Origin of the sequence: Pedobacter sp. PF22-3, assembly GCF_026239555.1 — a bacterium.
In the GTDB taxonomy this organism is placed as follows: domain Bacteria; phylum Bacteroidota; class Bacteroidia; order Sphingobacteriales; family Sphingobacteriaceae; genus Pedobacter.
On the sequence record NZ_JAPIVP010000005.1, the window covers coordinates 1 to 57,671 of the forward strand.

Consider the following 57,671-nt stretch of genomic DNA (forward strand, 5'->3'; position numbering starts at 1 on the left):
ATGACGACCGCACGATTGAAATGTGTCAATGGAAGCGCAGTTAAAGGATCTTTTAAGATGGAAATGAATCTAAGCAGTTTAACAAGCTCTGTGTTCTCCTTACGCTTTCTCCCTGATTCTCTGTGGTTAAAAAACGCTTGCCATCCTAAGCGTAACCCTTCCCGAATATTCGAGAGTTGAAAGATCTGTGATAAATAGGGTTTGTGTTTGGGTTAGTTAACCAATTTCAACAATTAACCAGTTACCCCCCTCGGCGCTACGGTTTCCCGTAAGAATAACATCTTCAGCTGCTTTACTTTTGATCAACAAACCAAAGCAAGCCTAAATGGACCTTAAACTTAAATTAGAACAACTCCACCAACGGGTGGTCGGATTAAAAGATCAGATCAATACAGAAGAAGCTACGAAAAATGCATTTGTAATGCCATTTATTCAAATCCTGGGTTACGATATTTTTAATCCTACCGAAGTTATTCCGGAGCATATTTGTGATATCGGCACTAAAAAAGGCGAAAAAGTAGATTACGTCATCCGAAAAAATAACGAACCTATCCTCATTTTCGAATGTAAACACTGGAAAGAAAATGCTGATGCACACAATTCTCAGCTGCACCGATACTACCATGTTTCTAAAGCCCGTTTTGGGGTATTAACCAACGGTACGATTTACAACTTTTACGCTGATTTGGAAAAACCGAATATTATGGATGAGAAGCCTTTCCTGACGATTGATATCGAAGACCTGAAAGATAACGCCATTAAAATCCTGGAAAGTTTTACCAAAAACGAATATAATCTAGAAACGATCCTCGATTCGGCCGAAGGCTTAAAATACATCAAAGCCATTAGAAAGGAATTCGAAAAAGAAATAGACGGTCCATCTGATGAAATGGTAAAACTATTAGTGAACCGGTTTTTCAACAAACCCTTAACCGCAAACCGGATGATTGCCTTTAAGGAATATACTAAAAAAGCCCTCGCCATTTCCATTAATGAATCCATCAGCGACCGCTTAAAATCGGCCTTGAACATTAATGAAAAAATAGAAAAAAAGGAAGAAGATAAATTAATTCCCGCTATTGAAGATGCTGATACTTCAAAAATTATAACCACGGAAGAAGAGTTGGAAGCTTTTCAGATCGTAAAGGCTATTTTACGCGAAAAAATTCCTTCAGCGCGCATTGCTGCTCGTGATACACAATCTTACTTTGGCGTATTGTTAGATGACAATAACCGAAAACCCATCTGCAGGTTTCATTTTAATACGGTTAACAAGTACATCGAAACTTTTGAGAAAGGGAAAGATGCCGGAGAGAAAAAACAATTGTTTAATCTTGATGAGCTTTATGATTACCGTTCTCAATTACATCAAACTTTAGAAAATTATTAATTAGCTACATCTCTCACAAAAATGTTGGGGTTGCTTCATGGCTTATCTTGGGAGGAGACAGGGCAATCTCTCATTTTTAAACGCATAAAATCCTGCTCTATTTGTCATTGAGCGGAGTCGTAGGATCTTTTATAACGATTACCAATCAGTATATTATTATTTTCAACCAGATCAGAAATATAAGATCATTTAAGCCTGCGGACCTCATGGTTTTTCGTCATTTCGAACGCAGTGGAAAAATTTGCTGAGAAAATATAGTTGTACTTCTTTTACTGTTCACTATGACTTAAGCTTTGTTTAACTATTTGATATTTAGCATTTTTTAATATCTGTCTAGATTGCAGGCATCATGAAAATAGTTTTTTGCGTTACGGGTTCCCGTAAGGAAAGCCTCTTTAAGCTACATAGTTTTGGGGGTATAAAATTAAAAAATCTGTTCATTTCTAAATAAAATCCCATGCTCACAGAAAATACCCAACTTGATCAGCAAGTGTTGCAAGACAACAAAGAGATTTTTGCCCGGATAGTTAAAGAGCTGGAGGGAGCCGATTTCGAAATTCTGATTGCCAGTGCATGGTTTACTGACGAGGAATTATTTGATATTGTTAAAAGTAAGGCCGCCCAAAATGTAAAGGTTGAGTTGATTATCGCTGATAATCAAGAGAATCTAAAGTTGGATTTTGATGAACTCATTTCATTGGGTGCTTCAGTAACTAAAATAAAAAATGTGGGTTATGGCATCATGAACCAAAAGTTCTGTGTAATTGATAAACGGATTGCACTGCATGGCTCTTATAATTGGTCGGTAAATGCCAGAAAAAATAATCATGAAAGCATTATCGCAACCAATCATGAAGCGACTGTAGCGCATTTAATCGCCAATTTTAACGATATTAATCATAAGGCAGCCCTGCAACGCGGCGAGACGGTTGATGTTCCCATAGTACCTTTAAAAGTTGAGGCAAAAATCGAAACCCACACAGCCAAAGAACATGCTATTTCCGAGTTTACCAAAGTGCTCGATTCAATGATTGCTGCTGAGATTGGAAATTTTGATCGATCCATATTAAGGGGGCAAGGCTATGAGCGTTCCAAATTTAATAACGGCGATCATCAGGTACTTACTAAATCATTAGATACAGTTTATTCTGTTTTTATAAATGACATAGATGTAGTTGAAGACAAAAAGAAACGTCTGAAAACAAAGATTGATGAGCAGGAAGTAAAGAGCCTTAACGCATTTGAAGAAAATCTTAATTTGCAATTGCAAACCGCTGAGGCAGAAGCGGAAAACGAAACGTTAAATGCCAGGAACCAGCTCATTAATCTCAAAGCAGAGACTGAAAAAAATAAACAGGAAATCCAAAGCCTTAAAGAAAATAAAATTGGCTTTCATGAAAAGATTATTACCGAGATAAAGAATAAGATACGTATTGCACAAACAGATTTTGTTAGTCCAAAATTTAAATGGTATGAGTTTATTCCAGTATTGTTCGCAAATATCTGCCTAATCACTTATCTTTTTATCTTCTACTCTTCAGCATGTTATATTTTATTGTTTGCTGTTGAAGATGCAAAGGCTGCCAAAGCCGCAGGGCTTGATGCTATTCCAATGGAAATATTTAATCCAAAAGCATTGTCCTTAACCTTATCAAAAGGCGGCGCAGGTATCATTTTTATTTTGCTCTTCGTAAGCATCCCACTTTTCTGTGCACTCATCAAACTTTTCACAAAGAGAACATGGATTATCGTATCCATGTTCCTCGTTGGAATTGTATTGGTTGATACAGCAATCGCCTACAAAGTTTCGGCAGCTATTTATCAAATGAAATATGAAATAGGTGATGTTACTGAAGCCTGGCTAATATCAATGGCCTTTAAAGATCCTAATTTCTATTTGGTGTTTTTATTAGGTGCCTTCGGTTTGCTTATGCTAAAGTTCGCTTTCGAAAAACTCATGTCAATTTTTGATGAAAGAAACCCTGACGTTGCCACATTAAAAAACAACCTGCTCATCAAACAAATGGACGAGGATTTAAAGTTAGAAGAAGAAAAAAGTCTATTGGTTAAAGGTGAAATCTACCTGATAGAAGGAAAGAACATCGGTTTAGAAGCACAATATAAAATCACCGAATCTAAGCTCTCATCTATTCCAAGTAAACTAAACCTATTGCGGGAAATTAAAAAAACAGACTTAATTACAGGAAAACAACATATTGTAGATATTGCTACGATATACAAAAGCCATGTTGAAAATGACAATCTTCCAATTTCAATTGATTCGTTAAATGATAGGATCAATATCTTTTTAGAAGGCTGGAACGATTACCTTCACGAAGAATACGCAATCATAAAAGCTACAGAAAAATCGCGCGAGGCATTTGATACTGCTGTAAACTGGCAAAATGAAAAGGTAAAAAGTTCACAAATAGACAAACGGGTGGTAATCTGATGAAAAAGTATTTTTTAATAAGCGTTTTGATATGCTCGGCCTGTACCTATGTGACGGCTCAAAAAAGAAAAGAGGCTACTGACTATAACATCGTCTTCGCACCCGATCTATCAAATCGGCTGAACCCTAAATTTTATCCGAAAGCGGTAAATGATGTAGATATTGTACAGGGGGTACTGAAGAAAGTCTGGCCAGACATATTGAAGTTCAAACGAACAGATGGCCAATTAGACCATTATAGCGTCGATTTTATCAATAAAGGACTAATAGGATTATATAAAATCAATACGAATTTATTAGCTATCGACCTCCAGCAATTTGATAAACAAGTTGATAGAATTAATTATATATTAGAGAGAAATAAAGTTATCTCTTCATTACCTAAGGACATCTATAACTTTACTACTGAATATAAGAAGTTTAATGATAAAGCCGCAATCTCTAATAATGGAGCAGATATTTGGACCTACTTTCAATCAGGTATTGATGATCGAATTATTTTGCCAGATCTCGCTGTCGGTAAAATAACGCACAAATTTCGCAATATCATGGTATTAATGACTGATGGATATATTGAGGCTGGCATTTATAATAAGGGCTACGATTTAAGTGCTAAAAAGATTGAAGATTTTCGAAATGCTTTTTTGAAATCGAAAGATGGAGATATGGCGTCATTCCTATCTAAAAACAGTAAGTATAAAATTAAACCTGCAAAAAATCCATATTTAAAGTCCCTTGAGGTAATCGTGATCGAAATGTATGACCGATCACTTTCTAAAACAGGTGCAGCCACAAAACATCCAACAGATATGGAAATCATGCGGTTAATCTGGACGGATTGGATGAAAAGCTCTGGTGTAAAAAGAGTTGAACTTAAGCCTGCAGCAAGCAATCAAGCTGAAGCTGTGAAATATATTCTAGATTTTATTAAAAAATAAATGTCCCACCATCATGAAAACACTCTCACTACTCATCTTCTTTTTTGCTAACATGATTACCTGCAAAGAAACTACAACCGTATATGTATGCAACAGTCCAGGTGCTAAAAAATACCACAACACCTCTAATTGTCGTGGTTTAAGTAATTGTTCTTACAATATTGTAAAAGTGGATATAGAAAAAGCCAAAAAAGACGGCAAAATATTATGCGGTTGGGAAAAGTAAGCCTGCTGCTGTTATTGCTCACACTTCAGTCCTGCTTCATCCAGCCGGCAGGAAATAAAGGCATCAACTATAGTCATCTGGTTTTTACCGCCAGGGTTATCCGGATTTTAGATGGCGATACTTTGGAGGTATTGTATCAGGATCATCCGGTTAAAATCCGTTTGGCGTATATCGATTGTCCCGAGAAACGTGGCCACCAGCCTTTTGGGACTAAAGCCAAACAAGCCTTGTCCGATTTATGTTTCGGGCAAATGGTAACCGTTCAGGGCCAAAAATACGACCGTTATAAAAGATTGATCGCCGTGGTTGTTAACGATAAAAAACAGGTGCTTAATCAGGAAATGCTTAAACTGGGTATGGCCTGGCATTTTAAAAAATACTCGCATGACCCGCTATATGCGCAGTTGGAAATCACCGCGAGGAAAAACAAGGTAGGTTTATGGCAGGAAGCAGACGCGGTAGCGCCATGGGAGTGGCGGGGAACGAAGCATCTTTCTGGGAAATAAATTCAACTGCACTACAAATGTTCCTTCTGTATTAGGTGGTAGCGCTGCGCAGGATAGTTTATTTTCACAATAAGCTTACGTTAACAATAGCTGTCAATGGTATTTATCACTTGCAGTATGACATGGCAAACACAAGAATCTCTGTGAGCATATTATCAGTCAGTCTGTATTTCTTTTTGAGTGCGCGATATGCCTGTTCACCTGCCTGGAAAGCCAGCGAAAAGGCCGTATTTAATTACCCCTTCTTTACCTGTTGTTTACCTTTTCTTGGTACCAAGCTTACCCCTGGGTTACCCCATGGTTACCTTTTCGTTACCCCCTGGTTACCTATTCGTTACCTAAAAGGTAAAGAATAGGTTTTTTTATGGTAAAAATTTACTGTGCTTTTGGTGATGTTGCCCTAAGGCATGCTGCCCGCTCATGCCTGCTGATTTGCCCGCGAAACTGGATTGTTGGATAGCTCATTTTAGCCATTATAATATGTAATTGGCTCATTTTGGCCCGATTGAGTCCAAAATGAGTTCCATTGCTTTAACGCGACTAGGTTTGATCATGGATTTGAACATACCGGTATAACAGAAATCCGATTGGCTAAACATTTTTCACTTAAAAAGCCAAAATATGGCAAAGTATTCAAAAGGCGCAAATGGCACATTCTCTGGCAAGGTGGGTAGTGTTATTGGCAGCAACTGGCGCAGCGTAGATTACCCAAGGTAACTACCTAAAAAAGCAGTAAGCCCGGTACTGACCTTAATTGGCACAGCGGAACAAGTTTGCCCTTGCGCCAGTACCTAAGCTGGTTAAGGATGTTTTATACTGGCTTTAAAAATAAACAGCTAAGCAAAATTACAGCCTACAATGCTGCAATAAGATCTTTTTAAACCAGGCAGTTGTTGGTAATTACCCTGATTTTATGATCGGTTTTTCGCAGAAACTTTACCATTCCACAGGCTTAGTAATTAAACCCTGTCTAACTGGCCAATTATAGCCGTTAGTGCAGGTTTTTTAAATTTTCGTTTTTTGAGCTACACTTTCCTCACTGCCGTTTTTAATACCGAGAGGAGAAATAGAATTAGAAATACGATAATCAAAGGCGCAAAAACTTCTAACCAGCCAATCCGCCCGAAAATTATTTTGATGATAAAGAGGATGCCGCTAAAAAGCACCCCCAATAGGACTAAGATTTCTTTAAAACCTCTTTGTTTTGTTTTTCTGGTTCTTCTTTTTGCCACAAGATTTTTTTAAATGGTTAACTAAACGTGAGTTTGGATCTTAATTTCGTCATTGCGAACTGAAGAAAGGGCTTTGCGTTGGAGTGAAGCAATCTTTTTTGAAAATAAATACATGATAGATTGCTTTGGTTCGCACATATTCAGGCTCACATCCGACAGCGATACGATAACTTATAGAAACGTAATTTCAACACGCCTGTTCTTTCTTCTTCCGCTGGCGGTTTTATTCGAGGCAACCGGATTTTCAATGCCTTTGCCTGTGGCGCTTATGCGGCTTGTTTCGATATTTAATGCACTTAAATACTTTTTAAAGGCATCGGCTCTTGCCTGCGATATCTGCTGATTTAAGGCTATCGGACCATCGCTGCTGGCATAACCATCAATATGGATGGATGCTGCAGGGTTTTTGATCAAATAAGCAACAATGTGTTTGATTAAAATATTGTTGGTACTTGCAAAAGATGATGAACCCTGAACAAAGGTTACCGGCACAGCATGGTTTAAAGCTTTGACCGCTTGTGTTGGTAATTTGGCATCGGCTGTATTCTGACGGGTTTTTCTGATCGAATCTTCTTTTATCGCGGGTGATTTTACCTCTGATACAGCAATGGTATCCATACCGCTATCTTTTTCTTTTGCTGGTGCAGCAGGTACAACAACTGAAGCCGGATCGGAAGAAATGTTTGGTACGGATGTTTTTGCTGCGGGATCTGTTTTGCCTGATGTATAATACCAGATGCCGCCACCCACAACCAGTATCCCGAATAAACCGATCAACCAGGCCCGCGATCGGCCTGCGGGTTTTTCGATCTCTCCTTTTGAAAGATCAAATTTAGATGGTGCTGTTTTAGCACCATCGTTTTTATTTAAATCGAATGCCATAATTTTATTTTCTAAGTGTACATATCAACGAAAGTTTGCAAACTGCCCGTATGTGCCCTGCCCATCGCTTCAAACTCCCAGCTTTCGCCAACACGGAACAAACGCCCAAATTCTACCGCATCTTCATTGGTATATTGGTCTTTCAGGTCGTAACGCAGTATTTCCGAACCACTGCTTTCATCCACAATCCTGATGTAGCAGTCATTCACTTTTCCAAAGTTCAGGTCTAATGTTCTCCTGTCTTTTTTATTGTCGTGAGGATATTTACAGATCGTACAGCATATAATAATCTGTTCGATTTTATCGCTAACTTTGGATAAATCGATAAACATATCTTCATCGTCGTCGCCATCACTTCTGCTCCCATCCGGATCATCAATGGCCCCGGTAATTGCACCGTCTTCTGTAAACGGTCTAAAGAGGCCTTTTTCTACTTTATCCTCAATTTTATTACCCATACGGATTTGCCCGTAAAAGGTAAAATATGAATCGGAAGGGATCTTGAAATCTCCGCCAATCGAAAAAGCAGAAACATCGAGATCAAACTCCGGACCGCCAGGTTCTTCGTTAGGATTCCAGCCCATTCCTATTTTTACAATGGTGAGTCCGGGTGCTGCCTTGGAAAGAGAGAACCTGTCTCCCTTATTTAAATTAAAACTGCTCATGATTGATATAATTCTATTAGTGTATTTAAACCGCCTGAAAAAGCCTGGCCAAGGGCCTCTATATTCCATGTTCCCCCGTTTCTGGAAATGGAAGCAATCATAATGGAATCCTCATTTGTAAATTCCTCTCTAAGCTGGTATTCGCACAAAACCGATTGATTAGCACGGTTCCTGATATTGATATAGGAGTTTTGAACATGGCCAAAATGGTGTCCTCTTTCTTCACTTTGATCAATGGTTACGGCAAAATAAAGGAACTCTACTTTCGGGTCTATTTTGGATAAATCGATATGGATTACTTCATCGTCTCCATCGCCTTCGCCGCCCCTGCTATCGCCAGGATAATGGGTGGAACCATCGGGACTGGTACTGTTATTATAAAAAACAAAGTATTCATCGGCAAGGAGTTTGCCGTTTGCGCCCAGCATAAATACGGAGAGGTCAAGATCTACCGTTTGCCCGTTTATAAGAGCGGTATCCCATCCCAGGCCTGCAATAATGTGATTTAAGCCTGGTTCTTCTCCGATCAGGGAAACGGGCTTTCTTTTTTCTATTTGTATAGCCATTTTGTTAAGTTTTAGATTTTATGCACCTTAATTTTTTTTCGGAGGTAAAGGCGGTGGTTTTACCGGATTGTTTTTCGTGTTAGGTGTTGCTTTTATTTCGGGCAACCTGGGGATGTTTATGGATTTTGGAACATCGCTTTGTTTTTTTGGTGGTAATGGTGGCGGCAATTTTGGCGTTGGGAGTGGGGGGCGCGCCGATACCAGCGGTGCGATTGGTGCTTTTACCTTTACACTGTAACCGGCACGGCCAATGGCCTGAAAAATAGCCAGCATGGTATCTCTAACGTCAACAGGCTGCAACGCCACCACATGATGATACTTTTTAAGCAGTTTATCGGAAAAATACGTAGTGCTAATTTCTTCTGATCCAAGCAGGATCATCACATGATCTGCCTGCAAATTATTTGCCCTCAGCAGATCGTCTATCGCGGCAAAAATCATCCCGTCATTGGCATAATATTGCAGCCTGTCGTTCAGATTTCTTTCCCTTACGTTAAACCAATACCGGTTTCCATCAGATAGTTCCGCTTCACCTTTAATAATCGGACTGATGTTTTGAAGTAAAGCTGCACAGAATGGAAGAAGGAATGCAATTTCAGTATCTTTATTAACCGACAGGTAAGAATGTTGCATGAGGATATATTCTACAATCATATCGGCCAGAATTTTTACCCTCGGGTCGGCACCCTGACCTACCAGTTTGGCCGATCCAAGCGCTTCAGCCGTACTATTTTTGTATAGGTTTAAATAAAGTACATCATCAATGCCATTCATGAATAAAATAGCCTTGTTGCTTGATAAAATCTGCTTTTGGGTAAGTATATTAAAAAGGGTATGATGATATCGAATGCGGTCTAAATTAAAATAGCCCGCCTCCTGAAATAGGTTTTCGATCAGCGATTTCTCATTGTCTTCAATATCATCATCAAATAAAAAGCGCAAAGGAAACTGCTGCCTGTACGATTCTATAGAATCGGATTTGTATAATACCGTGTTTAAAAAGTGCGATAAGTATTGTTCAACACCATAATAAAATAGCTGTTTAACAGGTTTTTTGTTACCATATATACTGAAATGTTTAGCCGGATCTTTTACAATTTCGAAATAATTACCATAAGCATAAGGATCGTTTTTGTAAAAGCGTTCCCTGGCGGCGGCACCAAAAATAAAATCGTTGCCATTTACATAAAAGTATAAGGGAACCTCGTTCGATTCCCTCATTTTTAATGGGGCATAAGGGTTACTGTCTGATTGATACCAGAAAGCAACCGTCCGCTTCGATATTTTTGCCAATACACAGAATCCCATCGTTACTATTGTTTTTGAATGCCTTTAAGCAGGTGTTTTTCGAAGAATTTCATCCCCTCAAGAATGATGATCGGCGCTACATAATCGAAATCTTTCTGATCATCGTGTTTCCGCTTTTGTGCTTTGATAAAATCTGGCTCGCCTTTGATGTAGTTTTCGATGTTCATATCCTGAAAACCCGCCATAAAATCGGTCGCGTTCATTTTTAAACCGAACATTCCGGATGATACCTTATAAAACAGATCTGCAAAATCCATAAACCTAGGGCAGTGCGGTTTGCCTTCCTGTGGCAAACAGATAAAATGATTGCCAATGTGTTCCAGCATTTCCGGCGTAATGGAATTGGTTGATTCCAGGTATTTAAATTCGCCATTTGGCGTAACCACACAGAAATTATCTTCGCCCAATATCTCAATGGCCTGTTTATTGGTCGGTACCAAAATGCTCGTGATATTGGTTGGGATGGCCAAACCTTTCGATACTTCGTATTTAACATCGGCATTATCCGTTCCGCGTTGCGAATTGATATCGATTATTTTTAAAGGGCTTGTGGTGATCGGGCTAATGGTTTGTTTGGCCACTGTTTCCCCGCCCATTCCCCTGATAAACATCTGTGTATAATAATCATCGGCTGCAGCCGGATTTACTGCCGTAAACCAGTCGAATATCCTGGCTCCTTTACCTGCAAATGCAATTTTTATTTTAGGCGGAATGGCTTTAACCTGGGGTGGTGCATCTTCCGATTTTAAAATCTCATTCCTTAACTTATAAGCCAACTGACCCGCATAAAACATGATCAAACCGGTAACGTAAAGGTTAATGCTCATCATTTCTTTACATTCGGCAGCGATTAAGAGGTAAAAAGTTTCAAAATCCGAAGCTTCTAAACGGTCAACAACCTGTTCGAAATAATAGGGGGCCGTATTTTCGTTAAATTTAGGTGTGCCGGAATTTAAACCCTGGATTGATATTTTTTTCTTTTCGCAGATCCTGAGTAGCACATTTTTAAAGTTGGGCGAAAATTTAGTTGCCTGTGCCACACGTTCGGCGGCGAAACGAATGGAGTTCTGTTTGATCATTGCCTTTCCACCTTCCATCTGGCATAATGCTGTAATATCCGTTGTACTGCCACCAATGTCGAAACAAAGCACCAGTTCTCCGGGATTAATGGAGTAACCCCCATTTGGGCGCACCAGGTAGTTGGCTACGGCGCAGGCTTCAGATAAAGATTCTTCGTTGCTCAACTTCTTAAAATCGAACCTTACCGGACCGGTTTCCGTTTTGATATCTACCGCTGTAAGTATTTTTTTAGCCTCATTTCCCCATCCTGTGGCAACAGCTTCCTGGGGTTGTTCGCCCCAGGCGCTATTGCCAGTGCCAGTTGAACCCCATTCGGGTGTTGTGGCAACAGGTGCTGAAGCCTGACTGCCCCAACCATCCGATTGAGCTGCCGGAGACCCCCAACTGCTGCTGCCCGATGTATCGCCGATATCAGAAAGATCGGAAGGAGGGAAGGTTTTTAATTTAATATGGCTTTCAATCGGTGATATTTCTTTAAGCGAATCCCAAATACCCCTGTATTCGCTTAATAATTCTTTACCCATTGAGGAGGGGTAAGACCATTTTAAGGTATGCGGCTCATGCCCTTCGATAAATAACTGTGCATATACATGAAGCAGTAAGGTACTTAAATAGGCGGTTTTGTAACTCTTGTCAATCTGCTGGGTAGACCATTTCATATTGTATACCAGCTCTGCCCTGCCAATGCGGTTATAACCTAAAATGTAGCGGTTGTTCTCTGCATTTTCGATAGGAAGATTTTTTTCAAAACAGGGGAAACCACCTTTTACCGCATGGGCCATTAAGGAGTTAACCTGGATGTTGCCATCGTTTACCACTCTTCTCGAATCGTGGATGGTTAATACAGATTTGATGGAATTGGTGAGGATTTCGTCGTTCTGAAAAAAGAAAATTTCATCTTCCACAGCAGGCCGCTCATCGTTGTTTTTGCTGTCGCTGGCCAGTAATGATACCCTTTTATTGGTGAGTTTCAGGTTTTCGCAAACCTCGTTCCGCTGATCGGAAAAGTAAGCAATAGAAGAATTGGTACTGCCAAAATCGACCCCTAAAAAGGCTGGCGACAATGTCCTTGGCGCGTTTAGCATGTTCACCGGTAAAGCCTGCGTATTGCCCGATCCATCGTAACGGATAATCCCAAAACCACAATCAACCCCTGCATGTGCAAATTTTACGCCTTTAAAAGGTTTATTGCTTTCGTATATCTCGTATTTGTATTTATTGTCGGCCACCGCATTATTGGATGCGATATGCAACTGTGCTTTAATATTGCCGTATTTTTCGGAAATTACCGCTGCTTTTCCATTAGTAGCCAGGTATAAAGGAATACCCTTTTCATCCAGTACAATCCTGAAAAAATCGTCATCCACATTTCCTATAAATGGGGTAGCCTGAAACTTGGCATCGTTATGCGGTATTTCCGAATACAGAAAATAGCGGTTCCATTGTTTGGAAATAAAATTAGGCCACATTAAAATGTCCTTACCGCTGATCGATTCGGAGGTTATCCTGTAAATGACCTCTTTAACAATCTCATTTCCGGTTTCGGTATATAGTTTTAACTGAACAATCAACCGTTCACCGTCTTTATCTGTTGGGTCGTAAATGGCGGTAATCCGCGATTTTACATTTGATGATTCTGAAATGCCCACGAATGCATCAAGTGTGGCACCAAAAACATTTAAGGCCAGCGGTGTTAATGGGAGGGTAAAATAGGCGTAACTGTTCAACTGTCCTTTGGTTTCGGCCGCCAGTAGCAATATGGGTTTCGTTTTCAGGAAATTCCGGGTCTCCATACCTTCCCTGCCAAAATCGATCTGGGCAATTTCGGTCGTGTCCGGAAGCAGTAAATCTTTCGGATCAAACAGGATACTTCCTTCTTTCGATTCATTATAGATAATTCCTTCGGAACCATATAATGCAGTGGAATAGTTAAAAAGCAGGCTAAAAGGATAATTGAATAACGAGCCCACTTCTGGTGGGGTAGATTTATCTAGTTTAGGATAGCCCTTAGCCTGCTGATAAATGACCATATCATTCATCCAGGCCTGGATACAGGTAGAGATATTGCCATACTCGGGCCTAATCAGTTCTTCTAAACCGGCATAATTTAACCTGAAACTTTCAATATTATCCAGAATGTGTTTAGCGTAACTATATAGGGTAAAAAGTTCCTGCGGATTAATCTCCGATTGTAAAGGATCGATGAATTTTCCGTTCTGTACGTTAATGAAGGGAAATCTCTCCCTGATCTGGTAGGATACCGAGGTAAAAACAAAACAGTCAGGAGAAGTTCCACCGATAACGTTACCTTTAAAGGAAATGACATCAATAAAGGGTATCCTATCGGCATTATTCGCCAATGATTGATCGCACCACAAGGGTTTACGTTCAAACAGCATATTGCCAAATGCACCGGTAGGTTCGTATAGGTTTGCTGTTGTACTTAAATGCCCGCCGTCTGAATAAGATAGATGAATTCTATTGGCTTCTATATCTTTATAGTTTAAGGCTATACAGCTGATCAATCCTTTCCATTCACTGATCAGCGACTTGTAGAACAACATTAAACCTGATGCTTCAGCATCTTTATCGCGGATATTATCTATGGCATTCTTGAATAAATTGGCCCGGGCAAATACAGAGGGTATGCCAGAAACAATAGTTCCGATATTAACAGCAGAATTACCATCCTGATCTACAGCGATCTCGGGGATCAGGATGTTTTTGGTAAATACTTCAAGCTGGGGGATTTTATCCCAGGCAAATTCGACGCCGTTCGGCTCTGTTTTGGGATGAACTTTTATCGCCAGTGCTTTGATTCTTTTATCAGACATGGTGCTTTAGTTTATATCGAAGTTTTGTGAAATGGTAAGTGCGTTAAAAATATGCGCAAGGAATTTCTCTTTTGTGGTATTTACCTTTTGCTCGTCTTTGTGATTGGTGTTGATCAGTTTTTCAACAAAAACGTCATAACGGTCTCTAAAAAGTCCGCCTTTACTCCAATGGTGTTTCTCATCCAGGAAAATGGTGCCGACATCCAGTTTTTTTAGTTCAGTAGGGTTATCCGGAAATGCCTTGCTATCAAAAAGGAACCTGCCCGGGGCAACGGAGTTTCTCACCTGATAAAGCCAGCCCGGTATAAATTTGGCATCTTTGAAAGTGTAGGCAAAGAGTTTAAAATATTCGTTGATGTCTTTACACTCCGCATCGGTAATGGTACTGTATTGGTTGAGTTTTTGGTTCTCGCATTGTTTAATGAAACCTTTTATGCCGGCATCATCAAAAGCACCACCGTTTTTGGTTAATGAAATATGTGCCAGGGAGAAAAAAGCACCCAGTTTATTTACAAATATTTCGCCTGATTTATTTTCATTTCCTATAAAGTCGTCAAACGAGAAATTGAACGAATTATCTTTAAATTCTACTGCTTTATAGAGGTAATCAGCCTTTGCGCTGTTAAACCCATCTTTCCGGGTAAAAAAATCATAAGCGGCACAGGCACACAACAATTCTGTAATGTGGCAGGGGTTTTTCTGTTCGCTTCCACCGGTGATGGTTTGATTGGAAATGTTGTTGCCGTCAATTTTTTTACTTTCTATCGGCCAGCCAATATGGTAAAGCAGTTTATAACATTTCTGAACGGTAGGGTCGCTTTGGTAAAACTGCAGCGCTGCCTGACTGTTTAGCGGAAAAAACGACGAATCGGCTATTATACTATTGGCTTTGCTTGCTTTCTGTTTATCATCTGGTTTATTAAAAGTGAAATACGCTGTTAATAAAGTAGAACCAAATTTGGCCCTGGCGAAATCGATACTGGCGTTGCCGTTTGAACGGATTTTTACAAAATCCTGTAGTGCTTTTGGAATTACCGGGATAGATGATGCACCTGTACCACCGAATATAGAACCAAAAATAAAAACCCTGGCATCTGCACCGGCACTTTCCAGTTTGCCCATAAAAGTGTCCAGTTCACGTTCCTGCGATTGTACGGCAGCACCTTTAATAATATTACGGGCGGCTTCTACTATGCCATGGTACATTAGCATAGAACCGAGGTGGGTTTGTGCCCTATAGCCATGATCTAAAGCAAATTCCTGTACCGAACTATTATCCAAAAACAGATCTGAGATTAATTTATTGGCTTTCTGCTGTTCGGGTGAACCCGTTGCAATTTTGCTGATGTTTTTATAGGTTTCCCTTCCCGGGCCGGCATAATTGGTAAAAAACCGGTGTAAATTCAGCTTTGCCGAGAAGAAAGTATTTGCATTTGGCGTTCCGCCCAGCCCGGTACCGGTTGTTTTAATCCGGTTGTAAAGCCCGATCAGTTCTTCAACCCGTCCTTTGTTCCCATTGTTCTGATCGGTATCAAGCGTAAGGATTTCGATTTCCTGATTGTCGAACATCCCGATTCCACACAGGTGCGTAAACGCTTCCAGGCAACGCATCCCTGTACCGCCTATGGCGATTACGAATAATTTATCCATTGCTATTTTGATTAAGGATTAAAACCAGTGCCCGATTTTTCCGGTGGCAAATATTTTGCTCATTACAAAACCGATGATGATGTAGAGTATAAAACCGATAGCTGTACCAATACTCAGGGCTGTTACATAGTTATTCAGTACCATAATGTTTGCATCTGGTTTAAATACATAATAACCCAGTAAAAAACAAACTGCCGGATTTAAGATGGCCAATACCCAAAACCAGGTTTTACGTGCCTGTGGATCTTTGGGATTACTCCCCCCTTCAAATTTAATGGCGTTTGCAATAATGGCCGATAACAGTAGAAAAATTAATGCGGTGATGACGGAGATAATGTAAGCTGAAGTTGATTCCATTTTAGAATTTATTTTAATGATTTTAGATTACTGTTTAGTTTTGATGTAGTACGAGTACACTACTTTGTCTACAGGTTTAAGTTCCTGTAAAGTGTTTTTTATAGATTCTGACAAAGCTGTATTAGCGGTATTTTTAGCATTTACCCACTCGAATTTGGCCATTTTGCCCCCCTGCAGATTTGGTGTGGCCGTGTTTGATAAAATATCTACCCTGATCAAACCTTCCGGATCATGGATATTGGCTACACTAAATTTAGGGTCGAAGGCAACACCAAATTCTACGTGTTTTGGGCTAGATGCCCTGGTATTGGTAAAAAGGGTTTGGTTAAGGGTAAAAACCTCATTGAGTGGGTTTGAGGCCTGTGCTTTATAAATCCATTGTTCTTTTAATTTCCCATTGGTATTGTAACAGGTCATTGCAATTGCATCCTTTTCCTGATCAGAAAACTTAGCCTCGCCATTATTGCCTTTACTTAATTTTGGCTGGTGTTTTTTAGCTTCATCTGCTTTTGCAAAGTTTTCAAAATCAGTAGTTACATCCGAAACTTTTACGCTGAAGTTTCCAAAAGTGTAACTATCTTCATTACTGAGGTCGATAAAAAGTTTCCTGAAAAAATCGTTAAACTGGTTTTGCCCAGCATAAGTACTGTGCAGTTGATCAATGCTTTTCCAATCTAATCCAAGTGGATAAAACTCGAAGTTAAACCCGTTTTTAAGTCCATTAATGTAACCGTCTTTTAAATCGAGTATATTTTTGGCTTTGTCTGATTTTGCGCCATCATCATAAAAAATACCACCTGATTTTTCTGAAGGATATCCGGTTGACAGTTGGTAAGCATTGTTCGATAAATCAAACCTGGTTGTTGATGGTGAAAGTTTCGATTCGAGTTTTGAAATCAAACTTCCTGCATCTGGATGACCACAACTGAATATGGTAAAATAGAGGTGTTTATTCACCTTGCCCTCTTTGTAATCAGCAATAAAAAAGTGAATGGAATTTCCTTTTTCAATCCAACTGGAGAATGGGATTTTTAAAAAGGCGGTATTGGTAACCTCCATGTTTTTCTGCCACTCCTCAAAATCGGTAATCAGAAGTGCATCGCCATTACCGGCCACAATTTTTTCTACCGATGATTGCAAGGGCGCCCAAATATCGGCGTATTGTTTTGGATCGCTCACCTGTTGACCCAGTTCGGTGGTATTAGCTACATTGAGCAATGAGATTTTATTGGAACCTAATTTGTAAACTTCAAATTGCTGGGCCAAAATGGTGTTAAAGCAGGCCGACATCATACTTTTAATCGTAGGATCACTAAAAGCCTTATTTATTCCAGATGAGAAATCAATATAAAGTGCCGGAGTACCTTTTTTGGTCTCATCTGGTGTATTAGCATTATGGTACGATTGGATACGTCTTCCTAAATCCTGATCATAAGGGTTGAAATTTGTAGCTGCGAAGGGATCTTCTGATTGGGATTCTCCGGAACCTTTACAAGCCGAAATTGCAAATAGCCCCAATAATCCCATTATCTTGATAAAGTTCCGGGTATTGCCTGTTTTCATAATTTATACGTTTTAGTGCTTTGAGTATGGTTTAGTTGACCAAAAGTATAAGCACGGTAACGGCAATCCTTACGGAAAACCGTAAAGAGAAAATTATAGGCGATAAAATTTTGATTTAATTTTAAGCAACCATCACATTTTTAAGCATTCAAACCAATCACCTCAAGCTAAATTGCTCTACATAATTGCTTAAATACTTTCAAAATGTATACTGGTTATGTTGTATTATGCCCCTAAGCCTAATGGTAGAGGTTATTAATGATTTAAGACATTGGGATATGCGACTTTCGTCTGAAAAAAATAAAAATGAAAATTCTTTACCTGCGTAGGTTAGGTAAGGAATTTACAATCTTTTCGCATGAATCGTTCTGCCCTGAATAAAAATGAGCTCTGTTACTAACCCATTCTGATCTTTTACAAACTCCATACTGGCCTGAATCATTTTAAAAAAGAACTTGTTATTGCTTTCCGGAAAGGCCTCTATACTGGGCTGCCCGGTTGCCTGTACGAAAACCTTTTTACCCTCACGGCTTACGGTTAATACCAGTTCGGGGGTAAGCTGATAATTGCCCAGATAACGATCGAGGTCCTGATCAGGAACCTCAGAGAGGGTTACTTTTTTGGTTTTGCTTAAGCCCTTAAAACCATACACCGTGGAAATGCTGTTGATTAGCTCCTGAACAATTTCTCCGTTATCTGAATTAACCATCACTACCAGACCATTCCCACCGTCAAAGCTCCCATAGTATCCGCCGGTAAATCCTGCATTTCCCGCACCATGGCCAAAGTACTTTACTCCATTGTAATCTTCCACAAAAACGCCCAATGCAGCGCCATTTTTGTTCATGTATGGGTTAAGGCGTAACTTCGTTGTCTTTTCATCAAGCACCTTTGCCGATTTACCCTGGTAGGCAAGCTGGGTTTCGATGATATATTTGGCCAGGTCTGTAGGGTTGGTCCATAAACCCGCAGCAGCCTGCTCAGGATAAATATGATATTTGCCTTTCACCTCTTTCCCATCCCTGTCGAATCCTGCGGATAGTAATGACTGGCTGATGCCTGTTGGCGGCTGTGCAAAAGTACTGCTGAGCATGCCCAGCGGTTTTAATACCTGCTCCTTTAAATAGTTTTCATACTTTTCTCCGTTAACATCGGTGAGTACCAGCTGAGAAATGGTTGTGCCCCCACCTGAATATTCCTGGCGGCTGCCCGGAGGGAAAAGTGAATGTACCGCATCTGAATTGGCCGGTGGTTCGCCATTTAGAATCTGAATAACGGAAGGTAACGGCTTACCTGCCTCATAACCTCCAAAGCCATGCACATTTAAGCCCGCGGTATGGCTGAGCAGATTGGCCATATTGATTTTCTTTCCCTTCGAAACCGAATCGTAAGGGAATTTCCAGCTTTTGAGATAAGTATTAATATCTGCATATAAATCCAGCTTGCGGTCTTTAAATAGCTTTAAGATGGCCAGGCTGTTCAGCGATTTACTGATAGATGCTGCCTGAAAAAGCGTTTTATCGGTTACCGGGATTTTCTTTTCTGGATCTGCAAAGCCATAGCCCTTTGCAAAATCGACCTTATAATCCTTAATCACCGCGATGCTGAGTCCCTGCACTTTAAAATGTTTCATGCGCTCGAGCAAATTCGCACCAGCGGAATCGCCGGTTTGAATATTCTCCGTAAGCCCGTTCTCCACCTGTTTGATTCGGTCTTCGACTGTGGATTGTGCAAGGCTAATGTTAAAACTGAAAACTAAAAAAAACAAAATCAGGCAGGCAGTTAATTTATAGGATTTCTGAGTGGCCACCTTAAGGCTTCCCAAATGGGTTTTTACGGTATTTTTCATCGCATATTATCTTGGTTTAATCCCGAACAGCTCAGGATTATTGGTTTTATAATGGATAACCTTAATCCTGTTTTTCTATGGGTTATTCTGGCTTCAACGGCTGAACAATACTGCCCCATGGCAACAGTTCTACCAGGCCACTTCTTTCCCGCCGGCGCAAGGTAGGTATTATACCAGCTCTCCATGGGTGTCTCGGGCGGCAGCGGCTTTTACCCTATCGGTCTGCAGGTTAAAAATAATCATTACCGGTTTAAAACCAGGCTTCACCGGCAGGTATAACGACCACGATGTCTATTGGTAAAACATACAACTAGTATGGTTACGCATAATACGTAAATATTCCTGAAATTCGATCACTTAAACAAAAAAAGCCACCCAAATAGGCAGCTCAGTTCATCTAAAATAATAATTTTCTATTTTGCTAAAACCATTGCATTTTGCGCTGCTTTCATGATCGCTTCAGAAGCATATGATGATGATTTAAGACTGGCAAAATCAGCTAATTTTACATTTTTCATATTACTAACGATCATTGTACTTTCATCAGCAGTACCATTTAATTTTAATACGGCATCTTCTTTAACGACTGTATATAAACTGCTTGCCGTAGTTTTGATTTTTGCGGTGGCACTTTGGCTTAAAAATAACTGCAGGTTTTTTACATCAAGGTTATTGCTGGTTACCACAACTGATTGACCATAAGCTTCAATTCTTTCTAAATCTTTTACGGTAATATTAAGCGTTACCTGACTGCTTTCCATTGAATTGATAAATAAGGTTTTTCCATCAGTGGTTACCGAAGTTTTTGCAGCATCGTAGTTGCTCGCGCCTGCTACAGTTTGTTTTTCACCTTGTGTTAAGATGAGCTTTACATTACCGCTTACCCAGATCCTGTTGAATGTAGATAATGAGGATGTTTTTGTTTCTGCTTTAACTGGCTCGGCGGCAAAAGTGGCCATTGCTGATGAAGTGAACACTACTGCTGTTAATGCTACTGCGAATAAGGTTTTTGTTAAGGTTTTCATATCTTTAATATTTTAAGTTCTTTTTTATTGTTTGTTATTAAGACGCAGTTGTGCCGTAAACGTTGCAGGCAAAAAGCTTGTATTATACCAGCATCAATAACTACTAGACCAACGCCTGTAATTTCTAGACGAACACCTATTAAATTTTATCCTTTACTTGCCCTTAAATCTGGTATTTGCGCTCATCTCCATCCAGTGCATCCAGCCTTGTTCAATTTATATGGTGTTTATCAAATTGGTTATGCCTGTTTTATAGATGATGTGATCGGGGATAAATAATGATATTACAAACGTATCGTCTTTATATGTAGAGCCAAAATGAGCTGTAGAAGCAAATTAATTGAGCCGTACAAGCAATTCTATTATAGTCCGAATGGAGATATTTGTGTATGGAAAACATTAATAAAATTCAATTAGGCCAGAACGGCCCACTAGTATCTAGTCTTGGACTCGGCTGCATGCGTATGTCTTCCATTTGGGGAGGGCCAACGCCCGACGAAGCAGAAAGTATCGCCACCATAAAGGAAGCCTTGGATCTTGGTATCAATTTTTTGAACACCGGCGATTTTTATGGCGCAGGCCATAACGAAATGCTGATTGGAAAAGCGATTAAAGGCAGGCGCGATGACGCTTTCATCAGCGTGAAGTTTGGCGCCATCTTTCATAATGGTCAGTGGCTGGGGCTTGACCTCAAACCGAATTCTATCAAGAACTTCGTTAATTACTCCCTAACGCGCCTCGGCATTGAAACCATTGACCTTTATCAACCTAGCCGGATGGACAATAGCGTGCCCGTGGAAGATATTATTGGCACTGTGGCCGATCTGGTGAAGGAAGGTAAAGTTAAATACATTGGTGTATCTGAAATTACCGCAACTCAACTTCGCAAAGCCAATGATGTTTATCCGATAAGTGCATTAGAAATTGGTTATTCGCTTGCAGAACGAAAGATAGAAACTGAATTGCTACCGGCAGCTAAGGAATTGGGTATTGCTGTTGTGGCTTTTGCAAATACTGCAGAAGGTTTGCTCACCGGCGAAATGACCGCACCACTGAACGATGATGATTACCGGAACCATTTCTCCCGTTTCCAGCATGAAAATCTTGTGCATAACCTCGAAAAAGTTGAGGTGCTGAAACATTTGGCCATCACAAAAGGTTGTACACCGACACAGCTTGCCATTGCCTGGGTAAAAGAACAGGGTGACCAGATCATGCCTCTGGTGAGCATGAGCAAAAGATCGCGTTTGGCCGAGAATATCGAGGCGATGGAAATCAGCTTCACCCCAGAAGAAATGACTGTATTAAATACTACTTTTGCAATAGGGGCCATTAAAGGGGGCACCTACTTAGAACGATAAATGGAAAGTCCGGCCGAAATTCTTCCTGGTGTAATCTTTTATTCCTACCTGTCTACCGAAAGGAAACAGAAAGCGTGCTTCTGGAACCATCATACCCTGGTACTGCAGGTTTCAGGTCAATTCACCCTGGAAACTTCTGCTCAAACCATATCAATGGGCGCAGGAGAAATGCTGTTAATTGGTAAAAATCAACTGGGTATGTTGACCAAAACGCCCGGTGATGGAGGCAGCTATGAAACCATTGTGATCTCACTACAGGAAGACCTGATGCGCAAAATTGCATTGGAGGAAAAACTGGAATCTGGCGGGAAGTATAATGGCCAGCCAAACCTTTTGATTCCCTCCAATGAATTTTTGCAGGGCTATTTTCATTCCATTGTTCCATATGCCAGAAGTTCAGGAGCCTCCATGACGGATGAAATGGGCATTTTGAAAGTAAAAGAGGGCGTTAAATTATTGCTTCTGGCGCTGCCGATATTACGAAGCTTTTTATTTGATTATTCAGAACCCTATAAAATAGATCTGGAAAAGTTCATGCTCAATAACTTTCAGTTTAATATTCCCGTAGAAAAATTTGCCCAGCTGACGGGCCGCAGCCTGGCCGGGTTTAAGCGAGATTTTCAAAAAAAATTCGACCTTCCGCCCCGCCAATGGTTGCTCTCCAAACGGCTAGATACCGCAAAATTTCTAATTGAGCATAAACATCAAAAGCCTTCCACTATATATTTGGATTTAGGCTTCGAAAGCCTTTCGCATTTTTCACATGCCTTTAAAAAGAAATTTGGATTAGCACCAAGTGAACTTATTCATCTCGGAATAGCTAAGCAAGCGTAACGACTCATTATATTGCTTGCATATCGTGATATATATGCATACAGTTACCGGAAATTATACTTAACCAATATCTGAAAATTATAAGACAAACACGCGATCAGTTTATTTTCGTATTATAGTAATATTCTTTAGATCTCCCCCTTTAAACAAAAAAGCTGCCCAAATAGGCAGCTCTGTTCATCTAAATATATAATTTTATTTTGATAAAACCATTGCATTTTGCGCTGCTTTCATGATCGCCTCAGAAGCATATGATGATGATTTAAGACTGGCAAAATCAGCTAATTTTACATTTTTCATATTACTTACGATCATTGTACTTTCATCAGCAGTACCATTTAATTTTAATACCGCATCTTCTTTAACGACTGTATATAAACTGCTTGCTGTAGTTTTGATCTTTGCAGTAGCACTTTGGCTCAAAAATAACTGAAGGTTTTTTACATCAAGGTTATTGCTGGTTACCACAACTGATTGACCATAAGCTTCAATTCTTTCTAAATCTTTTACGGTAATATTAAGCGTTACCTGACTGCTTTCCATTGAATTGATAAATAAGGTTTTTCCATCAGTGGTTACCGAAGTTTTTGCAGCATCGTAGTTGCTCGCACCTGCTACATTTTGTTTGTCGCCTTGCGTTAAGACGATTTTTACATTACCGCTTACCCAGATCCTGTTGAATGTAGATAATGAGGAAGTTTTTGTTTCTGTTTTAACAGGCTCAGCGGCAAAAGTTACCATTGCTGATGAAGTAAATACTACTGCTGTTAATGCTACTGCGAATATTGTTTTTGCTAAAGTTTTCATATCGTTTATTATTTTAGGTTTTTGCTATTGTTTTGTTATTAAGACGCAGTTGTGCCGTAAACGTTGCAGGCAAAAAGCTGGTATTATACCATTGCTAACAACCAATAGACCAACGCCCGTAATTTCTAGACGAATGGTGGTTGGTTTGCGAAGGGGGTGATATTACAAGTTTGAAGGATATTGCTGAAAACTCGATTTTGAATGATGAGGAGAGGAATGATCAGGATTATATTAATCGAAAAAGAGATAAATAAAAAAAGCCATCAATCGCACCAGAATGATGACTTTTTTGTAGCCCCGAGCAGAATCGAACTGCTATCTAAAGTTTAGGAAACTTCTATTCTATCCGTTGAACTACGGGGCCATTTTATTTTTCAAATATCGCCTTTCCAGAAGCAGATTTAAAATATTTTACTCTTTTAATTGCCTCATTCCTCGTTGGGAATTCTTCATAATAAAAAATTATGAAGGGGGAGATAAGCCTTATTTGACTTCGTCTTACCAGCGTTGTGTTCTTTTAATTGTTTATCTAATAAATCTTAACAATGTCCTTTATAAAAATAATCAAAGTGTACACTTTTAATTACATAGGCAAAGAACTCATATATAAAGTTTAGAAAACTTCTATTCCCTGCCCGACTACGTCGTTCAGGCGGGTATCCGTTGAACTACGGGACCATTTGTTGCGCAAATATAACAAAAGTTTTGTCGCAAGAGAATTCATTTTAACAAGCATTTATCTAAATGATAATTGCTTTTAAAAACATAAAAAAATCAATTACAATAGATGCCCTTTAGGATTATTGCATAGGAATAAACGATAAAAAAGCCATTCGAATCATCCCGAATGGCTTGATATTTTTAGGATAGATAAATACTACCTGATTATACTACCTTCTTGAAATTTTTCTACAGGTGCCACAAAAGTGAGTTTGCCCTCTGCATTTTCGGCCATTAAAATCATGCCCTGTGATAAAATACCTTTAATTTCTCTAGGCGCCAGGTTAACAATCATGCTCACCTGTTTACCCACAATATCTTCAGGCTTATAATATTCTGCAATACCAGAAACCACTGTCCGCTCATCAATGCCCGTATTTACCGTTAACTTTAGTAGCTTTTTGGTTTTCTCTACCTTTTCTGCGGCTACAATAGTGGCTACCCTGATATCCATTGCTGAAAAATCATCAAACTGGATATTTTCTTTTGCCGGAGCAGCAACAACATTATTGGCTGCATTACTGGCTTTGCTTTGATTCAATTTCTCAATCTGAAAGTCGATTTCTACATCTTCAATTTTATCAAATAAGAGCACAGCTTCTCCAATATCATGCCCACGTTTTAACAGGCTCACCGTACCCGCATCATCCCAATCATGACCGCCATTTTTAAGCATCTTCATTAGTTTTTCTGCTGTAAAAGGCATAAAAGGTTCGATGAGGATCTGAATATTAGCGGCTATTTGAAGTGCAAGATGCAAGATCGTTCTTACACGATCTTCGTCTGTTTTAATCAGTTTCCAGGGCTCGGTTTCGGCCAGATATTTATTCCCTAAACGGGCAACATTCATTACTTCTGATAAAGCCTCTCTAAAGCGGTAGTTTTCTATAGATGCAGAAATTTTAGCCGGATAGCCCGCCAATTCATCAATAACAGCCTGATCTACTTCCGTAATTTCCATACAGGTTGGCACCGAACCATCAAAGTATTTATGCGTAAGCACCACTACCCGGTTTACAAAATTACCCAGTATGGCCACCAGCTCATTATTATTTCTCGCCTGAAAATCTTTCCAGGTAAAATCATTGTCTTTAGTTTCAGGAGCTGTTGCTGTTAATACATAACGCAATACATCCTGTTTTCCTTCAAACTCTCTTAAATATTCATTCAACCAAACCGCCCAATTTTTAGAAGTGGAGATTTTTTGTCCTTCTAAGTTTAGGAATTCGTTTGCAGGCACATTATCAGCCAAAGTATATTCTCCATGCGCCATTAACATCGCCGGGAAAATAATGCAATGGAAAACGATATTATCTTTACCGATAAAGTGAACCAACTTAGTTTCGTCGCTTTTCCAGTATTCTTCCCACCCACATTTATCGTTTTCGTAATTGTTGATATAATATTCCTCTGCTTTTGGGTTCCACACATCTAGCTTGGCATAGTTGCAAAGCTCTTTGGTTGCAGAAATATATCCGATAGGCGCATCAAACCACACATAAAGTACTTTACCTTCAGCATCACGAAGTGGAACACGTACCCCCCAGTCTAAATCTCTGGTCATTGCCCTTGGCTGCAAACCTGCATTTAACCAGCTTTGGCATTGGCCGTAAACATTTGGGCGCCATTCTTTATGGCTTTCGATATAAGTCCGTAAACGGTCTTCATACTTATCCAGCGGCAGAAACCAGTTTTTAGTTTCCTTTAAGATAGGCTTATCGCCGGATAGGGTAGATTTTGGATTGATTAAGTCGGTTGCATTAAGTGTAGAACCACAGTTTTCGCACTGATCACCATAAGCATTTTCATTGCCACATTTAGGGCAGGTACCCGTTATGTAACGATCGGCCAAAAATTGTTTTGCGGTGGGATCGTAATATTGCTCAGTAACCTCTTCGGTAAAAACACCCTTATCGTAAAGGGTTTCGAAAAAATCTGCAGCCGTTTGATGATGCGTAAGCGATGAAGTACGGTGGTAGATATCGAAAGATACGCCAAACTCTTTAAAAGAATCGCCAATAATTTTATGGTATTTATCTACCACTTCCTGGGGCGTAATCCCTTCTCTTTTGGCCTTTAAAGTAATAGGCACACCATTTTCATCAGATCCACAGATGAATTTTACATCGCGTTTATTCGATCTTAAATAACGGGCATAAATATCTGCAGGGATATAAACACCAGCAAGGTGCCCAATATGAACCGGTCCGTTTGTATACGGAAGCGCTGCAGTTACGGTATATCTTTTTATTTTACTATTATCCAAAACAATTTTTATTAATTTGGCAAAGATAAGTGTTTTGAAGATGATTAAGCAGCCCCCATATTTAAAAAAAGGAGATAAGATTGCGCTGGTATGTCCGGCAAAGAAATTGCCCAAACCTATAGACCATGCCGTAGCAAAATTAGAAAGCTGGGGCCTGGAGGTTGTTATTGGTGATAGTGTATACGCCAGCCACCATCAATTTGCGGGGACTGATGCTTTAAGAACTAAAGATATTCAGCGTTTTTTAGATGATCCATCAATAAGAGCAATTATTTCGGGCCGCGGGGGATATGGTACCATCCGGATTATTGACGAGCTTGACTTTACGGAGTTTAACAAGAACCCGAAATGGCTTGTGGGTTTCAGCGATATCACGGTTTTGCTATCACATCTGGTTGCGCAATGCAATTGCCAATGCATACATGCACAAATGCCTTATACATTTGATGAATCTACACCAGAAGCTTTATTTTCATTACAAAAAGCTTTATTTGGTGATAAACAGACTTATTCTTATCAAAGCTTATTTGAAAACAGGGCAGGAGCGGCAACCGGAATTTTAATTGGCGGCAATTTAAGTTTGCTCACCATGGTACAGGGCTCTGTTTCGGAAATGGATTTTACCGATAAAATCCTCTTTTTGGAAGATGTAGGCGAACAAGAATATGGCATTGACAGAATGTTGCGCATGCTGAAGAGGGCAGGCAAGCTAAAACACTTAAAAGGCCTGATTATTGGTGCCTTTAATGAAATTGAAGAGGAAAAAATTTCTTTTGGGCAAACCGCTGATGAAGTAATCTGGGATATTGTTAAAGATTACAATTTCCCGGTCTGCTTTAACTTCCCAACCGGACATATCGATAATAACCTCAGTATGGTTTTAGGCGCTGAGGTGAACTTAAAAATAGAAACAAAAAACGTTCAATTTAAATATTTATAAGATGGCAATTTTAGACAATTTAGGAAAATACCGCAATACAGGCCTTTTACTTCTCCGTATTGGTTTAGGGATCATGTTCATTATTCATGGTTTCCCGAAACTTGCAGGCGGACCAGACGGCTGGACGGGCTTAGGTGGAAGTATGAAAGTAATTGGCATAAACTTTTTACCCATATTTTGGGGTTTTATGGCCGCCATTGCCGAAACCTTTGGTGGTTTCCTTTTGATTGTGGGATTGTTTTTCCGTCCGGCTCTAATCTTATTAATCTTTACGATGATTATCGCTGCACTAGTTCATTTTGGCAAAGGAGATGGCTTACAAGGTGCCAGCCACGCCATTGAATTGGGTATTGTATTTTTCGGGTTGATTTTTATTGGCCCGGGGAAATATAGTGTGGATAAGAAGTAGGCTACTTTAAACGCAAAAAAACGAGGTTGTCTTTTAAGACAGCCTCGTTTTTTTTACCAGATTTTTATTAAAGCGTATTAACCAATGGGTTTGTATTTAACTCTCCAATCGGTATGGGGAATGTGTAGCGCTGATCGTTAACAGGAATAGATGCACCAGCACCGAATGATGGAAGTGGGGCCGCTTTTCTGGCAAGATCATTATACCTAAATCCTTCGGCTAGAAGTTCAATCCTTCTTTCTTTTAATATCGCAGCTTCTAATGTTGCTGGAGTGAGCAATGCTCCGTAAGCATAAGATGCATCTGAACGCGTGCGAACAGCTTGTAAAAGTGCTTTCGAACGGATAAGATTTCCTCCTGGGGCCAGCGCTTCGGCTTCGGCCACGTTTAATAATACCTCTGCATACCTAATCATCGGAACAAAATCAATAAATGGAGATACTGCTCCATATTTAATTGGATAAGCGTGTAATACCCCTGAAATTGTTGCGTCCTGTGTTAAAAGTGATTTTCTGGCATCGCTTGTTGGCCATGCAGGATCTGCATAAATACCGGCGCCAGTCTTATTTAATGAATATTCCAGGTTTCCATTTCCAGCCCAGCTATAATAATATCCAAGCTGGTTCTGCGTCCCCGGTGCATTAGTATCCGCCATTGGGAAAGAGAATATCGATTCGGAAGTGGTAAATGGTGATTGAAAAACACTTACTATGCTTGCCTGTAATTCGTGAGCAGTTCTAGCTGCGTTCTTAAAGGGTGCCGCCTGCGGCACTATTTTATTTCCTTCTTCCAATACTTTTAGGTAATTGCCCATTGCAAGATAAACACGGGTTTTCAAGGCTATAGCACTATTCTTGTGCGCCCGTGTGGTACGCAACAAAGGTGTACTATAGGTATCAGGCAAACTGGCTTCAGCTTCATCCAAATCTTTTAAAATCTGCGCATAGACTGCGGCCACTGTACTACTTTTTAACGCATTGTTTGCTAATGATGTTTCAGGTGTTAAACGCAATGGCAGTCCCCTTGAAACACCGTTATCAGTTACATATGGCTTTGCAAAAATCTGTATTAACGCAAAATAATTTAACGCTCTGATAAATTTGGCTTCACCGGCATAGTTCGCATTAACGGCAGGTGTTAAAACTGTACTGTTCTTAGAGAGGCCATCTAAAAATAGATTTACCCTGTTGATTGTTAGATATGCCTGTGAAAAAAAGCTGGCAACATAAGTATTGGTTGAATTATTGGTTCCCTGATAAACATCATAACCTGTAACAGAATTTCCGGTCCTATTAACAAATTCTTCTGCCCTGATATCGTTATATATAAGATACCTCCCACCAAATAACGAACCCGATTTTGATGAAGAATATAGCCCATTTACCTGACCTAAAATCCTTGTTGGGTTAGCAAATGCATCTTGATCAGGAAGTGTTAGTTCCGGAACTTTTTCTAAAAATTCTTTTTTGCAGGATGAAATGCTTCCAATTAAGGGTATTGCCAGTATAGCTGCAGTAGCGAACTTCAATTGATATGTTTTGATATGAAATAATTTCATGAATGTGATAATTAATATTATAAGCCTAAACTGATACCGAATGTAAATGATCTGCCCTGTGGAATAGAGTTACGTTCAACGCCACTTGCAAGGTTACTATTTCCATTTGTTGATATTTCCGGGTCTACACCAGTATATTTTGTAATCAAGAAAGCATTGTTTACCGAAGCGTAAACCCTGATACTGTTAATGCCTGATTTACCAAAAATATTTTTTGGAATACGATAGCCCAAGGTTGCTGCCTGCAACCGCAAGAAATCGCCTTTCTCTACGTTTGCATCAATTGCAAATGATGAACCGTTTGAAACGTTATCTCCATAAACCACCCTCGGGATATTTGTCTGTTGGTTTGGCGTTGTCCATGCATTCAGCACTTCAGTCGAGTTGTTCCAAACACGTTGATCTAAAAGTCCGGCACGGGTACCATTGTAAATATAGTTTCCACCAGAGAAGGTAAACATTATGTTTAAGTCGAAGTTTCCATAATTTAAAGTATTATTGAAACCACCGTACCACTTAGGCAGCGTACCACCAATTACCTGAGCATCACCTGCAGGAGAAGGAGCCTGTGTACCATCTAAATAAGTCCATGCATTGGCACCACCAAAGTGCTGGTATTGAACCTCACGACCTGCAGCATTAATGTAAATCCTTCTGCCATTAGCAGGATTAACACCATTTGTCTTAACTGCATAAATACTACCAATTGATTCGCCTACCTTAGTTACGCTAGCTGATTCAAGACCGCCAGTGGTACCGATAATCTGTGATACGTTCGGATCTAAAGCCGTTACTTCGTTTTTAATAGTGGTTAAGTTTAAATTAGCTGTCCAAGAAAATTTAGCTGTTTTAACTGGTGTACCGCCCAAAGCAAACTCAAAACCTTTATTATACATTGATCCAACGTTAGCCAAAATTGTTCCTGCGGGATCGTTCGGGATACCCTTTGAAAGTGCCTGCGGTACATTAAGTAATAAATTGTTGATGTTCTTTTTGAAATAGTCAGCTTCAAAAGTTAACCTGTTATTAAACAGAGCAAGGTTTAAACCGATATCCAATTGATTACTTGTTTCCCACTTAAGCTCTTTGTTCCCAGCCTGACCGAAAATCCATGCAAACGGCGTAACTCCATAAAGGCCTGGGCTATAAGTCGTATATTCGCTGTAAGCAGGCACATTGCCATTACCTACACGCCCATAACTGGCCCTTAGCCTTAAAGAGTTGATCGTTTTGCTCAATGAAGAATTTTTAAAGAATTCTTCTTCAGATATTGTCCACCCTACAGATCCACCACCAAAATTACCCCATTTATTATTTGCTGACAAAGCAGAGTTACCATCTCTTCTAAAATTCCCACTTAAAAAATATCTTCCTTTATAATTATAGTTCACACTGGCCAAATATGCCTGAAATGCGATTTCATTGATGCTGTTCCCACCTGGAACATTGGTCGTAAAGGTTCCCTGAAATTGATTGAAGAAAGTTGGATCTCCTAATCCTTGACGGATTGCCCCCCAGTTTGTTGTTCTAGTATTTTGAACGTCACTACCAATGGTCAAGCTCAAGTTATGTGCTCCATCAAAGGTCTTCATATATTGCAAGGTATTTATCCAGTTCCAGTTATTTCTTCTTGCAACGTTGTTATAAGCATAGCCGTTATAAGAATAACCATCCCCTTGAATAGGATTCCAGAATTGGATATTTTCAGTGTTAGCTCTTTCCCAAGAGAAGTTTGTTCTGAAGTTTAAGCCATCAATAATTTTAAGGTCTGCTCCCAAATTAGTTAAGAACCTGTTATTCTCCGAACTGTTTACATCTTTGTCTACCAATACAGTTGGGTGAGCCCATGTACTGGTAATCAGGTTAGCACCATTACCCACATTATTAGCAGAGATATTATAACCACCATTGGCATTATATACCGGTACATTTGGGGCAATAGCGATAGCGATACGGCCTAACCCTGAAGAGTTAAATGCAGCGCCTGGAGCAGATCCGCTGTTTGGCGCCTTATTAATGCTATTGTTATAACTCACATTCATGCTTAGGCTTAACCAATCTGTAGCTTTATGTGTCGCATTTAGGCGGGCCGCATACCTTTTGAATGTGTTATTTTTCAAGAAACCATCCTGATCTGATAAACCTCCAGACAAATAGTAAGTTGTTTTAGCTGTACCACCACTCAGCGTTACGTTGTGATTTTGAGACCTGGCTGTTCTATAAACCTCATCGTACCACTTTGTATCAACCAGAGAACCATCGGCATTATAACTTGGAAAGAAACTCTTATTATTGGCGTCTCTTTGAGATGCCGGTACCGCATTTGGATTTAGCACCAGCGCATTTGCAATGGCTGTATTCTTACTATCCATATATTGTTGTGCATTTAACAGCTCTGGCAAGCGTACCGCATTGTTTACACCATACCATCCATCATAAGTAACTTTAGCATCGCCGCTCCTTCCTTTTTTAGTAGTAATAACCAATACACCAGCAGCTGCCCTTGAACCATAAAGCGCCGTAGAAGCTGCGTCTTTTAAGATATCAATCGTTTCGATATCTGCAGGATTGATATCGCCTAGTGGATTGTTTGTTGCAGAGTTCGCCGATGCATCGCCAGTAGGGAAGGGGATACCATCAACCACAACCAAAGGAAAAGAACTTAATGAGATTGAACTTACCCCCCTTACACGAATAACAGGCGGGTTATTTAACAAACCATTCGGCTGGATGATACTAACCCCTGCAGCTTGCCCAGTTAAGCCCTGCACAAAACTTTGTACCGGTTTATCTTTAAGGTCATCACCTTTTACTGTGGCAGCAGCGCCTGTAAAATCTTTTTTCTTAGTTACACCATAACCAGTAACCACTACATCGGTTAATGTTTTCGAGTCGCTCACCAGGGCAACATTAATTGTCGACCCTCCACCTATTACCCTTGACTGGGCAATATAGCCAATGTAAGAAAATTCTAAGGCTGAAGCTTGTTGAGGGATTTTAATGGAAAATTTTCCGTCTGCACCCGTTACGGTTCCACCGGATGCACCTTTAATTTTAACACTTACACCAGGAAGAGGCATTCCATCATCCTTTCCCGTAACTGTACCTGTGATTGTTCGTTCTTGCGCTATTGCCGAATTGGCAACAAACAACAATATGAACAAACTTTGTAGAAGTTTTTTCATAAAAAAGTTTAGTTTAGTTTAGTTTATAATAATACAATATAGGATTTAGTGTTTTGTAACGCAAATTTTACAATCAAATAGTCATTCCTTTACACCTCACTTCGACTAATTGAATAACAGATTAGAAATATTATGCATACAGCCTTCGAATAACCTCAAGGTCTATTACAACTGTCATATAACCGGAGATATATAAATTTATCCGATCATGACCATACTAATGGCGAATTAAACACCAATCGGCTATTCCATTGATGTCTGCCCGAGCGCAATAAATTAAGGTGCGAATAACGCTGAAGTATATTTAAAATTAGTTTAATTTCCGTTTAACAATCTAATATAGCACTTAGAAAAACTTCTTACAAACTTTATGAAATAAAAAAACTGGTATTATTTTACTGATTTTCTATTAGTTATAAAAAAAATGTGTCTGAAAACATAAAAAAACCACAATTGGCAGATAAATAGCTACAAACTGATAAATAATTTAATAAAAAAGATACAAATACATTAAAATAGAATTAGAAATATAGCCTATATATAACATTAACCAGCTTTTTAATCTGATGGCTCTGTTTTGGCAAAAAAGATAATTAAAAGAATTGCTTGTATAACAACGCCATCAAAATCGAGTTCACAATAAACCCATATTTGTATGTTTGGAAAAAAAATAAGTTAAAAATTAATCGTTACTTTTAAAGTTTCGAACCAGAGGGCTCATTAAGAATGAAACATTTTGAGTTAGCTTTTCGACCATTGTTTTCGTCTATATCTGCTTCATTGCGACAGTAACTAAAAGTTACAATTCAATATTGCATAAAAAACCGTTCCAAAATTACTTATGAAACGGTCAATTCTTTAAAATAATGAATTGCTACAACCAGCTAATTCTTCTATGATTACCTTGTTCAGCTGGAGGTCCAAGTTTGGCCTTAATTACAAATTCTGAAGCATATGGCTTACCCTCGTAAGATGAAACTACCCAGTCAATAAAAAAGGGGGCTTTGTCAACTTTGAGTTTATATTCTATTTTTTTTCCTTTTATTTCATAGTAAACAAAGTATTCTGCGCTCCCTTTATTGTCAATCTTCGCTGTGATGGTAACTTGATTTTGTTCAAGTTTATAAATATCGTTTAAGGGTACGATTGATTCGGCCAATCTTGTCACTAAAGGAAAATATTGTTCTAATGAGATTAGCGGAAAACTCACCGATGCTTTAGAATTGATATCATCATTTCCAGACCGGACATTGATGGTAGCTAAAGCTAACATTTTAGTATCCACAGAAATCAATTTCCGAGCATCATAATTGTATCTGGCGTACAGACTTTTATCTTTATTAAAGATATACCAATTACCTACACGTTTTCCACTTACATAATTACCTCTTAAAACTGTTAAACCGTCTTTTTCAATTGAATAAATTCCATTGAGTTCATTATTTATTGTTTGGTATGTTAATTTAGCTCCATCAGGAAGGTCCATCTTTTGCTGACGGATGTTTTGAGCATAAGATATTCTTGATATAACAAGAAATATCAAAATTAAATATCTGGTTTTCATGAGCATAAAAAAGGTGCTCACTAATATAGTGAACACCTTTAATAAATTAAAATATAATTTTATCGAACACCACTATACTTGATATTTAAACCGTAGACGCGTTTTGCCGCGGTCTGATTCCAGTCAAAATTCAATGTAAATGTACGGGTTGCCGGATCATATTTATTAACAGATCCAGGAACATTTGCTAAAGTGGGGTTACCCAAAGAGCTCATGGTAACCAAATTAGTGGCAGGATCAACTGTTAAACGAAGATTGTCGATACCAGCAACGTTAGAAGATCCTCCCGCCCATCTCAAATTTGTAATCTCTAAGGTTGTTGCGCCAACAGTAGTTAAGGTCACATTAGGATTTGTAGAAGTATTTCCATTTAATGCATCACCTGTTGTTGGTGTTGTAGGATTTGAATAACGTTGCACAAAGCTTCCTGTTTGCATTGCATAAATACCGTCATAAGCATTTTTGGCTGAAACATTCAATAAAACAGTTCCAAAATTTTTGCTTACGCCACCATAATTACTAGAAGTAATTGAAATAGGTAATGCATATTTTTTAGAAAAATCAAAATTACCCGTTTTATAGGCAACTTTTACGATGGCAGTACGCTGACCAGAAGGAATTGTTACTGTTGGTGTAGTAATAGTATACAATGATGCTGGTAACTCAACATATGGCACGTAAGAGGAAATAACTGATTTATCTGCATTCAATTCAGCTATTGCAGCACTTTTTACACCAATGTTTACAACAACATCCTGAGGTGCAGGATCAGGGCCTGTTAACTGCACGGTATAAGCCACTTCAACACTTGCTGCAACTTCATAGGCAACCGGAAAAACAGTATAAAGCGAACCTTCAGGAGTTTCTGACGATGGTGCAACAGGATTTTTAAATTCGACAACAGAAGGACTTCCACTAGGGTTTATAATGTCGAATTTATTTTTTAAGCAAGATGACATCACCGTTGTCAAAATTGCTCCCGTTATTAATAATTTAAATATTTTCATTTCTTTACAATTTAATATTGTTACTATTTAGCATACCATATTTTAGTCGTATAAGGACTAACTCCTTTTGGTACATTTTCAGAGTTAACTTGAAACTCAACGGCAGGATAAAGAATTCTTGTTGGCAATTTATCTAGCGCTGGTGCGCCCGATTTTAGAGAAGCAAAAGTAGCAGTAGCAGAAGTAGATCCAGCAGATATTGTTGGATACCCTGTTCTTCTATATTCGTTAAAGCCTTCCTCACTATTGATCATATTAACTGCAATATACTTTTGGGTAATAATTGCTTCTAATTTACTTGCATCGCTAAGTGCCAGCGGCCAATTAACTAGGGTACTAGTAGCATTTGCTGTTTTATAATTATCTTTCAGAGTAGCTGCCGGAGTTGAATTAAAATAAACATTAGCCGCATTTTTATATAAATAATTAAATGATGCGGTTATGCCATTTTCAAACAACGTTTGTCCAGTAGCATTTAAAGCAGGAAGGATATTTACCGATGCTAACGACGCTTCTGCTTGTAAGAAGTAGGATTCAGAAGCCAACATTAATACTGTACCCATTGATGCTCCTTTCAAAACACCACCTACATCTGTTGCTGCATTCGCGGTAGTCTGTGTAGGTCTAGAAGATCTACCTACGCCAGAATACCAATATGAACCATTCTGACTACGCTTAACTGGCTCTGTATCGTAACCCAGCTGATTTGTAGCTGGACCTTGAAAGGTAACTGTATTACCATTGATCGTTTGCGAAATATTGGTACCGAAAGATGCATAAATTGCATTACCGCGGACATTATCACTTAATTTGGTTCCGTTATAGAAAGAAACAATCCATGGTGTTGGTAAATTCGATAATCCACTACCGATAGCTGTACCGTTAATATCCCAAGCATAAGTAGACCATTTGGGATTAAACTGGCTGGCAGTAGCAGATGAATAACCTGGCTGAACGATTACATCATCATTTACATAGTCGCCAGTAGCTGTTGGTAACGAAGCAATAGCTGATGTTACAAATGAAGAAAGTGCTGCCACATTTTTGGCACGTATCACCATTTTTAATTTAATCGTATTTGCAAATTGTTTCCATTTTGCAAGATTTGCAGTTGCACTTCCGCCAAATAATGGATCTTGTGCTGCAGTTACTGCTGTGGTTACGTTTGTAACCGGAGCAGTATTCATAATTGCAATTGCATTATTTAGTTCTGTAAAGCAAGTAGCATAAACATCGGTATATTTATCATACTTAGGACTTAAATTATTTAAGCCTTTACCTGCGTCAGAATAAGGCACATCACCATATTGGTCAACAAGTTTTGTATACATGAAACTTTTCATGATACGAGCCATTGCATTATAATATTTCAAAGGACCATCAGGTGTTGTGTTATTGATTACAAAATTTAACTGATTTATACCAGCAAATGTATCCGTAAACACACCCGCGTAATCACCGGTAGTAAAATTGTAGGTCCAGACTGTACCCCATCCACCATAACCACCGGCATTAGCTTTATAACCGCCCGTCCAGGCTCCAAAATTGTCGTATGTGTTCATTGCCGCAGCAGAAGTAACAATTGCCTGAGGCAAAACAATATTTGGAGTTGATGATGTTGGATTATTTGGGTTTGTGTTAACATCAAGGAATTTTTTACAAGACGAGCCTGATAAAATTATTGTTCCAAGAATAAATATTTTAAATAATTTTCTCATGTTTTTTTCATTTAGAATGTTACTGAAACTGAACCACCAAAGAAACGTGTTGGAGGCGTTTGACTTAAAGTGTTTATACCAATAGCATTGCTTCCTAAAATATAATCTGGATCGGTATAAATGTTTTCTTTTGGAACGAACAAGAATAGGTTTCTTCCTTGGGCAGCAACATTAATACCTTTAACTACTTTCATATTGCCCAACCAACTTTTTGGCAGATCCCATGATAAGCTAATTTCACGAATTTTCCAATATGCGCCATTATATGTATAATTCGATGCAATTCCTCTGTTATAAGCTGATGAAGGCCAGAATCCAGCACCACCATCCCTAACAGTTAGAGTCGTATTGGCAACATATTGGTTGGTAACAGGATCTAAATAAGATGAGTTAGGAAAAACAAAACGCTCTCTATTATAAGTTACTGTTCTTTCACCTGAACCAGAGAAGTCAAAACTATCACCAGCACCCGATGAATTAACAATATAGCCGCCTCTGTATTCAGCAACAGCTGCTAATCTTAAGGTTTTATATTTTACAGCAAGATTAACACCTAGTATATATTTTGGACTGGTATTTCCTAAAATAACTCCAGATTCTGTAGCAGAGGGATAACCTGTTCTAGGATCAACAATTACACGTCCTTGAGGATCGCGTTTGTAATCAATACCTCTCAACATTGGATAGGTTTGACCTGCTTCGGCAACTACCTGTGCATTACTACCAGTAGATATGTTTAATCTTGAAACGGCATCACTGATTGATTTTACTTTGTTATCATAATAACTAAAGTTTGTTCCAACGGCAACTTCCCAATTCGTATTACGGAAAGCAACTACATTTAATGAATTCTCAGAACCAAAGTTAGTTACCTCCCCTGTGTTTGTTAAATAAGAAGAAAAGCCCGAAGCAGAAGAAATACTAACAGGAACAATTTGATCTGTAGTGCTGGTGTAATATAAAGTACTGCTAATGCTCACTCGGTTATCCCAAAATTCCGCATCAATACCCCCCTCAACACCTTTAGTTTTTTCAGGCTTTAAATTAGGGTTAATTGTTTGTGTGCCAATGGCATAACCTGGATTGTTATTATATGGATACCCACTAGATTGACCGAACGTTGTTAATAAGGAATAAGCGCCTAAGTTTACGTTACCAACAGTAGTGAAACCTGCTCTAAACTTTAATACGTTTAAGAACTTATTATCTTTTAATGCATCAATTGCATTAGTAGCAATAAATGAAGCATCTACTGAAGGATAAAACAATGATCTGTTTGCGGTTGGCAATGTTGAGAACCAATCGTTACGCGCGGTTGCGTGTAAGTAAAGGTAATCTTTAAAACTTAACCTCATGTCTCCATATACAGCCTGTTGATTAACTTTTGAGTTAGCCTCAGAGCCTGTAATATTTGCAGCTGTACGGGCCGCTATGTTATATAGACCTTGGAAAGTTAAGCCTGAAGCAGCAACACCGATATTTTTTGCCGTATTGCTTCTCAAACTGGCACCTAAGGTCACGTCTAACCTTAAATCTTTTGTTAGTGCTTTATTAATGTTTGTTTGGAACTCAGTCAACAATTGATTTGAAAATGATTCGCCATCAGAAACACTACCTGCGATATCGTTGTTTTTCAACGATGATAAACCCAGCCCTTTAGTATATGCCGATCTAACAAACTTATCCACATAATTTTTATTGGATGCATTTTGACTAGTAATGTTGACACGGTATAAGAACCTCAACCAATCTAATGGTTTGTATTTTAAATCAACGTTACCGGTTAAATAATCGTTCCTAACATTTTGGCGCTGACTATCAATTGTATAATAAGGGTTTTGATAATAAGCATTATAATAACCGTCAGGGTTCGCAAATGGATTATTTTGCCAATCTTTATAATCAGTTACCACCACATTACTTGGCGTTTGCATCAACTGATCATAAATTGTTGAAGTAGCAGTTGTAACATTATATCTATTTTGAACATAGTTTGCATTGAATGACATACTTACACCCTTACCGAAATCTCTATCGCCATTTAAACGTAATGTAAAACGGTTAAAAGCATCTTTAGGGGTTGTACCTGTTGCATCCAGATATTGTGCAGATAAGAAAGTTAATGATTTTTCATCTCCGGTTGACATTGAAAAGTCGGTCATATTCGTTACACCGGTATCCCAAAATTTATACTTAGAATCATTATAAGCATAAGGAACAGTTTGTATTGCTCCATTTTCCAATGGGTCACCAATTGTTCTTGGTACGCCATCAAAAGCTGGACCATACTGTTGATTTTCATGAGAAGTGTAAATCTGCACATCAGAATCTGCTCCAGATCCAAATCTCTTCTGGAGTTCAGGATAAAAACTTACCCATTCTGCATTGGTAGTTTGGCCAATTTTGTAAGTTGTAGAGCCTCTTTTACCCTTTTTGGTTGTGATGATTAATGCACCATTTGACGCTTCCGAGCCATAAAGTGCCGCAGCACCGCCGCCATTTAATACCTGAAGATCTTCAATATCATCCGGATTAAGATTTCCAAGGATACTACTTGGTACAATAACATTATCAACAACAACCAAAGCCTGGTTATTACCCAATAATGAACGATTACCCCTCAACACTAAACGGTAAGTAGGGTTAACGCCGCTTCCGATAACATTTAGTTGTAAACCTGCGACTTTACCGGTAAGTGCCGCAGCAACGTTAGTAGGTTTGGCTTGGGTCAGTTGTTCCGCTTTAACAGTTGTTGAAGCAGTACCCAATTGGGCCTTTGTGGCAGAAAGACCTCCAGCCGTAACCACAACTTCATTTAGGGATTTCGTATCAGAAACTAATACGATAGACATAGCTCCTGATGTAATTACAACTTCTTTAGTTGTATACCCTAAATAAGAAACTACTAATGTTTTGCCATTTGATGGCACTCTTAAGGAGAACTTTCCGTCGGCGGAAGTTTGTGTTCCGAGGTTTGATACCTCTTTTACTTTAACAGATACACCCGGAATCGGTAGTCCGTCTTCTTGTGCTGTAACTGTACCAGTAACTGTTCTTTCTTGAGCATATGCTGAAAATGCGCATAGCACGAGAATGAACAAACTTTGTAGAAGTTTTTTCATAAAAAATTTTAGTTTAGTTAATGATAGTACAATATAGGATTTAGTATTTTGTAATGCAAATTTTACGAAATTAAATCTGCATGGCTTAGCAGAAATTAATCTCCTTATAATGAAGCAATTATCTCACAATTAAAAAATATGTTTTTTTTTAAAAAAGCTTATGGAATAATAATTTGGTTAATGAGACAAAACATCTTATCCAAATCTGCAATTAAGATGGCTCCATAAGTTGTATTTAACTAGGATATAAATTATAAAGAAACAAGGAACCGTTCCGCATAACTGGGATTTTTACATTAATTAAATGGTGAATTACGACAGGAATCGCAATAAAAGACCATACGGGAGAATACCGTAGAGATTTTTTCATGAAATTTTTTAGTTTAGTTAATAATTTTGCCACAAAATATGATTTAAAAGGTTATCATCAAAGAAATTGACAAAAAATCATACAACCTACAGAAAAGCAGCTGAAAAAACACAAAAAACACACTAATTAGGAATAAAAAGGATGCATTACCTAAGATATTAAGACATTCTATTCATTCAAAAAGACAATAACCTAGTTACAGCCTTACCTTTTCGATTTTGTTAATTTATTAATCTAAAAGAATTGCTTAGGAAAAAAGAGTAACAGATAGAAATAAAAGCAAAAAAGGCCTTATCCACCTTGAGATGGATAAGGCCTTTTAAAACCATACTTTGGTTAATTAATAACCTGGATTATTTGGCTTTAATAAGTCATTAACATCAATAGCTGCCTGAGGAATTGGATAAATCTCATCATTGATAGATCTACCCTTAGCCTCTAAAAATACGGTTGCCATAGATTTAGCTGGATTGGTTGGAGAAGGTGTTCTTCTCATATCCATCCATCTTGTATTTTCAAATGCCATTTCAACTCTTCTTTCCTTTATAATGTCTTGAAGGGTTAAACTTGTTAAAGCACCCAACCCTCTTTTAGTTCTTACACTGTTAATAGATGCTAGTGCAGTTGGATCAGTTGCATTATTTGAGGTTAAAAATTGTGCTTCAGCTGAAATTAAATACATTTCGGCAATTCTTAAAATGTAGTAAGGATGTGCCGCTGCACCACTTGGATCCTGGTATTTACGGCAGTACCAACCTGGGTTAGCCGCTGGTGCAACAATTTGCGTCATTGACGCTGCCTTTCTCTGATCACCTGGCTCATAAGCCGCAACTAAACTGGCATCAACCGGTAACTCTGCACGGCCTCCACCTGGCATAGATGGGTGTTGTAAGAAATATGACAAAGAATTTGTTCCTTCTGTTTGCGTAAAAACAACTTTAAAGATATGCTCAGATGAATTGTAAGGAGGAGCAAATATCGAATTATAATCAGATGCTAATGCATACTTAGGATTCGCTATCAGTTCATCCGCAAATTTCTTTGCATTTGCATAATCTTTTTTAATTAGATATACGCGGGCTAATAAACCTTTTGCAGCATCAGCAGATGCATATTTACTATCTGTGCTTGTGCCACCTGCCTCAACACTTAATTTTAAATCACTTACAATCTGGGCATATACCTCATCAACAGATTTACGTGGAACTTTTACCACATCTCTATTAGATACAATTGGCACAGCACCAAACAAAGTAACCAATTTATAATAAGCATAAGCTCTTAAAAAGTAAGTTTGGGTTAAAAGGCTCTTTTTAGTCGCATCAGGAACTGAAGTAGAGTTATTTAAAATCTCTAACAGATCATTTGCTCTTTGGATAACTACGTAGGGGGCATTAAAATAACGCTGTGTTAAAACATTATTAGATAAAATCGCATTGTTGTCAATCTCTCCATTCTGAAAGAAAGTAGCACGGTAAACCAGATTATCAGCAGACAAATCTTCTACGGCATAACTTAGGTAAAAATAACTAGTATTACCCTCCTGAAGTCCGTCATAAACACCAGCCATCAATTTTTGAACATCCGCAGGACCAACCGTTTCTGGCGATAATGCAGTTCTAGGATTAATATCTAATTGCTTTTCGCATGAAGCCATTAAACCAATAATGGCCACAGCGATTAAAAATATTTTATTTTTCATTTTTGAGAATTATAAGCCTACATTAATACCAAACATAACTGTTTTAAACTGAGGGATAGCACCTTGATCTACACCGGTATTTTCAACAGTAAACTCTGAGGAAACCTCAGGATCAAATCCTTTGTATTTCGTAAACGTTAGTAAGTTTTGTCCGGAAACATAAACTCTTACACTTGATAACTTAATTTTATTTAGAAAACTGCCAGGCAAAGAATACCCTAACGTGATATTTTTCAATCGAATATAACTTGCGTCTTCTAAATACCTAGATGAACGCTGAGTGTTAGTTCCGCCAACAGCTCCGGCGATAGCTCGTGGGTACTCTGCATTTGGATTACTAGGTGTCCACCTTCCATCGAATGCTTCTTGCGATATGTTTGTTGCAATCCCAGAACCTCCAGCAGCCGCACCTAAACTTTCATAACCACCAGTACCTTCCGCTGATAAATTATAAAGGTAGTTACCATAAGAATATTGAAACATAACGCCTAAGTCAATACCTTTATATGATACCGTATTATTTAAGCCTCCATAAAATTTAGGAAGCGGGCTTGCTAAAAACTGCCTATCATCACCATTAATAAGTCCATCCTTATTAAGATCTTCGTACATCATATCTCCAGTTGAAGGGTTCACACCTAAAGCCTTGATCACGAAAAAAGAACCTAGCGGCTGACCAACTTCGGAGCGTGTTACAAATGAACCAGCCAGGCCTTGATTGTTGTAAAGTTCAGTAACTTTGTTTTTATAGGTAGAGATATTAAATGAGGTATTCCATTTCACCTCTCCAACTAGATTCTCACTATTAATATTGAAATCCCATCCCTTTCCAACCATCGAACCAACGTTTTCTAAGATAGTAGAGAATCCTGTTGTACTTGGAATTGGTCTATTTTGCAAAATATCCTTCGTTGTCTTGTGATAATAATCTGCACTAATTGTTAACCTATTTTTAAATAGAGCCAAATCCAAACCTAAATCAAATTGCCTGGTCGATTCCCATTTAAGATCTGGGCTGCCAATCGCATTTAAAGCAAAACCGGGCTGATCATCATAGTTAAACCCTGTTCCAAACAATCTTCTATTTGAAAAGTTTCCAATTCCCTCTTGGTTACCTGTTAGGCCATAACTTGATCTTATTTTTAAATTTGAGATTACAGCAACATCTTTCATAAATGGCTCTTCGCTCACAACCCATCCACCAGAAACTGAAGGAAAGTAACCTATCCTTCCTTTGGCAGGAAATTTTGTTGAGCCATCTCTTCTAATCGATCCACCCAATAGATACTTATTTTCCCATGCTAAATTTACACGACCTAAATAAGATTCCATCCTATAATTGGTGAAAGACGATGTTCCCCCTGTGATTTTTGCAGCTGAAGTTAAATAAGGAGTGTCGTTAGAAGGGAAATTCTGACCGTCGACCCGGTTATTATCTCTGTTATTCCATTGAAATTCGTAAACCAAAGTTCCATCTACCGTTAATTTATTATCGATGAATTTTTTCAGGTAAGATAACGTTTGCGTGGTTAGGTAGTTCTGAGTTTGATAATAGCCACTAACTGCAGAACCTACAGTTCCTATACCAGATAATGATGTAGATGGATTAAAGGTTCTCTGGTCTAAATAAGTATAATCAATACCTACTGATGATTTAAATTTTAATTCTGGTAATATTTTAACCTCTGCATATGTAGAGTTAAAAACATTACTCAATCCAATATAGTTCTTTGATTCGAACATGTGGACCGGATTGTTAAAATCATTACTTGCAAAAGTACCGTTTGCATTATAAATAGGCTGATCCGGGCGCGCAATTAAGGCTCTGGGAAAAGGAGAGAAGATACTGTTATCAACTGGGGTTTCTGCACGATCAGATTTTGAAATCGCAATATTACTTCCAATTTTAATAAAATCGTTAACCTGGTGATCAACACTTAAACGAATTGCATATCTTTTGAATGACCCGTTCAACAATTTAGAATCCTGATTAAAATAGTTTAATGAGGTATAAAATTGTGTTTTTGCATTACCTCCAGAGGCAACAGAAAGCTGCACGTTTTGCACCAACGATTTATCTCTTTGAATTGCATCTAACCAGTTCACATTGGCCTCAGGATTATCAATTTGAGCTTGAGTAAACTTAGGCGCCTGTTTTGCATTGATTAAAGCCTCATTGTACATTTGGCGGTAAGAAGATGCATCTAAAAAATGCTTAGTACCAGCAAAAGACTGGTAACCATTATAGGCATTTAAATTAATGATCGATTTACCACTTGCTGATCCTTTTTTAGTTGTAATTAATACAACACCATTTGATCCTCTTGAACCATAAATTGCTGCTGCCGACGCATCTTTTAATACTTCGATGGAAGCGATATCTTCACTATTTAAATTAGCTAGCGGAGAAATACCGGCACCAGCAGAAACAGGAGTTGTTCCGCTATTAGAGGGCAAAATAACTCCATCTATTACATAAAGTGGGTCGTTACCAGCTAAAATTGATGACCTGCCACGAACATTGATCTGGATCGGAGAACCTGGGCGACCGCCTCCTGAAGTTACCTGAACGCCGGCTAAACGGCCCTGCAATGCTTGAGCAACATTGGGAACAGGCTGATCCTTAATGGCATCGCCAGATATTCTTGCTATGGAGTTGGTTATTGTTTTTGTACTTTGAGTACCATAACCTACAACAACCACCTCTTGTAGTGCTTTTGTATCGTTTTCTAACGCAACATTAATTATGTTGGTAGAACCAATTAATTTGGTAACAGAAGTAAAACCAATAAAATTGAATTCTAATTCTTTTGAACCGTCAACTCTAACGGAATATTTACCGTTAGCATCTGTAACGGTCCCGGTTTGCGTTCCTTTTACCTTTACGCTTACTCCAGGTATCGGAAGATTGTCTTCTGAAGAAGTTACTGTACCAGTAATTGTTCTATTTTGAGCCATTGCTGTAGATGCAAAAAACAAAAATACGAACAAACTTTGTAGAAGTTTTTTCATGAAATTTAAGTTAATTAATGATTTAGTTATTTGAAGCTTTAAATATAATGGAGTTTGTTAATAGTTTAACAAAATTTAACAAAACACCATAATATAATGACCTTATAATGACAAGAATGCTGTCTGATTACAAAGGCAAACTTGGGGAGATTTCCCGCTAATTTAAAGATAGTAGTTAGATTTTAATTCAAACTATGCAGAATTTGATATTTAACCAATAAAAAAGATCTTTTTTCTCTAAAAAAAAACTATGCCAAAAATGGTGATTTTTTTTATCTACACTAAAAATATTATCAACAAGCTAATACCAATTGGCGTACACACACCATATTCATCAGCTTTATAGATAAAATCTTTCATCCGATCTTATTGATACAGTGCAACTAAAGAAACAAATATGCAGAAATGGAGTACGAATGAAATAACATATAGGTTTTATGTACACTCCACATAATAAAAAGGAGCATAAAACCATAGTCTCATGCTCCTTTAATTATATAATGAATTTTATCTATCCTAATAATTTGGATAGACAAAAATTAGTTGGATTAAGATTAATGATCGTCTCCAACAAACTTAGTGCGGTGGTAACCTTTAAGGTGATAAACCGTTCCTGGATCATCCGAAAATTCAACATCCAATGAAATGGCATCAGTTGTTGCTTTTGATGATGGACCAACAGCGCCATTTGGTGTTATTTTGCCATTGGTTACTGTAAATTTTATGCCACCAGAATAAGTACCTGCATTAGTTACATTTTGCCCACTAAAGGTTTTGCTGTCTAAATTTACATTTACCTTACCAAAAACAGTATTGTCAGCATTTCCCCAAAAATTAGTTAAATTTATCCACATCTGGGTTGATGAATTATCAGCTGTATTATAGGTAGAAATGCCATAATAATTTCCGGTTCCGTCAATCTGTACCCACCATTCACCCGATAGGTCTTGCACTGCTGTACCGCCAACAGGTTCGTCCTTTTTACAAGCAGATATGCTTAGTATAAAAAGGGTAAGTATATAAAAATATTTTTTCATCGTTTTATAATTATTGTTTAACAAAGGTTCTAACTGCCGTACCGTAACCTGGATTTTCTACTGCCCAGGAATAATTACCTGAAACTAAATTTTTACTCTCTGTATTTGATCCCCACGGACCACTATCGGTATTTTGTTGCGGAATATCAATTACGCTACCGGTAGGGTTTATTGCAATTACGTTAACGGCTGTACCCGTTGGGGCACCGCCTGGATTATTCACCAAGTAGGCACCCGGCGCTAATTTAGTCCATTTTGAAATGGATCCAGTAGCGGCTCTTAAATAATCTCCTGAAAAATCATTCGCTAAGGCATCGGCTTTAGTATCATAAACCACAACCGATCTTGTTGTTGTGGCAGAAAAACCATCGGCATTTGTTGCCGAATAGGTAATTAAATACACACCTGCCGTAGCCGTATTTGGCAATCCTGTAACTTTCACGTCGATGTTATTTGTACCAGCTGCAGCTGTTGCACCTGCATCAGTATAGGTTGCGCCCTTTGCTACTGCTACATATTTATCACCTTTCATGGTAATTATTGGGAACACCGTTATTTTAGAAATACCTACATAACCTTCCGGATAATCAAAGGACTCTTTTTTGCAAGAGCTATAAGTCATGCTTATAACTCCCAATATGATTATTGTTAAATATCTTTTCATCTCTTTATCAATTATATACACTATTTACCCCACCAAACTTTAGTTGTAATTGGCACCTCTGTTGGTGTATTGCTGTTTCTATCTCTTGATGATGCAGGAAACACCAAACGTTTAGGCAGCAAGCCAGCCGTAACGCCATTTTTTGAAAATACCCATTCGCCAGGGATATAATTAGGGTCAGTTGAATACACACTACTTTTATTAGGATACCCTGTACGTTGTTGTTCAAAAAAGGCTTCCAGGCTATGTGAACCTGCAAAAGAGGCCCATTTTTGCACAATAATTGTCTTTAGCTTTTGCTCAAAGGTAGCCCCAGTTGGGTAGTTTAGGTAATCAGATGGAATTACATCTGCTCCTAATCCAACTTGAGAAAAAGCCGCTCTAACACCATTTTGGTACATCGTAGCAGCACCTGCTCCTCCAAAATAACGCTCCAACGCCTCAGCCTGCATCCAATAAGATTCTGCAGCAGAAATAAACCAAACCGGATCTTTAGCTGTTTGCGCAAAAACGGTTGCGCCCGCATAAGTAGGCTGTTCAACTGCGGTAGCAGTATAATCACCTTGATTCATGGGCACTGGGTTAGCAGTTCCAAAATAATAGTTTACCCTCGGATCATTGTTTTCCACCAACCAGCTGGTAAAGGTTTTACTTGCCCTTAAATTGGTAGTGGTATTTAAACGACGAACATTGTATTCGTAAAAAGGATTACTGTTATCAGGTGCATCTGCAAATGTAGCAATGCCAGCGTTTGTAGTTAAAAAGTTTGCACCATCAGTATACAGTTTAGTAATGCCAGCCTGTGCTTCCGCAGGTTTTGCATTAACCATCCTCAAATACATTTTTAACTTCAGGGTGTTTGCAAATTTTGTCCAGAGGTCCATATCACCACCAAAAAGAAAATCTGTTTTTATCTGATCGCTGTTTAACGGAACACTTAAATAATCTTTCGCAAGAGCTGCATTGATTTCAGCAAGTAAACCTACGTAAATGGTATAACCATCATCAAATTTTGGCTGCAGGTTATCAAGGCCTTTAAATGCTTCTGTATATGGAACTTTATCGTACAAATCTACCAATACCTGATAGGTATAAGCTTTCATTACCGTTGCCATTAAATTATAACGCCAATCGCTTTTTGCAACTGCCAGCTTTATAGCCAATTGATAATCGGCCAAAGCACCAGAAAACAGTTCATTATAACTGCCATTCAAGTCGTTACGCGTTAGCGCATAAGCATCAATGGTTTTATACTGGTTTGACGCATTTGCCTGTGTATAATACTGCGACCATATGCCACCCAGAATAGTAAGTTCACCACCAACACGTCCTGTTGTAGAAGCCACAGCTGAAGGAAATAATACTTCAGGGGTTGTTGATTCAAGTAGGGGGTTGTTTGGACTCACGTTAATATCAAGCGTTTTCTTACATCCAAAAGTAAGAAACACCATTGCTGATAACATCAGCACTTTATATTTTGTATGATTATTTTTCATTACGAGATAGATTAAAATGAAACTTTTAATGATGCACCAAAGAATCTAACTGGAGGCGCAGTTCTAAATTCACCAAATTCACTTCCTAAATCATTTCCAAAATTAGAAACCTCCGGATCGATCGTTTTGTTCGTTTTAGCCAGCCAGGTGATTAAATTTCTTCCAAAAACAGAAACGCTTGCTCTTTGTGCTCCTACTTTACCCACGATAGATTTAGGAAGGTTATAGCTCAATGTAGCTTCTCTTAATTTCAGGAAAGATCTGTCTAAAATACGGTTGGCATAAGCATCAGCCTTGTTTGATGTGGTGTAATAAAAATCATCTGTATTGGCTTCTGTTATTGGCGCTGTATTTTCTACAAATGTACCATCTGCTAATTTCTGAACCGAATTAGGAACAATAAAAGGACGACGGTCATTATAAGTTGTTTTTGCATCAGCACCTACGAAGTTCAATAGATCGGCCGTACCAGAATAGAACACCCCACCTTTATGCCAGTCTAAGGTAAATGAAAGTGAAAAGTCTTTGTAACGGAACTGATTATTTAATCCCATTACGAAATCCGGAAGTGTAGTGCCAAAGCTTACATTATCAGAAGAATATACAGGATAGCCATTTTTATCTACAATTACCTGTCCGCTTGGGCTATAAGTACGTGAGGGTGCTTCAATTACACCAAGTGGTTGACCAACGCGCGCTACAAACTGAGCATCATAAGCTGAATTTAATACTACCTTATCCAATCCGGCAGGCAATTCGGTTACTTTACTTTTTTCTTTAGTGAAGGTGTAATTTAAAGTCCAGTCGATATCGGTTGTTTTAATTGGTTTGATATTTACGGCCAGCTCGATACCCTTGTTACGTACAGAACCAAAGTTGACGATGTAAGAAGAATAACCTGTTGCCGGATCAATAGGCAATGGGATAATCTGATCTTTTCTTAATTTATTATAAAAAGTTGCATCGATACCGATACGGTCTTTCAAGAACCTGATCTCTGCACCTAACTCAACCTCTTGCACGCGCTCAGGTTTAAAGTTATTGCTATTTAACTGGTTAGAAATCGAATAACCTGCCACACCGAAAATAGGGAAGGTCAAGGTTCCAAAACCTAATGAAGATGATGTTCTGCTAGCGGTATTAAATACACGGTAAGGATCGGTATCACTACCTGTTTCACCATAACTCGCTCTTAATTTTAAAAAACTGATTGGTGTTTTAGTTAAATCGATTGCCTGAGAAGCAATGAAAGCTAAACTGGAAGCAGGGTAGAAGTAATTGTTATTGCTCTGAGGAAGTGTTGATGACCAGTCGTTTCTCCCTGTTAAAGTTAAATACAAATATTTGTTATAACCTAAGGTTGCAGAGGCATAAGCACCAAATAAACGACGATGAGATTCTGTATTGGTTGATGTTGGTTTATTTGCAGAGTTATTGATCTGATAAAAACCTGGTATCGCTAAATCTTCAATACGCGTGTTTAATATTCTTGAACCACGATCATTATAGTTTACCCCGATTAAACCATCTAAATCGAAGTGACTATTTAATTCCTTATTAAATAAGGCATTTAATTTTGTATCGTACTCAAAAGTTTTTACAGATCCTTCAATTACGTCACCGGCATCTTTTGCTCTCGAAGAACCTTCGATGTTACCACCTGCATTATAGCTACCTGGGCTTGGTGCATTTTTATTATGCCAGATTTTGCTAATGGCGTTATCAACATCAGCACCTTGCTGGAATTGAAAACTTAACCAATCTGTTGCTTTGTAATGTAAATTAATGTTACCATAAACGCGGTCGCTTTTATACCTACTTCCATTTTCGTAAAGGGCATAATAAGGATTTTCTGCATATGGAGTAAAATAATTGTCTACATTAAAAAATTTGTTCTTATAATCCCGAAAGTCTTTAATTGGAATATCTCCAGGGATCTGTAGTATTTCTTCATAAAATGAAGAGCCGATACCTGAATCACCACCACCTTGATTGATAAATTTTGTGGTTTTACCAACATAATTTAAAGAGGCATCAGCAGTAAAATTCCCGTACTTGGTTGATCCCTTTAAGGTAAAGTTATTTCTTTTATAAGAATCGTTGTCAGATGGAAGATAACCGTCGCTATAAATATTACCATAAGAAAAATATGCCGTACTGTTCTCATTTCCTCCACTTAAGGCAATATTGTTGTTCAACTCAATACCTGTAGTTAATGCATCCCTCACATTGTTTTTGATGAAAGAGTAAGGTTTTAATAACTGAGAGTTATCCACTACGGCACCCCAGGTCCTTAACTGTCCATCAAACTTCGGACCCCAGTTACCATTTTCAGAAGGAATGTAAGTACCGTCCCAACCTTGCCCAAACTGATCCTGAGGTTTGTAAATTGAAGCAACATTTGTTAAGGTTGTGGATGTAGAAAGATCTACTTTCAATTTACCAGCAGCTCCTTTTTTAGTAGTTACAATTAAAACACCATTCGATCCGCGAGAACCATATAATGCTGTTGCCGCAGATCCCTTTAAAATACTGATGCTTTCGATGTTGTTCGGATCAATGTCGTTTGCATTGTTACCAAAGTCATAATTGTCACTCGAACCTGCAGTTGAGTTATCTAAAGGCACACCATCCACAACATACAAGGGTTGGTTACTACCGGTTATTGAAGAATAACCTCTTAAAATAACCTTGGTTGACCCTCCAGGGGCACCAGAAGTATTAGAAATGTTTACCCCTGCAACCTTACCCTGCAAACCACCAAACAAACTTGCTGGTGCAGAAGCATTTACTTCGGCTGATTTAAAAGTACTTTGAGAATAGCCTAAAGTTTTGGTAGCTTTATTAACGCCTAACGCCGTTACTACAACCTCGCCTAAGGCTTTAGAATCAGTAGAAAGAACGGCATTAATCACACTCGAGCTTCCGATTGGGAGCGTTTTAGTTGCAAATCCAATTGAGGAGAACTCTATTGTTTTGGCATTTGATGACGCTTTGATGGAGAACTTTCCATTCGCATCAGTAGAGGTACCTCCAGCGGTACCCTGAATTTTTACGCTTACTCCAGGAATTGGTAGCTTGTCTTCTAAAGACGTAACTGTTCCTGTGATTGTTCGATCCTGTGCCATTGCGCTCATCGCGAAACACAGGACAACGAACAAACTCTGTAGAAGTTTTTTCATAATAGAAATAGGTTAGTTAATGTGTAAAATAATGCTCTAAATTAGAGTTAGTTAATTCCTCAAGCAAATTATTTTTAACATTTTTTAACTTTTGGCTTCCAAAATGCCCATTAAGGCCTATTTCGCAATCGTAACTTTTTTGCTAATTAAAATTTCAACTAAAAAACTAGTAAATACTGCTGTTTTTAAGCATGCTATCAATACACATAAATATATTTCTGAATAATGTTTTTACTCTTCCAAAAGTTTCTAAAAGCGTTAAACCCATATTCCAGCCCTAAGAAAAGCTCATAAATTTTACTATCGGTTTTTAAGTTGTGACACGTTTTACCGAATTAACAAGAAAATGGATGCCTAGAATCAAGATTGATCTTTATTTGTTGCGCAGGAATAGTCGTTTAAAGATCATCTTTAATTCTGCATACATTAAATACAAATGGAATTACAAGGATTTATAAAATGTTGTCCAAAGCCGAAACCGGCTTATCTAAAGTTTTCTTCATCAAATCCTTCTATAAAAGAGGCTGTCCGAAAAGATCGGACAGCCTCTTAGTGTCTTATAAATAAATTAAGGAACGCTTCTAAAACTAGAATGTAATATAACAGAACCGTTTATAGTGGTTTTTTGTTATCAAATTTTTATTCCTTTTTTAAAACTTATCCCAAAACAATTTTGTGGTTACAACATCTCCACCAATTGCACCGGAAGCCTGACTGTAATTACTACCGTTTAACTGCTGTTCATTGCTTGGATAACTAAGCCTGTTAGGAAAACCAGATTTAGCGCCTACCGGTGCCGTAATTTTTGGAAAATCCAATCTTCTTAACTCTGTCCAGCAATTAAAAGGCCTGTTATAAAGCGCGATCCATTTTTGGACACCTATTTTTTCTCTCCAGGTACCAGATGCCGTTGTATAGGAAACCTGTGGATTTGCCAGATAAGTGGATGCTTCTGTAGCAGTACCTCCCCAATATAAAATTGATGCCGTAATCGCATTATTGTAATGCGTTTCTGCACTACCGCTAACAGCATATCCTCTTTCAGCAGCTTCTGCTCTATTAAATTCCGTTTCCACATAATCCATCAGCAAGGTTTGCGCATCAGGAGCATAAACTTTAGGTCCTGGTTTAGAAACAGCAGATATCGTATTCACCTGCCCAACTATACCACCAACATAAGCGCCGTTTGCATTGGTACTAAAATACTGTGGTAAACGAGGGTCTGCCAGCGCTAACAATTTGTCTACCAAATCTTTTGCAGCCACATAATCACCACGCGCATTCGTAACAATATCGACATAAAGTGGGTTTTGGTTTGGTGCACCTGCCAGATATTTAAAAGCTGCATTATCCCCATCGGCAGAAATTGCACCTGCATCTGATGCTTCGACAGCAGTTTTGGCAATTGCATTCTCTGCATCTGCCAAAATTAAAGCTTGTTGCATCCGCAAAGAGTTACCAAATTTTATCCATTTTGAAATATCTCCTAGAAAAACAAGGTCCTCACTTTTAGAAAACCCTGCACTAGCTGTATTGAGCTGGGCTATGTCTGTATTTAACCTTTTCAATAGATCTAACGAAATCGTCTTCGCATCATCATATTTCGGAAAAAGATTTTGTTGATCTAACGCCTGGCTATACGGCACGTTGCCAAAAGTATTAACCAGTGTACTAAAGGCCAGCACTTGCATAATATCAATAATTGCCAGTTGATTTGATTTTATACCCGCGTTTAACGTTGTATTGGCCTTTATAATGGTTGATGATTGATTTAAATTTTGGAGTACTTCTCTATACATCGTAGTCCACCATGCCTGAGGAATATTTCTGGTACCGAAGTCGTACTGGGTTTCATCCTGATACGTTACCATTGCCCATTGACTCGTCGTGAATCTGAAAACATTGGTGTTCACACTTGCGCTCGTAATAACGTCGCTATAAGATTTGGTTGCGAATGAAAACAAAGTCGCAGCAGGAACCTCCGATGGCCTTTTGGTATCAATATTAAGTGATGTGATATTCTTTTTACAAGCCGTCAAAGAAACAAGCATTGCAAAAAATATGATTGATTTTTTCATTTTATTGTTGATTTAATTAGAATGATAGCTTTGCATTAATCCCTATTGTTCTGGTTGTTGGATATGCACCACTTTGTATCCCTTGCGCATTTCCCGAAGACAAATTCTCTTCTGGATCTGAATAAGGAAGATTTTTATGTATAATCCATAAATTTCTTCCGAAAACAGAAAGATCAATGCCTTTTATAGGGCCCCATTTTGAAATCATGGCTTTCGGAAAAGAATAGGTTAATGTAGCTTCTCTTAATTTTACATAACTCGCATCGTATGAAAATGCAGATTGCGGTAGAGTAGGAGAATTGGCATCTATCACGACACGCTTAGTATTAACTTTACCGTCTTCTGTTACGCCTTCTAAAATAACGCCTCCGCTATTTCCACTATTGGTTACCGGATTCCTTACCGGATTACCCAGATCATTTAAACCAACGGTATTTGGCAAAATACCAGTATAAGTAGCATAAAATTGGTCTAATGACCAAACATTACCCCCAGAACGGATGTCGATTAAGAATCCTAAGGATACATTTTTATATTTAAAGCTATTATAAATACCGCCAATCCAATTTGGGTTAATATTGCCGATAACATTCGTTGTACTTGTTGTTATTTTATAATATCCATCTGCACCAATAACTTTTTGTCCGTTTGCATTATAAACATAATCTTTGCCCTGAATGGTTCCATACGGCTGACCCAAAGTAGCATTAACACTTATACCCGCCTGAAAACTAGCTAATTGCAAATTTTTACTGTCATTATACAATTCTAAAACCTTACTGTCGTTTTTTGTCCAGTTGATGTTAATGTTCCAAGAAAAATCTTGTGTTTTGATCGGCGAACCATACAATGAAACTTCTACACCATTATTTCTTATTACGCCAGCATTAACATAGGTATTGGTAAATCCCGTTGCAGCAGAAACGGCAACTGGTATAATTTGGTTTTTTGTTTTTGTTAAATAATATGAAGCATCAAAACCAATACGATTATCCAGAAATGCCATCTCTAAACCAATCTCACTGCTTTCAGTCTTTTCGGGTTTTAGTGAAGGATTATTAGTAATAAAAGGATATGCAAATAAAATGCTTGATCCAAATAGATTTTGAGAGACATAAACATTTTTGGTCTTTCCCCAAGGCGCATCGTTTCCAACTGTAGCATAGTTGACACGTAGTTTTCCGGATGAGATCCAGTCTGCCTTATCTTTTAGTTGCTTAGAGAACAACCAGCTACCTGCTACAGAATAATAGTTATATGCATTTAAGCCTTCTGGGAGTGTAGAAGATTTATCTCTTCTGAAAGTACCTTCCAAGGTTAAAAATTCATTATAGGTCAAAGTAGCCCCACCAAAAAATCCGTCAACTTCTTTTGGCTGATAGTTTTCTACAGGAGCTGCTACGGCACCAACAGAATTAGAAATACTATAAAGTCCCGGCACAATGAGTCCACCATTTGTTGTGGAAAAAACACTGTTTAATAAACTCTTTCTGATATTACCTCCAAGCAATGCCTTCAAATTAAGGTTCTTCGTTAAATTTTTATCAAAGTTTGCGATAAGGTCAAAATTTGTTTCGTTGAACGACCGATCTGTTCGGGCATAAGAAGCTGCTCCCTGACTTCCTACGGCAACCCTTTCTTCTTGGAATTCACTATAATTATCTAATGAAACACGTCCGAGAATATTTAACCAGTCAGTTGCCTTATAATTTAAAGAAGCATTCCCAAAAATTCTGCTTCTTGTATCATTCTGATAATTCTGGTACCTTGTCCAATAATAATTATCAGTGTATTTAGCAACCAGGCCTTCAGGTGAGGAAGGGTCAGCCCAATTCCATGTAACATTCTGCTTATTTCTAAAGTAAGCATCTTTCTGAGCCATCATATCAACATTGGTTTGATACCATTGCCTAAAATTCTGGTTCACATTTAACCCACTATATCCTGATCCATATCTACCTAAACCCTCAACTTTTGAGTAATTCGCAAGTGCTGATGCGGTTAACCGATCGGTAATTTGATACGTAGAACCAAAATTTAATATATTTTTAATGATTTTACTATTCGGTAACGTTCCCCGGTCATCACTTCTGGTGTAGCCCAGCTTGATTGTCCCTTTATCGGATGCGCCATCTAACATAATATTATTGTTGTTAGAAATTGCTGTCTCATAAAATGTTGATGGATTATTTGCAGCAGCAACCCAAGGCGTTTTTTTCTTATAATTAGGAGAGTATGGGTCAAAGGCATCCCATTGATACACCAGTAGGTTTGGATCAAATTTAGCCCCATAAGATGCATCTTCAGAAGTGGGAACAACCCTTTCCTTAACACCATTACCCTGAACATCAATTAATAAGAAACCATCTCCGCTTTCATATCCACTTGAATATCCGGCACCATACTCCGTTTGGTACTCCGGAAAAGTTGATTTGTCAATGGTTCCCACGGTTAAACCACTATTAATTGTAATTCCCATGCCTTTACTCTTTCTGCTTTTTGTGGTAATCATAATTACACCATTAGCTCCTCTGGATCCATAAAGCGCACTCGCTGCAGCTCCCTTAAGCACGTTAACCGATTCAATATCGTCGGGATTGATATCTGCTGCCGCATTTCCATAATCATAACCACCCCTCCCTCCTTGCTGGTTAGCAGAATTATTGTTTGAATTATCGACAGGAACGCCATCAACGACAAATAATGCCTGATTATTCCCTGTTAAAGATTTATTACCTCTGATTACAACATTGGTTGATCCACCAATTGCATTGCCTTGAATAATCTGCAAACCAGATACTTTACCTGATAAGGCAGACGCCGCATTCGATGATCTAGTTAGCGTAAGTTCTTCTCCCTTTACCTGCTGCGCCGCATAAGACAGGGTATTTTTCTTCCTAACCTGGCCCAAAGCAGTTACCACAACTTCATCCAAAGCCTTAGCATCTGAAGATAATACAGCATTAATTACATCTGAACTTCCAATGGGCTTGGATTGAGTGGCAAAGCCGATAGAGGAGAATACAATAACTTTAGCGTCCGGTGAGACTTTAATGGAGAATTTTCCGGTAGCATTAGTTGAGGTGCCTCCCGTGGCTCCCTGAATTTTTACGCTTACGCCAGGGATTGGCAGTTTGTCTTCTGAAGACGTAACTGTTCCGGTGATAGTTCGCTCCTGTGCCATTGCCGATAGGGCAAAAAACATCCAGATGAACAAACTCGGTAGAAGTTTTTTCATAATTAAGAAGTAGTTTAGTTAATAATTCGCCTAATGTAAGTTTTGAAACTCAGGTTAAAAAACTTTTTTTGATAAATTTTTACCAAAAAACAACAAAACAGATCAAGAAATCAATAAAAAGACTAACAAGAACTACAAATTTTAAATAATTATGAACTATAAATCATGAAATAAAAATATTTACAACAAAAAAAATAAAAAAACCACATTATTTTAAATATAAAATAAAAATAAACTATAAAAACACCACAATAACTTGAAATTAAAGCCTAATAAATTCAAATTTCAACTTAAAAAAGGAGATTTTATTTACTATAAGCAAATAATCGAAAGGTGAAACAGAAATTTACAAGAAAAACAAACTAAAAAATTTAAAATTTAGATATTCACATCTAATAATCGACGTATTGTAAAGTTTATTTAACAAAGTAGGCCATGAACACGCCTTGGCAACTTTATTCCTGTATTGATTAATAATCTGTTGTGAAGATTTTTATGAAGGTTTTTATTTCACTATCCTTCACCGCATTTAGCGCAGCGGATAGATACATAGAAACAGAGCCTAAAGCTTACCCAATGAAGGTAATTCATTTCAGTACCTATTTTTATAGAAAATGCAAACCACGAGGCAGTATAGGGCACTTTAAACATCTTTTGTACTTATAAAGGATCCGATAACCATCGGATCAGCATGGCCATTAAACCTCATTAGATGCTTAAAATTAAAAAGTTACATTCTAAATGTAATCGAAATCAGGCCATTAACAAAAAAGGTTTATTTATTTCTATAGTTTATAATGAAGAAATGAAGACTCAAAAGTCACTTTAGACAATGAATGCACTAATATCCACAAAAAATTATATTAGAAAACAATGTT

The 57,671-nt window shown here is 38.3% G+C and carries 36 protein-coding genes and 1 tRNA gene (1 of these 37 running past the window's edge); 9 read left to right on the plus strand and 28 right to left on the minus strand.

Features of this window, described 5'->3' with window-relative positions:
• Positions 1 to 325 precede the first annotated feature (325 nt).
• From OQX63_RS08285 to OQX63_RS08305, 5 genes are all read left to right on the plus strand, one after another.
• A complete protein-coding gene (locus tag OQX63_RS08285; RefSeq protein ID WP_265850415.1) occupies positions 326 to 1,390 on the plus strand; it encodes a type I restriction endonuclease in 1,065 nt (354 codons plus the stop codon).
• A gap of 457 nt (positions 1,391 to 1,847) precedes the next feature.
• A complete protein-coding gene (locus OQX63_RS08290) occupies positions 1,848 to 3,842 on the plus strand; it encodes a phospholipase D-like domain-containing protein (RefSeq protein WP_265850416.1) in 1,995 nt (664 codons plus the stop codon).
• Positions 3,842 to 4,780: a hypothetical protein gene (locus tag OQX63_RS08295; RefSeq protein ID WP_265850417.1), complete on the plus strand. Its 939-nt coding sequence runs from the start codon at positions 3,842 to 3,844 to the stop codon at positions 4,778 to 4,780. The genes OQX63_RS08290 and OQX63_RS08295 overlap by 1 nt, the downstream gene beginning before the upstream one ends.
• 13 nt (positions 4,781 to 4,793) lie before the next feature.
• On the plus strand, positions 4,794 to 5,006 hold the full coding sequence (locus OQX63_RS08300) for a hypothetical protein (RefSeq protein WP_265850418.1): 213 nt from the start codon (positions 4,794 to 4,796) through the stop codon (positions 5,004 to 5,006).
• Entirely contained in the window at positions 4,988 to 5,512 is a 525-nt protein-coding gene (locus tag OQX63_RS08305) for a thermonuclease family protein (RefSeq protein ID WP_265850419.1), read from the plus strand. Before OQX63_RS08300 ends, OQX63_RS08305 begins: the two co-directional genes overlap by 19 nt.
• Before the next feature lie 1,403 nt (positions 5,513 to 6,915).
• On the opposite strand, the gene OQX63_RS08310 is transcribed toward OQX63_RS08305, so the two are convergent.
• From OQX63_RS08310 to OQX63_RS08355, 10 genes are all read right to left on the minus strand, one after another.
• Positions 6,916 to 7,626: an OmpA family protein gene (locus OQX63_RS08310; protein WP_265850420.1), complete on the minus strand. Its 711-nt coding sequence runs from the start codon at positions 7,624 to 7,626 to the stop codon at positions 6,916 to 6,918.
• Positions 7,627 to 7,637: 11 nt separating this feature from the next.
• Positions 7,638 to 8,291: a TerD family protein gene (locus OQX63_RS08315; RefSeq protein ID WP_265850421.1), complete on the minus strand. Its 654-nt coding sequence runs from the start codon at positions 8,289 to 8,291 to the stop codon at positions 7,638 to 7,640.
• Positions 8,288 to 8,857, minus strand: coding sequence for a TerD family protein (locus OQX63_RS08320; protein ID WP_265850422.1), 570 nt, complete (start codon positions 8,855 to 8,857; stop codon positions 8,288 to 8,290). The genes OQX63_RS08315 and OQX63_RS08320 overlap by 4 nt, the downstream gene beginning before the upstream one ends.
• A gap of 27 nt (positions 8,858 to 8,884) precedes the next feature.
• A complete protein-coding gene (locus OQX63_RS08325) occupies positions 8,885 to 10,165 on the minus strand; it encodes a hypothetical protein (RefSeq protein WP_265850423.1) in 1,281 nt (426 codons plus the stop codon).
• A gap of 5 nt (positions 10,166 to 10,170) precedes the next feature.
• Positions 10,171 to 14,079, minus strand: coding sequence for a hypothetical protein (locus tag OQX63_RS08330; protein ID WP_265850424.1), 3,909 nt, complete (start codon positions 14,077 to 14,079; stop codon positions 10,171 to 10,173).
• 6 nt (positions 14,080 to 14,085) lie between these two features.
• Positions 14,086 to 15,729 (minus strand): hypothetical protein, encoded by a 1,644-nt coding sequence (locus tag OQX63_RS08335; protein WP_265850425.1) that lies wholly within the window; start codon positions 15,727 to 15,729, stop codon positions 14,086 to 14,088.
• Positions 15,730 to 15,747: 18 nt separating this feature from the next.
• A complete protein-coding gene (locus OQX63_RS08340; protein WP_265850426.1) occupies positions 15,748 to 16,086 on the minus strand; it encodes a hypothetical protein in 339 nt (112 codons plus the stop codon).
• Positions 16,087 to 16,113: 27 nt separating this feature from the next.
• Positions 16,114 to 17,649, minus strand: coding sequence for a hypothetical protein (locus OQX63_RS08345; RefSeq protein ID WP_265850427.1), 1,536 nt, complete (start codon positions 17,647 to 17,649; stop codon positions 16,114 to 16,116).
• A gap of 343 nt (positions 17,650 to 17,992) precedes the next feature.
• A complete protein-coding gene (locus OQX63_RS08350; RefSeq protein WP_265850428.1) occupies positions 17,993 to 19,498 on the minus strand; it encodes a serine hydrolase in 1,506 nt (501 codons plus the stop codon).
• A gap of 413 nt (positions 19,499 to 19,911) precedes the next feature.
• The gene (locus OQX63_RS08355; protein ID WP_265850429.1) at positions 19,912 to 20,523 is read right to left on the minus strand and encodes a GIN domain-containing protein; all 612 of its coding nucleotides are present in this window, start codon (positions 20,521 to 20,523) and stop codon (positions 19,912 to 19,914) included.
• Positions 20,524 to 20,912: 389 nt separating this feature from the next.
• On the opposite strand from OQX63_RS08355, the gene OQX63_RS08360 reads away from it, so the two are divergent.
• Both OQX63_RS08360 and OQX63_RS08365 read left to right on the plus strand, forming a co-directional pair.
• Positions 20,913 to 21,884 carry an aldo/keto reductase gene (locus tag OQX63_RS08360; protein WP_265850430.1) on the plus strand — a complete coding sequence of 324 codons (972 nt, stop codon included), beginning with the start codon at positions 20,913 to 20,915 and terminating at the stop codon, positions 21,882 to 21,884.
• Complete coding sequence (locus OQX63_RS08365; protein ID WP_265850431.1) at positions 21,885 to 22,718, plus strand: helix-turn-helix domain-containing protein; 834 nt, start codon at positions 21,885 to 21,887, stop codon at positions 22,716 to 22,718.
• A gap of 195 nt (positions 22,719 to 22,913) precedes the next feature.
• On the opposite strand, the gene OQX63_RS08370 is transcribed toward OQX63_RS08365, so the two are convergent.
• From OQX63_RS08370 to metG, 3 genes are all read right to left on the minus strand, one after another.
• Positions 22,914 to 23,525 (minus strand): GIN domain-containing protein, encoded by a 612-nt coding sequence (locus tag OQX63_RS08370; protein WP_265850432.1) that lies wholly within the window; start codon positions 23,523 to 23,525, stop codon positions 22,914 to 22,916.
• Positions 23,526 to 23,817: 292 nt separating this feature from the next.
• Positions 23,818 to 23,889: transfer RNA gene (locus OQX63_RS08375), tRNA-Arg, on the minus strand.
• Positions 23,890 to 24,402: 513 nt separating this feature from the next.
• Positions 24,403 to 26,511: a methionine--tRNA ligase gene (gene metG / locus OQX63_RS08380; protein WP_265850433.1), complete on the minus strand. Its 2,109-nt coding sequence runs from the start codon at positions 26,509 to 26,511 to the stop codon at positions 24,403 to 24,405.
• Positions 26,512 to 26,551: 40 nt separating this feature from the next.
• Here metG and OQX63_RS08385 point away from each other — a divergent pair, with 40 nt between their 5' ends.
• The gene (locus OQX63_RS08385) at positions 26,552 to 27,451 is read left to right on the plus strand and encodes a S66 peptidase family protein (RefSeq protein ID WP_265850434.1); all 900 of its coding nucleotides are present in this window, start codon (positions 26,552 to 26,554) and stop codon (positions 27,449 to 27,451) included.
• Position 27,452: 1 nt separating this feature from the next.
• On the plus strand, positions 27,453 to 27,860 hold the full coding sequence (locus OQX63_RS08390) for a DoxX family protein (protein WP_265850435.1): 408 nt from the start codon (positions 27,453 to 27,455) through the stop codon (positions 27,858 to 27,860).
• 67 nt (positions 27,861 to 27,927) lie between these two features.
• On the opposite strand, the gene OQX63_RS08395 is transcribed toward OQX63_RS08390, so the two are convergent.
• From OQX63_RS08395 to OQX63_RS08465, 15 genes are all read right to left on the minus strand, one after another.
• On the minus strand, positions 27,928 to 29,418 hold the full coding sequence (locus tag OQX63_RS08395) for a RagB/SusD family nutrient uptake outer membrane protein (protein ID WP_265850436.1): 1,491 nt from the start codon (positions 29,416 to 29,418) through the stop codon (positions 27,928 to 27,930).
• A 17-nt stretch (positions 29,419 to 29,435) separates the two neighbouring features.
• Positions 29,436 to 32,603 (minus strand): SusC/RagA family TonB-linked outer membrane protein, encoded by a 3,168-nt coding sequence (locus tag OQX63_RS08400; RefSeq protein ID WP_265850438.1) that lies wholly within the window; start codon positions 32,601 to 32,603, stop codon positions 29,436 to 29,438.
• Positions 32,604 to 33,477: 874 nt separating this feature from the next.
• The gene (locus OQX63_RS08405; RefSeq protein ID WP_265850439.1) at positions 33,478 to 34,167 is read right to left on the minus strand and encodes a hypothetical protein; all 690 of its coding nucleotides are present in this window, start codon (positions 34,165 to 34,167) and stop codon (positions 33,478 to 33,480) included.
• Between the two features lie 59 nt (positions 34,168 to 34,226).
• Entirely contained in the window at positions 34,227 to 35,174 is a 948-nt protein-coding gene (locus OQX63_RS08410; RefSeq protein ID WP_265850440.1) for a DUF1735 domain-containing protein, read from the minus strand.
• A gap of 23 nt (positions 35,175 to 35,197) precedes the next feature.
• A complete protein-coding gene (locus OQX63_RS08415) occupies positions 35,198 to 36,892 on the minus strand; it encodes a SusD/RagB family nutrient-binding outer membrane lipoprotein (protein WP_265850441.1) in 1,695 nt (564 codons plus the stop codon).
• A gap of 11 nt (positions 36,893 to 36,903) precedes the next feature.
• Positions 36,904 to 40,014 carry a SusC/RagA family TonB-linked outer membrane protein gene (locus OQX63_RS08420; protein ID WP_265850442.1) on the minus strand — a complete coding sequence of 1,037 codons (3,111 nt, stop codon included), beginning with the start codon at positions 40,012 to 40,014 and terminating at the stop codon, positions 36,904 to 36,906.
• 710 nt (positions 40,015 to 40,724) lie between these two features.
• On the minus strand, positions 40,725 to 42,086 hold the full coding sequence (locus OQX63_RS08425) for a RagB/SusD family nutrient uptake outer membrane protein (protein ID WP_265850443.1): 1,362 nt from the start codon (positions 42,084 to 42,086) through the stop codon (positions 40,725 to 40,727).
• Positions 42,087 to 42,095: 9 nt separating this feature from the next.
• Entirely contained in the window at positions 42,096 to 45,098 is a 3,003-nt protein-coding gene (locus OQX63_RS08430; RefSeq protein ID WP_265850444.1) for a SusC/RagA family TonB-linked outer membrane protein, read from the minus strand.
• A 554-nt stretch (positions 45,099 to 45,652) separates the two neighbouring features.
• Complete coding sequence (locus tag OQX63_RS08435; RefSeq protein ID WP_265850445.1) at positions 45,653 to 46,135, minus strand: lipid-binding protein; 483 nt, start codon at positions 46,133 to 46,135, stop codon at positions 45,653 to 45,655.
• A gap of 10 nt (positions 46,136 to 46,145) precedes the next feature.
• Positions 46,146 to 46,799, minus strand: a complete 654-nt coding sequence (locus tag OQX63_RS08440; RefSeq protein ID WP_265850446.1) for an immunoglobulin-like domain-containing protein — start codon at positions 46,797 to 46,799, stop codon at positions 46,146 to 46,148.
• Between the two features lie 20 nt (positions 46,800 to 46,819).
• A complete protein-coding gene (locus OQX63_RS08445; protein WP_265850447.1) occupies positions 46,820 to 48,295 on the minus strand; it encodes a SusD/RagB family nutrient-binding outer membrane lipoprotein in 1,476 nt (491 codons plus the stop codon).
• An 11-nt stretch (positions 48,296 to 48,306) separates the two neighbouring features.
• Positions 48,307 to 51,477 (minus strand): SusC/RagA family TonB-linked outer membrane protein, encoded by a 3,171-nt coding sequence (locus tag OQX63_RS08450; RefSeq protein WP_265850448.1) that lies wholly within the window; start codon positions 51,475 to 51,477, stop codon positions 48,307 to 48,309.
• Positions 51,478 to 52,127: 650 nt separating this feature from the next.
• Positions 52,128 to 53,555 carry a SusD/RagB family nutrient-binding outer membrane lipoprotein gene (locus tag OQX63_RS08455; RefSeq protein WP_265850450.1) on the minus strand — a complete coding sequence of 476 codons (1,428 nt, stop codon included), beginning with the start codon at positions 53,553 to 53,555 and terminating at the stop codon, positions 52,128 to 52,130.
• Between the two features lie 16 nt (positions 53,556 to 53,571).
• Complete coding sequence (locus OQX63_RS08460; RefSeq protein WP_265850451.1) at positions 53,572 to 56,793, minus strand: SusC/RagA family TonB-linked outer membrane protein; 3,222 nt, start codon at positions 56,791 to 56,793, stop codon at positions 53,572 to 53,574.
• An 841-nt stretch (positions 56,794 to 57,634) separates the two neighbouring features.
• Positions 57,635 to 57,671: the end of a M14 family metallopeptidase gene (locus tag OQX63_RS08465; RefSeq protein ID WP_265850452.1), read on the minus strand. Its footprint extends 2,456 nt past the window's final position; only the last 37 of its 2,493 coding nucleotides appear in the window; its start codon lies beyond the right edge, outside the window; its stop codon occupies positions 57,635 to 57,637.

What these genes read in the sequence shown, in the direction of transcription:
- OQX63_RS08285 (WP_265850415.1), top strand. Translation starts at nt 326, where the DNA reads ATGGACCTTAAACTTAAATTAGAACAACTCCACCAACGGGTGGTCGGA.
- OQX63_RS08290 (WP_265850416.1), top strand. Translation starts at nt 1,848, where the DNA reads ATGCTCACAGAAAATACCCAACTTGATCAGCAAGTGTTGCAAGACAAC.
- OQX63_RS08295 (WP_265850417.1), top strand. Translation starts at nt 3,842, where the DNA reads ATGAAAAAGTATTTTTTAATAAGCGTTTTGATATGCTCGGCCTGTACC.
- OQX63_RS08300 (WP_265850418.1), top strand. Translation starts at nt 4,794, where the DNA reads ATGAAAACACTCTCACTACTCATCTTCTTTTTTGCTAACATGATTACC.
- OQX63_RS08305 (WP_265850419.1), top strand. Translation starts at nt 4,988, where the DNA reads ATGCGGTTGGGAAAAGTAAGCCTGCTGCTGTTATTGCTCACACTTCAG.
- OQX63_RS08310 (WP_265850420.1), bottom strand. Translation starts at nt 7,626, where the DNA reads ATGGCATTCGATTTAAATAAAAACGATGGTGCTAAAACAGCACCATCT.
- OQX63_RS08315 (WP_265850421.1), bottom strand. Translation starts at nt 8,291, where the DNA reads ATGAGCAGTTTTAATTTAAATAAGGGAGACAGGTTCTCTCTTTCCAAG.
- OQX63_RS08320 (WP_265850422.1), bottom strand. Translation starts at nt 8,857, where the DNA reads ATGGCTATACAAATAGAAAAAAGAAAGCCCGTTTCCCTGATCGGAGAA.
- OQX63_RS08325 (WP_265850423.1), bottom strand. Translation starts at nt 10,165, where the DNA reads ATGGGATTCTGTGTATTGGCAAAAATATCGAAGCGGACGGTTGCTTTC.
- OQX63_RS08330 (WP_265850424.1), bottom strand. Translation starts at nt 14,079, where the DNA reads ATGTCTGATAAAAGAATCAAAGCACTGGCGATAAAAGTTCATCCCAAA.
- OQX63_RS08335 (WP_265850425.1), bottom strand. Translation starts at nt 15,729, where the DNA reads ATGGATAAATTATTCGTAATCGCCATAGGCGGTACAGGGATGCGTTGC.
- OQX63_RS08340 (WP_265850426.1), bottom strand. Translation starts at nt 16,086, where the DNA reads ATGGAATCAACTTCAGCTTACATTATCTCCGTCATCACCGCATTAATT.
- OQX63_RS08345 (WP_265850427.1), bottom strand. Translation starts at nt 17,649, where the DNA reads ATGAAAACAGGCAATACCCGGAACTTTATCAAGATAATGGGATTATTG.
- OQX63_RS08350 (WP_265850428.1), bottom strand. Translation starts at nt 19,498, where the DNA reads ATGAAAAATACCGTAAAAACCCATTTGGGAAGCCTTAAGGTGGCCACT.
- OQX63_RS08355 (WP_265850429.1), bottom strand. Translation starts at nt 20,523, where the DNA reads ATGAAAACCTTAACAAAAACCTTATTCGCAGTAGCATTAACAGCAGTA.
- OQX63_RS08360 (WP_265850430.1), top strand. Translation starts at nt 20,913, where the DNA reads ATGGAAAACATTAATAAAATTCAATTAGGCCAGAACGGCCCACTAGTA.
- OQX63_RS08365 (WP_265850431.1), top strand. Translation starts at nt 21,885, where the DNA reads ATGGAAAGTCCGGCCGAAATTCTTCCTGGTGTAATCTTTTATTCCTAC.
- OQX63_RS08370 (WP_265850432.1), bottom strand. Translation starts at nt 23,525, where the DNA reads ATGAAAACTTTAGCAAAAACAATATTCGCAGTAGCATTAACAGCAGTA.
- OQX63_RS08385 (WP_265850434.1), top strand. Translation starts at nt 26,552, where the DNA reads ATGATTAAGCAGCCCCCATATTTAAAAAAAGGAGATAAGATTGCGCTG.
- OQX63_RS08390 (WP_265850435.1), top strand. Translation starts at nt 27,453, where the DNA reads ATGGCAATTTTAGACAATTTAGGAAAATACCGCAATACAGGCCTTTTA.
- OQX63_RS08395 (WP_265850436.1), bottom strand. Translation starts at nt 29,418, where the DNA reads ATGAAATTATTTCATATCAAAACATATCAATTGAAGTTCGCTACTGCA.
- OQX63_RS08400 (WP_265850438.1), bottom strand. Translation starts at nt 32,603, where the DNA reads ATGAAAAAACTTCTACAAAGTTTGTTCATATTGTTGTTTGTTGCCAAT.
- OQX63_RS08405 (WP_265850439.1), bottom strand. Translation starts at nt 34,167, where the DNA reads ATGAAAACCAGATATTTAATTTTGATATTTCTTGTTATATCAAGAATA.
- OQX63_RS08410 (WP_265850440.1), bottom strand. Translation starts at nt 35,174, where the DNA reads ATGAAAATATTTAAATTATTAATAACGGGAGCAATTTTGACAACGGTG.
- OQX63_RS08415 (WP_265850441.1), bottom strand. Translation starts at nt 36,892, where the DNA reads ATGAGAAAATTATTTAAAATATTTATTCTTGGAACAATAATTTTATCA.
- OQX63_RS08420 (WP_265850442.1), bottom strand. Translation starts at nt 40,014, where the DNA reads ATGAAAAAACTTCTACAAAGTTTGTTCATTCTCGTGCTATGCGCATTT.
- OQX63_RS08425 (WP_265850443.1), bottom strand. Translation starts at nt 42,086, where the DNA reads ATGAAAAATAAAATATTTTTAATCGCTGTGGCCATTATTGGTTTAATG.
- OQX63_RS08430 (WP_265850444.1), bottom strand. Translation starts at nt 45,098, where the DNA reads ATGAAAAAACTTCTACAAAGTTTGTTCGTATTTTTGTTTTTTGCATCT.
- OQX63_RS08435 (WP_265850445.1), bottom strand. Translation starts at nt 46,135, where the DNA reads ATGAAAAAATATTTTTATATACTTACCCTTTTTATACTAAGCATATCT.
- OQX63_RS08440 (WP_265850446.1), bottom strand. Translation starts at nt 46,799, where the DNA reads ATGAAAAGATATTTAACAATAATCATATTGGGAGTTATAAGCATGACT.
- OQX63_RS08445 (WP_265850447.1), bottom strand. Translation starts at nt 48,295, where the DNA reads ATGAAAAATAATCATACAAAATATAAAGTGCTGATGTTATCAGCAATG.
- OQX63_RS08450 (WP_265850448.1), bottom strand. Translation starts at nt 51,477, where the DNA reads ATGAAAAAACTTCTACAGAGTTTGTTCGTTGTCCTGTGTTTCGCGATG.
- OQX63_RS08455 (WP_265850450.1), bottom strand. Translation starts at nt 53,555, where the DNA reads ATGAAAAAATCAATCATATTTTTTGCAATGCTTGTTTCTTTGACGGCT.
- OQX63_RS08460 (WP_265850451.1), bottom strand. Translation starts at nt 56,793, where the DNA reads ATGAAAAAACTTCTACCGAGTTTGTTCATCTGGATGTTTTTTGCCCTA.